Origin of the sequence: Polyangium sp. 6x1 (assembly GCF_029946515.1) — a bacterium.
In the GTDB taxonomy this organism is placed as follows: domain Bacteria; phylum Myxococcota_A; class Polyangia; order Polyangiales; family Polyangiaceae; genus Polyangium.
In genome coordinates this window covers 115343-173013 of record NZ_JARZHH010000005.1, presented here as the reverse complement: position 1 = coordinate 173013, position 57671 = coordinate 115343, and the positions used below count along the sequence as shown (strand labels likewise).

Sequence of the window (57671 nt, the reverse complement as noted above, 5' to 3'; positions counted from 1 at the left end):
CGAACTGCCGCGTGCTCGCGCCCGCGCTCGCGGAGGTGACGACGATCCTGCGCGGGCTCATCGCGTCGCCGCCGCCAGAGGCCCGCGGGCTGCTCCTGCCGTACGATCCGCACGGCGGCGGCGTGCTCCGCGCGATCGATCTGCGCGAGGTGCACATGCCCGGCACGACGTCGCTGCCCGAGACGACGACGACGGCGCAAGGCAACCGCGTCGGCGTGCTGCTCACGTTCGTGCTGCAGCGAGATCGCGTGCCCTCGCGCGACGAGCTCAAGGAGGCGGGGCGCGCGATCCGCGCGCTCTTGCCGCGCGTCGTGGGGATCGCGGCGAACCTGCACGAGGCGGACGCGCCGCAGATCCTCGGGCCGGAGACGATGGTGCTCGACGGCGTGCCGCACGCCGAGGATCGCATCGGGCCGACGTACCACGTGGCCTCGTTCGGCTCGTTCGTGCAGGTGCACCGCGGCCAGGCGTCGCGCGTGCACGCGCTCATCACGCGCGAGATCGCCTCGCTCGACATGCAGCTCCTGATCGACGAGACGGGCACGAACCGGCGGCAGCCGCGCGTGCTCGATCTCTACGGCGGATCGGGCGCGATCTCGATCGCGCTGTCGCACGCGAAGAACATCGTGACGATGGTGGAGTCGTTCGCGCCGGCGGTGCAGAACGCGCGCTCGGCGGCGGAGGCGCAGGGGCTCGGCAAGCTCGACGCGCGCGTCGGCGACGCGGCCGACGTGGTGAACTCGCTGCTCGCGAACAACGAGAAGTTCGACGCGGTGGTGATGAACCCGCCGCGGCGCGGGGTCTCGCCCGCGGCGCGCGAGGCGATCGCCCGCCTCGGCGCGCCGCTCTGCATCTACGTCTCGTGTGATCCCGACACGCTCGCGCGCGACCTCGATCACTTCAGCCGCCTCGGCTACACGTCGAGCGAGCTCATCCCGATCGACATGATCCCTCTCACGGAGGAGGTCGAGACGGTCGCGGTGCTGAAGCGCGCGCCGCCCGCGCAGCCGCGCGTGATCTACGAGGACGACGACGTCATCGTGGTCGAGAAGGGCCCGCACGAGCCGGTCGAGAACCAGCCGGAGTACCTCGGCTCGCTCATGCAGCGCTGCCTACGGCTGCCCGGCGTGTCGAACCTCAAGGTGGTGAACAAGCTCGACACGGGCACGAGCGGCCTCTGCATCTTCGCGCGGAACGAGGTGGCGCGGCAGCTCTGGACGACGGCGCTCGCCACGAGCGGTCGGCTCATCTACCTCGTCGCCGCGAAGGGCGTCACGCCGACGAAGGGCGCCATCGCGCGTGATCTCCGCGAGGGCGGGCGCAGCTACATGGCGCGGACGCGGTACCGCCGCCTCGCCGTGGCCTCGGGTCACTCGATCCTGCGCGTGATCCCCGACGGGCACAGGCCGCACCAGATCCGCCGTCACCTCGCGGCGATCGGGCACCCGGTGCTCGGCGACGAGCGCTACGGCCACGTGCCGACAAACCGCTACTTCGAGGAGAAGCACGGCCTCGATCGCTCGTTCGTGCACCTCATCCGCATCGAGATCGTGCATCCGCGCACGGGCGCGAAGCTGCTCATCGAGTCGACGCTGCCGGGCGACCTGCGCGCGTCGCTCGAGCGCGCGACGGGCTCGTCCGTGATCAAGTTCCTCGAGCAGAAGCACGCGCTCGGCGAGAACAGGGCCTCGTCGATGCTCCCCGGCGAGCCGGCGAGCGCGCCGCTCCCGCCGCCGCGTCCGATCGATCGTGGATCGCAGCCCGCGATCGGCCCGATGCCGAACGAGCTCTCGCCGCCGCCGCCCTCGTATCCGCCGGACTCGCTCGCCGAGCCGATGTCGTACGCGTCGCCCGACTCGTTCGCGTCGCCGCCGTCGTACGCGCAGCCGGCCGCGCACGCGCAGGCGCCCTCGTACGCGCCGCCCGGCGGCCTCCCCTCGCCGACCATCACGGAAGCGCCGACCGAGCACGTGCCCGAGCTCGACGAATCGCCCCGCACGATCCGCCACGCGATCGTCTCCGACGACGACTGAGCGGTCCTTCATCTCGCCCGAAAAGTTTCACGACATCTGGTAGGCTCGGGCCGTGCCGTCCCAACTCACGGAAGAGCGCCCGCGTATCCTCGTCGTCGACGACGAGAAGGTCATCCGCGACATGCTGGCGGATTTCCTGGGCATGGAGGGCTACATCGTGCGCACGGCCGAGGACGGCTCCGCCGCGCTCGGGGAGCTCACGAAGTCGCACTACGACCTCATCATCAGCGACCTCAAGATGCCGAAGATGGGCGGCATCGCGCTGCTCGACGAGATCGGCAAGACCGCGCCCGACGCGCTCACCGTGATCATGACGGGGTTCGGCACGGTCGAGACCGCGATCGACGCGATGAAGCGCGGCGCGTACGACTACGTGCTCAAGCCCTTCAAGCTCGACGAGGTGATCCACGTCGTGCAGCGTGGGCTCGAGAAGCAGCGCATGGCGGCGGAGAACCTGCGCCTGCGCGAGGCGCTCGGGCTGTACAAGGTCAGCGAGGCCATCCAGGCGAGCCTCTCGCTCGATCAGGTGCTCGAGACCGTGGCCGAGAGCTGCCTCTCCGAGGTGCGCAGCGATCTCGTCTCGACGTGGCTCGACGACGGCGAGGGCGGGCTCTTCGAGCGGCAACACATCCGCGGGCCGACGCTGCCCGAGGACGCCGCGATCGGCGTGCTCGATCACGACAAGATCGCCCAGCACCTGCGCGCGGAGGCGACGCTGCTCGAGCAAGGGCCGCGCGGGCTCAAGTTCTTCTCGGCCCCGCCCGAGGTGCCGCTCTACTCGATCGTCGCGGTGCCGCTGCGCATCGGCCAGCGGTTCATGGGCTTCATCGCGCTCGGCTCGTTCTCGAAGGGCAGGCGCTTCGAGGAGGGGCAACGCAAGCTCCTCAGCATCATCGCCTCGCGCGCCGCCGCCGCGATCGAGAACGCGCGCCTCTACCAGGATCTGCAGGCCACGTTCCAGCAGACGATCCAGGGCCTCGCGAAAGCCATCGACAAGATGGATCGCTACACCTCGGGCCACTCCGATCGCGTCGCGCTCTACGCCGTCTTCCTCGCGAAGCGGCTCGGCCTCTCCGCCTACGAGGTGGAGATCGTCCGGCAGAGCGCGCTCATGCACGACATCGGCAAGATCGGCTGCGTCTTGAACCTCAACAAGCCCGGCAAGCTCACGCAGGACGAGTACGAGGTCTTCAAAAAGCACCCGGTCTTCGGCCGCGACATCCTCGATCCCATCAAGTTCTTGCACCCGCTCATCCCGGGCGTGCACCTGCACCACGAGCGCTGGGACGGGCGCGGCTATCCGCTCAAGCTGAAGGGCAACGAGATCCCCATCATCGCGCGCATCATCGCCGTGGCCGACACGTACGACGCCATGACGAGTGATCGCTCCTATCGCCGCGCGCTGCCGCACGAGGTCGCCGTGGCCGAGATCGAGCGCTGCTCCGGCTCGCAGTTCGATCCCGAGGTCGCCGCGAACTTCACGGACAACATCGAGGGCTACCGCGACGAGCGGCGCAGCGCCGGAGACAAGGTACCGGAGTAGTGGGCGAACGGCAGGCGAAGGCGTATTTCCTCGGTCGCAGGCGCTACGAACCCATCCACGCGCTGCAGCAGCACCTCGTCTCGCTCCGCGCGGACGGGCACATCGAAGACTTGATCCTGCTCGTCGAGCACGAGCCCGTCGTGACGCTCGGCCGCGCCGCGGATGCAGGCAACGTGCTGCTCGGCGAAGGGCTGCTCGCCGAGCGCGGCGTCGATCTCGTGCAGACCGGTCGCGGCGGCGACGTGACCTATCACGGGCCCGGTCAGCTCGTGTGTTATCCGATCCTCGATCTCAAGCCGGATCGATGCGACGTCCGCCGCTACGTCCGATCCCTCGCAGAGGTGATGATCCTGCTCGCGCGCGAGCTCGGCGTGGAGTCCGGCGTCGTCGACGGGCTCATCGGCGTGTGGGTCGACCGGGAAAAGCCCTCCGAATGGGCTGGCGCGCCGTGGGCCAGCGAGATCGCGAAGCTCGGCGCGATCGGCGTGCGCCTCTCGCGCTGGGTCACGATGCACGGCTTCGCGCTCAACCTGTCCGTGGATCTCGGCGCGTTCGGGATGATCGTCCCGTGCGGGATCCGCGACCACGGCGTCACGTCGATCGAGGAGCTCGTCGGCCGCGCGCCCTCGGTGCGCGACCTCGCGCTCGGATGCCACGCGATCCTTTCGCGCGGGCTCGAACTTTCCGTCCCGCGCGTCGAGGACATCTCCGATGTGTCCGATCTGGAAGCCGCGCTCTCGGGGCAGGCCCGAGCATCTTCCGGCCCCGCAGAGCAAGAAAAACCCGCCGCCGGCTGATTCCCGCACAGCACGCTTCATGCGATCCTCGTGACTCGTGGGGTCTGCTTCTTCGCCTCCGCCTCCCCAGGTCGCCGTCGCTCCGGCGTCGATCGACCCGTCGTCGGTCGATCGCTGCCCGCGCTGCGGCGGTCGGGCGACGCCTCCGAAGCGCCGGCAAAACCCCTTCCTCGATGGGCTCGACATCGCGGTCGTCTGCGAGGACTGCGGCCTGTCGTTCCCGGCCAAGCCTCCCCCGCCCCCGCCCTCGGGTCGGCCTCCCTGGTGAAGCGAGCGTGCGGAATCGGGTCTACGCTTGGGGCTCCGGGTCGCCTCACGGCGCCCTTCGCCCCAAATCGGGTCTACGCTTGGGGCTCCGGGTCGCCTCACGGCGCCCTTCGCCCCAAACCCCGCGTGACACAGACGCCGGAGGCTGTGCTACGGTGCCCGCCATGTCCGTCGTGGCGGCGAGCGTCCTCGGCCTTGGTCTCGGGCTCAAGCATGCATTCGAGGCAGATCACGTCGCAGCCGTGTGCACCTTCGTGGCGCGCGGCGGCACGGTCGCACGGGCGGCCTGGTCCGGCGCGCTCTGGGGGCTCGGGCACGGGGCCGTGATGGTCCTCGTCGGCGGCGCGCTCGTCGCGTCGGGCGCGACCGTTCCCCCCTCGATCGCCCTCGCCCTCGACATCGCCGTCGCCGTGATGCTGGTCGGGCTCGGGATCGGCGCGCTCGTGTCGCGCCGGCAGAAGCAAGCGGAGGACGACGCGCCTCCGAAGACGGTCAAGCGGCCCCTTCTGGTCGGGCTCGTGCACGGCGCCTCGGGGACCGCGGCGCTCACGTTGCTCGTCGCGAGCACGATGCAAGCGCGCACGGCGGCGCTGATCTTCGTCGGCGTCTTCGGGCTCGCGTCGGTGATCGGCATGGCGCTCATCGCCGCGCTCGTCGCCTGGCCGATGCGCTCGCTCACCCGCGTCGCCCCGTCCCTCGGCCCGCGGCTGCAAATGCTCGCCGGCCTCGGCTCGATCGCGGCCGGGATCGCCGTCGCGTCGACGGTGATCTGACGCCCACACGCGGCGTGAAAGAAGCCCCGGACGGATCGCTCCCCGTGCAGCGCCGACCGAAAATCAGCTAAGAAGGGCGCCACATGGGCGCGACGCGGCAAAAGAAGCTCGGCAAGGCGCAGACGGTCGCGCTCGCCGGCGTCGCCGTCCTGGCCACCGGAGCGGCCGCGTTCGTGACGGTGCCGGAGCTCATGCTCGCCCACGGGACGCGGGAGGCGAAGGCGTGCCTCGGGTCGTTCGAGTCGCCCGAGGCGCCCGACCTCCTGACCTGCCGCGAGCCGATGGAATGGATGCTCCTGCCGGCTCGCCTGCCGCTGACGGCGAACCGCGCGCGCTACCGGGCCGAGGAGCTCAACGCGCGGGTGGCCGTCGCGAACTACGTCGAAGCGGCCGTCGCGGGGGCGGCGGAGCGCCTGGCCAAGGCGGCGGACGCGCTCGACCTCGAAGCCGCGGTCGTGAAGAGCGGCTCGCAGCGGCTCGTGTTCGACGAGCTCGGCCCCTCGGTCGGCGCGCCGGATCTCGGGCGGGAAGCGGACGCGGTGGGCGATCGACGCACGCTGCTCGCGCGGGGCGAGACGTGGCTCGACTTCCGCGTGCGGATCGCGGCGATACGCGCGGCGCTGCTCGAAGCCGATCCGAAGCGCGCCGAGGCCCTCGCGCGGAAATACGCCGACTACGATCCGCGGGATCACGACCACCGCACGGCGATCGCCGTGATGCTCTGCATGGGCGCCGGCGATGATCCGAAGCGCGGCTTCGAGATGCTGCCGTTCGTGCAGGATGATCGGGCCTCGCGGCGGTACGAGGGCATGTCGCGGGACTTCGGCGAGGTCCGCGCGCTCCTCGTCGCCTGCGCCGCGCGCGTCGGGACATCGCCGCCGCCGATGCCGGAGAACCCGAACGCAGGAGGCGCGGACGCCGTGGAGCAACGCGCGCTCCTCCGGCTGCGCCTCGCGACGGCGCGCGCGAACGGCGAGGCGACCGAGCCCGTGCAGGGGGCCCTCGCTGCCGCGAGGTCGCTCCTCGAGCGGGGTCCGCGGGGACCGGGCGCGCGCGTCGCGCTGCTCGCGGCCATGATCGCGGCGGGCGCGGATCTCGACGCGGACGAGGTCGCTCGGCTTTCGCGCGCGCGCGAGGACGAGGATCCGCTCGCCGCGCCGATCGCGTGGACCGCGACCGAGTGGCTCGCCGAGCGGCGGCCCGTGCTCGGCGACGCGGAGCCTGCGCCGGTGGTCCCGGGCGCGACGTTCGTGGCGGCGGCCCGCGGGGTGCTCGGCCTCGAAGCGAAGCTCCGCGCGCCCAAGGAGGGCCCTCACCGCGCGACGGCGGAGGCGCTCGTCGCGGCGCGAGGCGCGCTCTGGCTCGAAGCGGCGGCGGCGCTCGCGCGGGAGGGCGACGCCGCCTCCGGGGCGAACGCCGCGGACGAGGCCGCGACCGCGCTCGGACTCGGGCCGCATGGACGCGCGCTCGTGCGATCGAACGTGTTCCGGCTCGCCGGTGATCGGGAGAAGGCATTCGCGGAGCTCGCCGTGGACGACGCACCTGCGAAGGACGAGCTCACGGGCAAGGCCGCCTCCGATCCGCGGATCCCGGCGGCGGTCGCGCTCCAGCGGTCCGAACTCGCCATGGCGCTCGGCAAGCGCGAGGAGGCGCGGACGTCGGCCGAACGCGCGGAGGCGCGGGCCGAGGCTTGCCGTGACGTGCTCCTCGCGGCGCGGGCGCGCTGGCAGCTCGCCGCGCTCGGCGCGAGGACGGCGCCGCCGCCTTCGTGGGCGGACGTCGAGGCCGGCGTGGCGCTCTCGTGGATCGGCTTCGGCAATCCGCTCGAGCCGTACCGTGCCGGCGACGCGATCGCGCAATCGGCGCGGGTCGCGCGCGTGCTCGACGGCTGGGTCGGCCTCGCGGGCGCGGATCCCTCGCTGCGCCACGCGGCGCGCTGGGCGGCGCTGCGGGATCGTGGCGACGCTCCGCCCTGGCTCGGCGTGCACCTCGCGCTCGCGGGGCGCCTGCTCGCGCCTTCCGAGGGGGACGTGGAGATCTGGCTCGACGCGGTCTCGGCCTTCGACCTGCGCCGCTTCTCGCTCCGCTCGTATGCCTTCGCTCGGGCCGACGCGGCGCGCATGCGCGGCGACGCCGAGGCCGCGACGCGCTGGGAGGCGCGTTATCGATTCCTGCGCGGCGTCGCCTCGGATCCGACGCGGCTCGAGCTCGCGCGGCACCTCGACCTGTAAAAGGTGCTATCGCTCTGTCCGATGCGACGGACCCGCGCGCTTTTGCTCCTTGCTTCGATTCTGTCGATCCTCGCCTTCGCGCCCGCGGCCGAGGCCTACGAGCGGCAGTGGCACGTCGGCGGCGGGCTCGGGTATTCCCTCGTCCTGCCCGGCGGGAGCATTCCCACCACGGCGACCTCGCTCCACGGCCTCGGCGTGGCCCTGCACGGCACGTACGGCCTCACGGACGCCTTCAACCTCCTCGTCCAGGTCGACGGCAGCTTCGCCCCTGGCGCCCCGCCCGTCATCCTCGCCGGCGGCGGCGTGGGCGTCGGGTACGTCCTCGATGTCCTGCGCTGGGTCCCGTGGGTGGGCGTCATGGCCGGCGGATACGCCGTCTCGGCGCTCGACCCTTGCGGCGCGGCCGGCGAGACTGGCTGCACGAGCGGCCGCCTCGGCCTCTCCGTCCCGTTTGGCCTCGACTACCAGGTCAGCCGCAGCTTTACCCTCGGCGCGACGGGCCGCTACGGCGTGCTCCTCTTCGGCCCGAAGGGCGGCGTCGACCAGATGATCGGCGCTTTCCTCCGCGCCGAATACGTCTGGGGTTATTGAGGCGATTCTTTCGGCCGGCGTGATCGCGGCGCCTTTCGCGGCGCCTCGGGCACCCGCGCGGTCGGCACCACGCTCCCGCCGGGCGTCGTGCTCGTTCGGGCCACCTTCGGCGGCACCTTCTGCGTCACGATCTGCGACGAATCCTGCGGCCTCGGTGATGACACGATCGTCACGCGCGGCGTCGTCTTCGACCCGTGCGACGTCACCACCGCCGGGACCTTCGGCGTCTGCGCGGACTGCGTCCCGGACGGCGTCCGCGGCACCCGCTGCGTGGGCGCGCATACATCCGTATCTGCGGCGACCACGAGCGCGTTCCCGACGGGCAGCGGCGCGCGGACGGGCCTTCGTGACGTCCTTTGCTCGATCGCCTTGGGGGCGGAGGTCCAGCCGTCGCGGGCCGTGCCCGGGCCGTCCGGGGGCGACGAGGGCGTCTGGCGCAGGGCGCCGTCCGGCGACCCGGAGCTCCGAGCGTCGAACAACGGCTTGCGCCGGGACGGCGGCGGCGGACGGTCGCGGGCCACCGACACGCCCGCCGGCGCGGCCGGCAGCACGACCTTGAGGAGCGCGCCGCCGAGATCGGACCGATCGAGCTCCAGCGTCCCGCCGTGCGCCACGGCGACCTGCCGCGCGAGCGTGAGCCCGAGCCCGAGGGACTCCTTTTTCGTCGTGAAGAACGGGTCGAAAATGCGGGCCCGCACGTCGGGCGGCACGCCTGGCCCCGCGTCCTCGACGCGCACCACGACGTGCTCCTTGTCCCGCGTCACGGTCACGCACACGAGCGGCTTTTGCGCCTCCTCGCCGGCGAGCGCATTCGCCTCGGCGGCGGCCGCGCAGGCGTCGACGCCGTTCGTGAGCAGCGCCAGCAGGAGCTGACCGAGATCACTCCGTTTCCCCACGACGACCGGCGACGACGCGTGCACGGCCGTCACCAGCAGATCGACCCTCCGCGCGCGCGCCGTGGGCTCCACGAGGGCCGCGGCTTCGTGCGCCAGATCCTCGAGATCCACGGGCTTCGCGCTCGAATCCTCCAGCGCGGAGAGCAGCCGTGTCCCCGCCGTCCGCGCGAACTTCAGCGCCGTCGTCGCTTCGTCCTGGATCCGCGCGAGATCGTCGAGCGCCGAGGCCACGCCGGGGAACCGCACGCGCAGGTGGCCGATGAGCTTTTCTTGCTCCTCGAGCTGCGTGCCGAGCGACGACAGCGGCCAGCGCATCTCGTCGGCGAACCCCGCCGCGAGCGAGCCCAGGATCGCCAGCCGCGCGAGCTTCGCGTCCGCGCCGCGCCGCTCGTGCATGCCTGCCGCGGGCTTGCCCTCCTCGGCGGCGACGGCCCCGGCGTGCCCCCGCGCCTTCTCGTGCGCCATCGACATCGCGAGCATGTTCGCGGCCGTCTCCAGCACGAACGGCGCCTCGGGCGAGAGCATCTCCGCCGACGGCGCGGCGACGACCAGCGCGCCGAGCACGTCCCGGCCGATCATGATGGGCGCGGCGAGGATCGTGCTCCAGCCTGCGCCATTCACGAGCTCCGGATCGATCCGCCCTGCGAGCGCCGCGCCGGCGTCCATCTCCGTCGTGACGCGCCTTTTTTTGGCGGCCGTCTGCGCTGGAAACCAGGGCACTTCGGAGCTCGGGAACGTGCCGATGTAGGCGCGCAACGTCGCGGGCAGCCCCACGTCTGCCACGAGCTCGAGTCCGTCCGCGGTGGCCTCGTATGCGGCGCCGCGCTGGGCGCCCACGCCTTCGAGGACGAGCGCGAGCGCCTCGGAGAGCAGGCCGCCGGCCTTTCCGCGCGCGAGGAGCCCCGAGAGGCCGAGGAGCGCCTGGAGCGAGGGGCTCGGCCTTGTCGCGGCGATCGTACGGCGGGCGGCCATGATGCGCCGAGCGTACTCGGAAGTGGGGCGTGGGCGAAAGAGATACGCGCCGGCCCTCGGCGACGAGCGCGCGCCGAGGGCCGCTTGGTCTCGAGCCTTCTACTGGCAGGTCAGGTTCCCGCAGTCCTCGCTCTTCGGATCGAAATCGGCGCACTTGTTGTTCGGCTGCAGGCCCCAGGTGCAATAGTTGAGGTAGCTGAAGCCGTCGATCGCATTGAACGTCATATTGACGTCCCAGAACGCCGGCGCCGCGTAGCAATCGTTTTGCTCGTAGCCGCGGTAATAGATCTTGTCGCCGACCTCGAGGTTCGAGTCCTGCAGCTTGATCAGGCCGTAGTCGCCGACCACGACCTCGCCCATCCCCATCGGCGCCGGGTTTGGCTGGGGAACGGGTTTCACGTTCGAAACCCGCACCTTCACGCCGCCCCACGCGTTGTGGAAGTCCGTGTCCGTCGGCGAGGCGAGCTTCAGGAGGTCCGCCGGGTCCGTGAACGCGTGCGGCGCCGGCACGGGCGCCGTCCCCGTCCGCTCCACCGCGCACGTGAAGGCGATCTGCGTCTGCCGCACCTTGCTGCCGTTCATCTCGTTCGCGCAGGCCGCGAGCAGGAACGAATCGGCCACGCCCGTGATGTCGAGCACGTCGCCCGGCTTCACGTCGTCCGGGATCGCGTCGCCCGGCAGCGGCTCGCCCTCCTTGTAATTCGACAGCTTCGGGCAGTACGCCTTGTTGCCGCCGGGCGGGATCGCCGCGGGCACGCCGTAGGCCAGCACCATCACGCCGGAGTACGCCTGCGTCTCCGTCAGGCCCGGCGCCGACACGAACACGCCCCAGAGGCAGTTGCCCGCGTTGCTCTGCGACACGAGGAACTTGGAGCTCATGGCGACGGCGCCCTTCACCTTCACGGGCGTCCCGGATCCGACCGAACCTGCCGCCTTCGCGTTCGTGATCTGCTCGATCGTCACTTCCTTGCCGTCGCACGTCGCGCCGCCGCCGTCGCCTGAGCCCCCCGCGCCGCCGGCGCCGCCTTGGCCGCCCGCGCCGCCGGATCCCGGCCCCGCGCCCCCTGTCGCGCCGCTGCCGCCGTCACCACCCGAGGGGTTGTTGTTCTCCTCCGCTCGACACGCCGCCGAGAGGACGACACAAAGCCCGAGCGCGCACGCCGCGCTCGTACCGAGAAAAGACCACTGCTTTCGAAGGGACATGAAGGAACCTCCTGCTCGCCGCTCGCTGCGCCGAAGAAAGACCCCGGAGGCTACCACGCGCCCCCCGCCTCTCGCCCGTCCGTCCCGACGTCGCTCCCCTCCGCGCTCCCCGCCGCTTCCGCGCCGCCCGCGTCTTCCAGCCCCGCCGCCCCTTTCCCGCACCTCACCCCTTCCGCGGTCCGTTGGCCGGATCGCGTAAGCCGAACTACGCCCCGGACCGGGAATAAAGCCGTTCGACGAGGGTTTGGGCCGCGCGATCGACGTCACCATGGCGTTGACACGGATCCGCCCACCGCTAGGATGCGCGCCGTTCTCTCGGGCCAGATCGAAAGATCGCGTGATCCCGAGCCGAGGGGCGCCGCCGTGCGGCTCTGGCGGGCCCTCATCTGGTTTTACCGTGCAGCGACAAAGGGCGCGTAGGTGCGCGCTCTACCGAAGGAGGTCGGATTGTCTACCGACGTGATGATCGAGGCCAATGGGCTCACCAAACGATACGGGGCGTTTCGCGCACTCGACAAGGTGAGCTTCGAGGTCCACCGCGGGGAGGTGGTGGGCTTTCTCGGCCCGAACGGCGCCGGCAAGTCCACGACGATGCGTATTCTCACCTGCTTCATTTCCGCCACCGGCGGGACGGCGCGGGTGCATGGCTACGACGTATTCGACGATCCCCTCGAGGTCCGGAAGAAGATCGGCTACCTGCCCCAGCGCGCGCCCCTCTACGGGGAAATGAGCGTCTGGGAGTACCTGAGCTTCGTCGCGGACATGCGTGGGCTCGAGACGTCCACGTTCAAGAAGCGCATGAAGAACATCGTCGAGGTCTGCGGCCTCGCGACGAGCCTCGGCAAGGACATCCGCGACCTGTCGCACGGCTATCGGCAGCGCGTCGGCCTCGCCCAGGCGCTCGTGCACGACCCGCCCATTCTCATCCTCGACGAGCCGACGAGCGACCTCGACCCGAACGAGAAGGCCGAGGTCATCAAGTACATCCAGGAGATCGGCAAGGAGCGCACGATCCTCCTCTCGACCCACAACCTGTCCGAGGTCGAGCAGGCGTGCGCGCGCGCGATCATCGTCTCGAAGGGGCGCATCGTCGCTGACGGCCCGCTCGAGGAGATCCGCGCGAAGAGCGGCCGGGTCCGTTACGTGGTCCAGGTGCACGAGAAGCGCGTCTTCGAGGGAGGCCCCGCGAAGAAGGCGCCGACCGCCGAGGAAGTGCAAGCGGCCCTCGAAAAGCTGCCCGGCGTGACGAGCGTCCTGGAGCTGCCGACGGACGATCGCGCGCACAGCTTCCAGCTCGCTGGCGCGCAGGACGGCGACATCCGCGCCGAGATCTTCCAGCTCATCGTGTCGAAGGGCTGGATGCTCCTCGAGATGCGTCGTGAGGCGCAGAAGCTCGAGGACGTGTTCAAGGCGCTCACGAAGAACGACGAGCGCCGCGATCGCGGCCGTCCCATCGTCGAGGACGACGAGGACGAGGCCGAAGCGGCTGCCGAGGACGAGGACGAGGACGAGGACGAGTCCGACGAAGACGAGTCCGATGAGGACGCGTCCGACGAGGACGAGGACGAAGACGAGTCCGACGAGGACGACAAGAAGAAGAAGGGCTGAACGCCGATGGGCACCACATTCATCATCGCGAAGCGCGAGTTCCGCTCGAACTTCGACTCGACGCTGGCCTACGTCGTGATCTGCCTCGGGCTGATCCTGCTGGGCTTCGTGTTCTTCGAGTTCGGGGGCGGTTTCTGGCAGCAGGACCGGGCCTCGCTCGTGCAGATCTTCGCGCAGGCGCCGCGGGGTTTGTCGTTCCTGATCATCCCCGTCGTGACGATGCGCCTGCTCGCGGAGGAGAAGCGCTCGGGCACGCTCGAGATGCTGATCACGCTGCCGGTGAAGGATCACGAGGTGATCCTCGGCAAGTTCCTCGGGGCGTGGGGGCTCGTGCTCCTGCTCGTCGCCTCGACGCTGCTCTACCCGCTCATGATGTTCTTCAAGCCGTGGGATCTCGGCCCGCTCGACATGGGCCCGGTCTACTCCGGCTACCTCGGCCTCCTGCTCTACAGCGCGGCGGCCGTCTCGATCGGCCTTCTGATCTCGGCGCTCGCCGAGAGCCAGACGGTCGCGTTCTTCATCACCTTCGTGGTGCTCTTCGCGCTTCACATGGTCGGCAGCGTGGCGGACAAGATGCCGACGCCCTGGCTGCGCGAGGCGATCTCGTTCATCAGCTTCGACACCCGCCTCGTGCCCTTCGCGAAGGGCATGATCAACACCCGTGACATCGTTTACTTCGCGTCGATCGCGGTGGGCTGCCTGATGGCGGCGTTCCGCGCGCTCGAGCGTCGGAAGTGGGCGTAGGAGGAAGGCCATGGAACGCAAGACCAAGGCCAGAGCGGCTACCGGCGTTTATCTCGTCCTCGTCGCGGCGATCCTTGTCGTCGTGAACGTCATCGCGTTCATTCAGAACAAGCGCGTCGACGTGACGAAGAACGAGCGGTTCACCCTGTCGAAGGGCTCGGCGCGCCTCGTCGCCGAAGGCCTCAAGCAAGACCTGCAGGTCGACGTCTACGTGACGCGCGGCGGTCCCAAGCAGGAGGCCTTCATCCAGGACCTCGTCGACCTGATGAACGAGTACGAACACGCCGGCGGCGGCAAGTTCAAGTACACGCTCATCGAGCCGAAGACCGAGGAGCAGCGCACGGCCGCGAAGGAAGCGGGCCTGCAGGAAGCGGCCTTCGGTGAGGGCAGCGAGACGGGCCAGGATCAGGCCACGATCACGCGCGGCTTCATGGGCATCGCCTTCAAGTACGGCAGCGAGAAAGAGGCGATCCCGATCCTGTCGGCCGACCAGTCGCAGGGCCTCGAGTTCTGGATCACGAACAAGATCCGGGAGATCCGCGACCGCGCCGACAACGTCTACCAGAAGTACGGCGTCATCACGGGCAAGGACGAGATCAAGCTGACCGACACGAACCTCGTGGCGGCGCAGCCCGGCCGCGGCGGCGGTCCCTCGATGAAGGGGATCCTCGACCAGGCGCTGCCCTTCTACAAGATCGAGGAGGTCGACCTGCAGAACGGCGACGCCGAGATCAACAAGGAGCTCGCCGGCATCATCATCACGCAGCCCGGCAAGGACTACACGGAGAAGGAGCTCCGCCGCATCGATCAGTTCCTCATGGAGGGGAACAAGTCGGTCGTGGTGATCGCCGGCGCCGTGAACCTCAAGGCCTCCGACGCGGCGATGAAGGCCGAGCTGAACCTCCATGGCCTGGACAAACTGCTCGACGGCTACGGCGTCGAGATGAAGAAGGAAGCGATCATGGACTGGGGCCGCCCCGTCCGCATCGCGGTCCCGACGCAGACCGGCCAGGTCATCGGCATCATCGGCTACGGCATGGCGCACGCGCAGCACGTCGACGGCCTCAGCGAGGCCGAGCAGACGCTCGACTCGTCGTTCGCCGGCTTCTTCCGCATCGAGGAGCTCGCGTTCCCCTTCCCGTCGACGGTCGTCCCGCACCCGGAGAAGCAGCCGGGCGCGCAGCTGAAGGTGGTCGCTCGCTCCACGCCGCGCAGCACGATCGACACCTCCGACGCGATCGACCTCAAGTTCTCCGCGCAGGCCAAGCCGAAGGGCGAGTACGGCCAGCGCGCGATGGCCGTCACGCTCGAGGGCAAGATCAAGAGCGCGTTCGGCGGCGCGGGTGAGGGCATCGAGACGCCGGCCGAGTCGAAGGACAAGAGCCGCCTGCTCGTGATCAGCGCCTCGCAGTTCCTCGCGAACCCCTACGCGCGCTCGGGCAACGCGCCCCCGATGCCGCCGCAGATGATGATGATGGGCGGCATGGGCGGCGACGAGGATCTGCAGATGCTCTCGATGCCGTACGCCCAGAACTACCTGACGGCGACGATCCTCGCGTTCAAGAACGTCCTCGACTGGATGAGCGGCGACAGCGACCTCATCGCGACGAGCGCCAAGCTCCTCCAGGAGCCGAAGCTCACGTACGCGAACATCGAGGCGCCGAAGATCGACGCGACCGACGACGAGGCGACGGCGACGAAGAAGTCCGAGGAGTACCGCCTCGAGCGCAAGAAGACGCAGACGCGGGTGCAGTGGTCGCTCACGCTCTTCGGGCCCTTGCTCTTCGCGGCGTTCGGCCTCTTCCGCTGGTGGCGGCGCGAAAACGCGCGGGGTTCCATCCGACTCGACTGACGACGGAAGCGAAGGAGATCCATGAAGACCGAGCACAGGATCTACGTGGCGATCGGCGTCCTCGCGGCCCTCGGCGGCGGCCTCTACGCCACGAGGCAGACGAAGCAGAAGGAGATCACGGCCCACTCCGCGACCGCGGCGACGGCCGATTTCCCGAGCCTCGCGCCCTCGAAGGACGACGTCGAGGCGATCACCAAGATCGAGATCAAGAACGCGGACAAGTCGAGCGTCACGCTGGAGAAGAAGGGCGACGCATGGGAGCTCGTGGCTCCCGTGCCCGCCAAGGCGAACGCTTCGAACGTGCGGTCGCTCCTCGACAACTTGAAGGACATCAAGGTCAAGGAGAGCATCGACCGCGGCACGGGCACCTACAAGCAGTACGAGCTCGACGACGAGAAGGGCGTCCATGTCCTCGCCTACAAGGGCGACGGCAAGATCTTCGACGCCTACTTCGGCAAGAGCGGCTCTCGTGGCCAGCTCGCGCGCGTCGGCGGCAAGGACGGCGTGTGGGTGGTCGGCGGCTACTCGAACTTCCTCTACACGCGTGAGGTCAAGAACTGGCGCGAGACGTCGATCCTCAAGTTCGAGGACGCGAACGTGATCCAGGTGTCCGTGACCAACGCGAACGGCCAGTTCAGCTTCTCGAAGAACGACGAGAAGTGGGCGGGCTCGTACGCGAAGCGCGACAAGGACAAGAAGCTCGAGAAGCCCGAGAAGAAGTGGGAAAAATTCGACGAGGCCAAGGTCAAGGACATGCTCCGCGCATACAAGTCCCTGACCGCCGAGGACTTCGGCGACGAGAAATCGGACGCCGGGCTCGACGCGGCCGAGACGAACGGCGGCGTGGTCCAGATCAAGCTCAAGGACAACGCCGGCGACATCACGGTCAAGGTCGGCAAGACGAGCAAGGGATCGAGCCGCTTCGCCCAGAAAGAGGGCGGGGACGGCACGGTCTACGTGATCTCCTCGTGGTCGGGTGACTGGGCCACGGCGGATCGCGCCAAGTTCGAGAAGTCCGACGACAAGAAGAAGGACGACAAGAAGGCCGAGGGCGAAGGCGACGACGGCCACGGCCACGACGCGCCCCCCGAGCTCGAATGAATCGGGCCCGGTAGGTCCCGGACAGACGGAGGCTCCTTCGCGAGAGGGAGCCTTCGTCGTTTTGTAGGCCCGGTCGAGAAAGCTTGACCGGACGTTCCATGCGTTTTAGGCCGCAGGGGTCATGAAGGCCTCTTACCGCTGGATTCGTGAGCTCATCCCCGGTCTCGATGCTTCTCCCGAGGAGATCGGGCGGCGTCTGACGCACGCCGGGATCGAGGTCGAGGCGATCACCGAGTTCGGCGAGGGCACGAAGACGCTCGTCGTCGCCGAGGTGCTCGCCGCGGAGCCGCACCCGTCGCGGCCGAAGCTCAAGCTCGTCACGATCAACCGCGGCGGCGCGGAGCAGCGCATCGTCTGCGGCGCGCCGAACGTGCCCGAGCCGGGCGGGCTCGTGGCCTTCGCGCCCCTCGGCGCGCACCTGCCGGCCGTGAACATGACGCTCACGCCGCGCGAGATCGGCGGCGTCGTCAGCGAGGGCATGCTCTGCTCCGAGCGCGAGCTCGGGCTCTCGGCGGTCGCGAGCAAGGAAGAGGACGCGGGGATCCTGATCCTGCCGAAGGGCCTCGCCGCGCCGGGCACGCCGCTTCGCGAAGCCATGCCCGAGGTGCACGATTACATCCTGCACCTTGGTTTGACCCCCAACCGTCCGGACGCGCTCGGCCACATCGGCGTCGCCCGCGAGGTCGCGGCGCTCTTCAACCTGCCGTGGAAGCGACCCACGCCGAAGGCCCCCGCGCGCTTCGCCGAGGGCGAGACCGTGTCGCGCCACGTCTCCGTGCGGATCGACGACACCGAGCGTTGCCCGCGGTACGGCGCGGGCCTCGTGCTCGGCGTGACGATCGGCCCCTCGCCCACGTGGCTGCGCTACCGGCTGGAGAGCCTGGGCGTTCGTTCGATCTCCAACGTCGTCGACGTGACGAACCTCGTGCTGCTCGAGTACGGCCAGCCGATGCACGCGTTCGATCTGAACGACGTGCGCGGCAACCAGATCATCGTGCGCCGGGCCGCCGCAAGCGAAGCCCTGAAGACGCTCGACGGCGAGGATCGGAAGCTCGACGTGGACGACCTCGTGATCGCGGACGCCGAGGGCCCGACCGCGCTCGCGGGCATCATGGGCGGCGCGAACAGCGAGATTCATGCGAACACGACGCGCGTCCTGCTCGAATGCGCTTACTTCGCGCCGCGCGGCGTGCGGCGCACCGCGCGTAGGCACGGCATGCACACCGAGTCGAGCCATCGCTTCGAACGCGGCGTCGATCACGGCGCACTCGAAGACGCGCTCGCCTACGCGACCACGCTCCTCACGGAGCTCGCGGGTGGCGCGGCGGCGCGCGAGCCGATCCTCGCGGGCGCGAAGATCCCGGCCCGCGAGCCCGTGCGCCTGCGCGTCGCGCGCATGAACGCGCTGCTCGGCACGGACGTCCCGCTCCCCGAAGCAACCGACATCCTCACGCGCCTCGGCTTCGAGGTCCAGGGCACGCACGGCGAGGGCGAACAAGCATACGCCGACGTCGTCCCGCCCTCGCACCGGCCCGACATCGCCGGCGAGGCGGATCTCGTCGAGGAGGTCGTCCGCGTGCGTGGCCTCGGCACCGTGCCGACGGTGCTCCCGGCGCTCCGACCGCAGCCCCCGCGCCACGCGTTCGATCTCTCGCTCCGGGTGCGCGGCGCGGCCGTCTCCGTCGGTTTGTCGGAGGCCATCACGTACGGCTTCGTCTCCACCGAGGAGATCGAGGCCCTCGGCCTGCCGCCGGCGCCGTTCCGCCTCTTGAACCCGCTCACGCAGGACCGCTCCGTGATGCGCACGTCGCTGCTCCCGGGCCTGCTCGAAGCGGTGCGACGCGCCCGCAGGCACGGCGTCCCCGACGTCCGGCTCTTCACGGTCGGCGCGCGTTTCCTCGCCGATCCCGCTCGAGCGCCGCTCGCCGACGAGGCCCCCTCGTTCGCCGCGGTGCTCGCCGGTTACCGCCGCTCGCCGCTGCAAAAGCCGGCCGAGGTCGACGTCTACGACGCGAAGGGCGTCGCGATCGAGATCGTCGAGCGCGTCACCCACGAAAAAGCCGACGTCGCGCATCAGCCCGAGGCGACGCGCGCGCCGTACCTGCACCCGCGCGCCGCGGGGCAGATCCTCGTGAAGGGGCGCGTCGTGGGCGCGTTCGGCGTCCTGCACCCCGACGTCGTCGACAAGCTGGACCTCGACGGCTCCGCGGTCGTCGTGGAGCTCGATCTCCGCGCCCTCGCCGACGTCGGCGCCGCGCGGCCGCAGTACCGCCCGATCCCGACCCTGCCCGCCGCGACGCGCGACATCTCCCTCGTCGTGCCCGACGAGGCCGAGGCCGGCGCGGTCGCGCAGCTCATCCGACAAGCCGGCGGCGAGCTCTGCGAGTCCGTGGAGGTCTTCGACCTCTTCCGCGGCGGCAGCGTCCCCGCGGGCCACCGCTCGCTCGCCTTCCACGTCGTCTACCGCGATCCGCGCGCCGCCACCGACCCCGAGCGCGCACGCACGCTCACCGACAAGGAAGTCGACGAGCACCACAACGCGGTCGTCGCTGCGGTGGAGTCGAAATTCGGCGCCAAGCTGCGCGCCTGACCTCCGTCCCTCCTTTCATCGAGTCCACAAAATTCCTACCGTGCTGCGTGAACGGACGCCCGTTCGCGTGCGGCCGTAGCATGCGCGCCTCCTGAACGAGGGTTCTCCGCGCGAACGATTGACGGGCTCGGCCTAACGAGAAAACACTGAAATTTGCTATCGGGGCCCGCGAGCGCTCCGCGTCGATGCGGCCCCTCGATCGCCGCGAGCGCGCTCCGGTCCCCTGGAAAACCCCTCTACGACGGGACGGAGCGGAGCATGGCGGAGACCCGCATCACTGGCAGACACCTTCGGGCAGGGATCGTGTGGCTCGGCGCCGCGAGCGCCTTCGCGCCGGCGGTCGCGCACGCGCAGCCGTACCAGTTCGACACGAGCGAAGCCACGTTCGACACGACGTACGCGCAGACCCTCATCAGCCTGAGCGGCACGGTCAAGAACCGCTCGGGGCAGGCCCTCTCGGGCGCCACGGTGACCGTCCTCGCGTGGGGCGATGGCGTGGCGAACGCGGGCAAGACGACGACCACGAACGCATCCGGCGGCTTCACCCTCACGGGCCTCAAGCGCCGGAACGTGCTGCTCAAGATCACCGCCTCCGGCCACTACAGCGAGATCGTCCCCGTCGACCTGCACCGGCCGACGAGCGAGACGATCACGAGCACGGGCACGATCGCGATGAACCCGACGAAGACGGGCCGCGTGCGCCTGCTCTTCGGCGGCGACACGATGATGGGCCGTCGCTTCACCGATCTCGACGCCGACGGCATCGAAGGCGAAGCGGGCGATCTCATCCGCCCCGCGAGCCGCGCCGCCGACGCGCAGGCGCTCTACGCCTACATGCGCGACGCCCTCTCCTCCGCGGACTACACGGTCGTGAACCTCGAGTCGCCCGTCACCTCGGACACGACCACGCCGCATCCGTACAAGGACTACACGTTCTTCTCGTACCCCGAGACGCTCGCGGGCCTGACATACGCGGGCATCGACGGCGTCAGCCTCGCGAACAACCACATCTTCGACTACCTCACGACCGGCGTGACCGACTCGATGCTCCACGTCTCGAACGCGGGGCTCGACTGGTGCGGCGTGGGCTCGAACGAGACGAACGCCGAGGCCACCACGATCTTCCGCACGCTGAACAACGTGCCGATGTCGCTGCTCGGCTTCAGCGAGCTCGTCTCCGACGGCTCGTCGGATCTCGACTACCTGCTCGTCGCCCGCGATCCGAGCAAAGCCGGCGCGCTCGAGGCATCAGCCTCGAACATGAACGCATTCATCGACGCCGAGACGCCCGAGCGCTTCGCGATCCCGATGATCCACGGCGGCGTAGAGTACAGCGAGTACCCAGCGAACTCGATGCGTTCGAAGTTCGTGTCGCTCGTGAACCGCGGCGCAGGAATCGTCGTCGCGCACCACACGCACACAGCCCACGGCATCGGCCTCGTGAGCGCGAGCGGGACGCCGCGCTTCGTGCTGATGTCCCTCGGAAACTTCCTCTTCGATCAGGACGTCCTCGAGACCTTCCAGTCGTTCGTTGCGGTCGCAGACGTCGACGTGCTCGCAGGCGGCGGCTTCGACGTCGCGCGGCTGGATCTCATCCCGATCAGCATCGAGGGCTACGTGCCGAAGCTCGTCGCAGGCGAGGGTCTCGCGCGCACGGGGCGGCATTTCGGGCACCTCTCGACGTACCTGCCGAAGAGCCCGGTCGGTCAGAACGCGATGGACGGGCTCTCCGGCGCAGTCGTGTTCCCCGCAGGCCACCGCATCGTCGCACTCCGCTCCGCCTCGCAATACACGACGTCGACGACGAACCAGTCCCAGAACGTATCCGTGACGAGCCAGGCGACCGGGCCCATCGCCTTCACACGCAACGCGCCTTCGGACTCGCTCTCGTACGTGAAGTCGAGCGCAAGCGCGACCGTCGAGTGGGGCCGCGATCTGCTCATCAACGGCGACTTCGAGGACCTCGACGTCGACGGCGATTTCAGCGAAGGGACGGCGTGGGACCAGAGCACGGTCCGCTACGTGGAGAACAGCGTCGTGCGCAGCGGCATGGGCGCACTCGTGATGCTCCGCAACGCGTCGAACTCGTCAGAGATCACGGTCTACAACAACAACCGCGTCTCCTTCCCCGGCGGCTCGAAGCTCACGATCACAGGCTGGATCCGCGGCGACAACGCGGGCCCCTTCACGCTCACGACGCGCATGTACAGCGACAGCGGCGCAACGCTGAGCACAACCGACTCGTACACAAAAGCCGCAAGCACCTATGGCTGGACGCAGTTCGTCGTGAACGTCACAGCCGCCTCGACCGCGACGAGCGCGCGCTTCTACTTCAGGACCTCACCCCCAGCGATGGGCGAGGCGCGCGTCTTCATCGACGACTTCAGCCTCATCCGCTGGGAGAAGAGCTCGCTCTACGCGCTGAACGGCTTCGAGATCCCCGCCCCGAACAACTGGAGCCACGTGCGCTTCACCAACATCGCTTCCGGCGTCTCCTCCCTCGGCGTGACGCTCGGGCACCGCACGTTCAGCGTGCTGTGACGCGCCTCGCTGGGGCTTTGCCCCAGGCCCCACCAGGGGCTATCCGCCCCTGGACCCGGACCAGCGCAAGCGCTGGACTCGGGGTCGATGAACTGCGCGATGCGCAGTTCATCGAACGGGCCGGGGCAAGACCGGCAACGACCCTGCCAACCAAGACAGCAGCGCGGATGGTTCGATCGGCGAGGCGGTACCACCGGCCTGTGGGAAGAACTGCGCGGAGCGCAGTTCTTCCCCCTGAGGTCCAGGGCTGGCCCTGGTTCGGGTCGAGGGGCGAATAGCCCCCGCGGGGCCCGGGGCAGCGCCCCGGCGCGGCGCCTCCCGAGAAGACCTCAGTCGCCAGACTCGGCGGCGTCTTCCGCAAGAAGCTTCGACCAGAAGGCTCTCACCTCGTCGATGCGCTCGGTGCGCGCGGCTGGGGGCAAGCCGTCGAGGAGGAGCGCGCCGTAGCCGCGTGTTCGCACGCGTCGATCGAGGATCGCCACGATGCCTCGATCCTGCCGCGTGCGGATCAGCCGGCCGAAGCCTTGCTTCAGCGTGATGGCTGCTTGCGGCACGGTGTACGTCGCGAAGGGGGAGTGCCCTGCCTGCTCGATCGCTTGTGAGCGTGCGACGACCACGGGGTCCGTGGGAACGGCGAACGGGATCTTGTCGATCACCACGAGCCGGAGTGCGTCTCCGGGCACGTCGACGCCCTCCCAGAAGCTCATTGTCGCCACGAGGACGGCGTGGTGGGCTGCGCGGAATTTTGAGAGAAGCATTCGCTTCGGCGCCTGCCCCTGCACCATGAGCGGCCCCGGCACGCGGCCTGCGAGCGCGCGACCGAGCGCGACCATGGAACGGTTGGAGGTGCAAAGAACGAATGCGCCACCTCCTACGATGTTCACGAGCTCCACGATCCGATCTGCGGATGCTGCGAGGAATGTCGGATCCGAGACCTCCGGCAGATCTCGCGGCGTGTAGAGCAGCGCGCGTGACGCGTAGTCGAAGGGCGAGGGCACGACGAGCTCGTCGACCGGCACTGTGACGCGCTCGTCGAGGCCGAGGCGCGTGCGCAAGAAACGAAAGTCTCCTGCTTTCGCGGTCATCGTCGCGCTCGTCAGCACCACGCCGCTGATCCGCTCGAAAATACCTTCGCGGAAGAGCCAGCCGACGTCCACGGCCGACGCGCCTATCGACACGGAGCGCGCGCGCACCTCGACCCACGTCACCTGGTTCGATTTGCCGTCCACGATCTTTGCCGCGTCCGCGCGCAACGTCTCGGCGCGCGTCCCCACGAGCGCGACGGCCTCCGTGATCGCGTGCGCCGACGCATATCCTGCGAGCGCTTCGAGCGCCTCGTCGAGGTGGTGGTATGTATCGACGAGCTCGCCCGCCCACACCTCGCGCCGAAGCTCTACGCGCCCCTCGCGCGCGTCCTCGCCGGCGACACGTGCGACCGCGGCGAAGAAACGATCCGCCGCCTCGCGCACGAGCGCCACGATCGCGGTCCCCTCCCCTCGCCCGAGGATTCGATCGGCGAGCCCGCTCGCGATGAAGGCGCGATCGGCGTCCCGCAGCATCGAGTCGACGCGGGAGCCGGAGATGCGCGTCCCGAAGAACTCGGTCGCGATGTCTTCCAGCTCGTGCGCCTCGTCGAAGATCACCGCGTCGTACGGAGGCAACGCGCCCGCGCCCGGGACGTTGCCGCGACCGAGCTTCAGCGAGAGATCCGCGAAGAAGAGGTGGTGGTTCACCACGAGCACGCGCGCCTCCTCGGCCTCGCGTTTCATGCGCGTGACGAAGCATCGTTCGAAGAATGGGCACGCCGATCCGATCCGCGTCTCGCTCGACGAGCACACCTCGCGCCGGATCGGATCCGACTCGGCGAGCGTCACGAGCTCCGAGAGATCACCGACCTCCGTCTCGCGCGCCCACGCCTCCACGACCGGCAGCGAGCGCATCACGCCCGCGTCGTGGTGCGACTCGGGGCTCGTCCTGAGCTCGTCCATGCGCCGCAAGCAGAGGTAGTTGCCGAGCCCTTTCACGATCGCGGCCGACACGCGAAGGCCGAGGTGATCGGCCACGAGCGGCAGATCCTTTGCAAAAATCTGCTCTTCGAGCGCCTTCGTCGCCGTGGAGATCACGACCTTGCGGCCGCTCAGGATCGCCGGGACGAGGTACGCGAGCGTCTTGCCCGTGCCCGTGCCCGCCTCGCAGAGCAGCACGCGATCCTCGTCGAGCGCGCGCTCCACCGCGTCGGCCATCGCGAGCTGCCCCTCGCGATCCTCGTAGCCCTCGAACGCCCGCGCGAGTGGCCCGCTCGGCCCGAGCAGCCGGCGCGCACGCCCTTCCCTCGCTGCTGTCTCGTGCCCCTCGTCGGCCTCGACGTCGTCGTCGTCGTAGCTCACTACGTCCGCGACGCCGCCTTCTCGAGCGAGAGCGCGAAGCCGACCTCGGCCATCGCCTCGTCGAGCCCCGCCACGCGCTTCTCGAAGGAGACCTCGAACCAGCTGTCGAGCGTGCGCTCCTCGTCGCTCGGATCGGGCAGGCGCGTGATCTGCGCTCCGACCTCGTGATACCCGCGCTCCCTCGCTGCGACGGCGAGCCCGCGCGCGCGCTCGAACATCTCGTCGTCCGGGTCGTGCGGGAAATCGCTGCGCTGCGCGCGCAGCACGAGGCCCACCGCGACCTCGCCGGCGTGTACGCGCACGCCCGAGTCCATGATGAGGTTCTCCCGCGCGCGCTCGGCGACGTGCACGACGTCACCGCGCGTGCGGTACACCTCGAACCCTGCGGCGATCAAAGCTTTTTTGACTTCGGCCGGCGTCGGCATCGTCCGATCGTTCCGGGCCCCCCAGATTATTTGGACCGGGCCCAAGGCTCGCAACTTCGTGAAGAAACGTCAAGGGGCGGCTCAGCCTCGCGCGCTGTCCCCGCGCCTTCGAGGAACGCGAGGCCGACGATCGCGCCGCCGAGCTCCTCCTGGATCCAGACGACCCGGCCGGATCGCGAGCCCTCGTCGCCGAGGAGCACCTCGAAGCAGTCGCCGAGCCCCACGGACTCGTCGAGGATCGCGCGCAAACCGCCCAGGCTGATGTTGAGCGCGAAGCCCTGCACCTCCCGCTCCCCCCGACGGAACACCACCCGCTCGGAGAACGGACGGCGCGGCGAGGTGCGACGGCCGAGTCTGACCGTGGACGGAGGAGGATCGAGAGTAGGCGTCAAAGAACGGCGTTTCACGAGGCTCGGGAGCGTAGCAGCGAGCCTCGTGTTGTCAGCCTGGGTACGGCCTTTCCGGCTGGGTCCGCCTGCGGTTCAGTGCGTGGCGTTCGGGGCGTGACCGCTCGAGCCGTCGTCGGGCTCCTGGTACACGGGAGCGGGCTCGAGGACGTTGAGCTGATCGCGCTTCAGCTTGAGGCCCTTGTCCGAGAAGAAGAGGTCGTTCTCGTCGAGGCGGGAGCGGACGCGGCCGATGAAGAGGATCGGCTCGCCCTCGCGGGTGTAGCCGAGCTGGACGATCGCGCCCTTCGGCCAGGATCCGCCGTCGAAGGTGAGCTCGCGGCGCAGCGTGTAAAACCCTTCGGGCGTGAGCTTCTTCAACGTGCCCGCCCAGTTCAGGCCGCGGAACTCGATGCCGGGGCCGTGGAAATGCCAGCGGTTGTGGATGTTGTGGTCGGGCGCGATGACCTGAGGAAGGCCGCTGTCCGAGTGATTGTGGAAATACACGATCGAGTTGGCAGGGACCTTCTGCTCGTTGCCCGGGAGCGGCTGCGACGTCAGGTAGAGCCCGCAATCCGGCAGCATGTTTTTCGGTGTGGCCATGGGACCCGGAGCTTACTCATCACGCGCCGGGCGGTCGAGCCGTTCGACGTGGCCAATTGGGGCCTCTCCTCCGGCCCCTCTCTCGTGAAGTCGTGCTATGCCGGGGCCTCGGTTGATCCCTGCGAGGCGTCTGACCTCGCCACGCCGGATGCGGAGCTCGAGCACGTGAACAAGTTGACAAGCATCCTGGGCGGCTTCGCCGTCATCGCCATCGCCCTCGTCTTCATCGTCCAGTTCCGGCCGAACGCGGGGCAGCAGATGGTCGAGTCTGCGAGGTGCGCCGTGGAGATCCGCGGGACCTGCATCTCTTCGGGGCACTACTGGGCCTCGTACCGCATGCTGGCCCCGCGCGGCGCCGACCAGGAGTGGATGCGGCAGCGCAACCTCCGCAAGATCACGGCCGAGGGCCTGGTCGAGCGGCAGCTCCTCAACGAGGACGCGAAGCGGCTCGGGATCACGATCTCGGACGACGAGCTCAACGCCGAGCTCACCTCGGGTCGGATGCACGTCTCGATGCCGCTCGCGCCCGTCACGATGCCCGACGGCCGCGTGGTCGATCCCCGCGGCGCCGCGTACATGAGCCTCGGCGGCCCGATGATCCGGTACCTGAACGTCAAGAATCGGCAGACCGGAAAGTTCGACCTCAAAGCATATGAGCGCGAGGTCCGCATGGTCGCCAAGATGAGCCCGCAGGAGTTCCGCGAGTACCAGAAGGAAGAGATCATCGCGGCGCGCATGCGTGATCTCGTGCGCTCGCGCGCGGTCGTGGGCGAGGCCGAGGCGTACGCGCGGTACAACCAGGACAAGTCGACGGCCACCGTCTCCTACGTCCGCCTCGACAAACGCTTCTTCGCGGATCTCGTGGCCGACAAGTCGCAGAAGGCGATCGACGCGTGGGTCGCGCTGAACAAGGAGGAGGAGGAGCGCACGTGGAACTCGCGCAAGTCCTCGTACCTGCCCGAGTGCCGCGTGACCCGTCACATCCTCGCGAAGATCGACCAGGACAACGCCGATCCGGCGGACGCGAAGGCGAAGGCCAAGGAGAAGATCGAGCAGGCGAAGGCGCGGCTCGACAAGGGCGAGAGCTTCGCCGATGTGGCGCGCGCGATGAGCGAGGACGGCAGCGCCGAACGCGGCGGCCTGCTCGGCTGCGTGACGAAGGGCAAGATGGTCAAGCCCTTCGAGGACGCGATGCTCAAGGCCGAGCCCGGCAAGGTGACGGACGTCGTCGAGAGCGAGTTCGGTTATCACCTCGTGCTCGTCGACAAGGTCGCGAAGGACCTCGAAGCCGAGGCCGTGGGCCGCGCCGAGGTCGACGAGGACCTCTACCTCAGGTTCGAGACCGAGCGCCTCGCGGCCGAGGCGGCGAAGACGATCCTCGCCGCGGTGAAGGGCGGCAAGACGCTCGACCAGGCCGTCGAGACCTACCTCTCCGAGCTCGAGGCGAAGATCGCCAAGAAGGACGAGAAGGCGAAGAAGGACGACAAGAAGAAGGACGACAAGAAGGACGAGGCGAAGAAGGAAGAGGCCGCCGTCGAGTCGGCCGTGCGCAAGCACCCGCAGCGCCCCGTCGTGGAGTCGAGCCTCCCCTTCAACGCCTCGGGCAGCCCCATCCCCGGCATCATGCCGGGATCGAACGCCGCGACGCAGGCCTTCAAGCTGGAGAAGCCGGGCGACGCCGCGGACGAGATCGTCCAGCTCTTCAACGGCTACGCCGTGATGGTCCTGAAGGAGAAGAAGCCCGCCTCGAAGGAGGAGTGGGAGAAGGATCGCCCGAACTTCATGGCCCAGTTCCGCGAGGAGAAGCAGGAGGACGCGCTCGTCGCTTACATCTCGCGCCTGCGCAACACGCTCGGAACGGAGATCAAGTTCGGCGGCGCGGAGTTCACGACGGAAGCGAAGCCCCCCAAGGACGGCTCCGAGGACATCGGCGAGTAGCGGAACGGTTCCGAATGCATCATTCGTGAGGGCGGATGCTGATCCACCACGACCTCGTCCTCCCGAACGGGCTGCCCCTCGTGATCGTGCCGCAGCCGAGCGTACACCGCGCGGTCGCGGCACTCTTCCTGCGCACGGGCTCTCGCTTCGAGACCGAAAAGACGAACGGGATCTCCCACTTCCTGGAGCACATGGTCTTCCGGGGGACGAAGGAGCTCCCGTCCGCCCACGCGCAGGCCCTCGCGTTCGAGCGGCTCGGCGGCACGCTCTACGCCGCGACCTACGTGGATCACGGCGTGATGAGCATCTCCGTGCCGCCGCGGAACTTCGAGCAGGTCATCTCCCTGCTCGGTGAGGTGACGACGGAGCCACGCTTCTCGGATCTCGAGATCGAGCGCGGGATCGTGCGTGAGGAGATCCTCGAAGATCTCGACGACGACGGTCGGATCATCGACGCCGACAACCTCGCGCGGGCCTTGATGTACCAGGACCACCCGCTCGGTTACACGATCACGGGCGGCCTCGACGCGCTCGCGCGCTTCGATGAATCGATGCTGCGCGCTCACCACGCGCGGCATTACACGACGGCGAACGCGGTCCTCTGCCTCTCGGGCAACCTCGATCCAGATCGCGTGCTCAAGGCGGCCGAGCGCGCCTTCGCCTCGATGCCGAAGGGCAACCGCATCAGCGCGGCGGCGCCGCCGAACGGCCAGAAGAAGCCGCGGTTCTCGTTCATCGAGAACCAGTCGAGCCAGACGGAGCTGCGCGTCGCGTTCCGCGCGGTGAGCGAAAAAGACAAGCTCGAGCCGAGCGTGGAGATGCTCCTGCGCGTGCTCGACGACGGCATGTCGACGCGCCTGTACGAGCGCATCTGCGACCGGCTCGGCCTCTGTTACGACGTCTCGGGCATGTTCGAGGCGTACGAGGACGACGGCGTCGTCGACATCGCCGCGGGCGCGGCGCACGAGCGCGCCACCGTCGTGCTGAAGGAGATTTTCGCGCTCGTCCACGAGCTCGCGTCGCACGGGCCCACGCCCGAGGAGCTCGACAAGGCGAAGAACCGTCACCTCTGGTCGGTGGAGGCGATGCTCGACGACGCCGAGGCCGTGGCGAGCTTCTACGGCCTCGCCGCCTTCGCGGGCATCGCGCGGACGCCAATGGCGAGGCACGAGGAGCTCGCGAGCGTCACGACCGAAAGCGTGCGCGACGCCGCCCAGCGCGTATTCCGCCCCGAGCGGATGAGCACGATCGCGGTCGGCCTGCTCAGCCGCGCGGAAGAGGGGCGGATGGAGCGGGCGGTCAAGGGATTCGGGGGATAACGCACCAAACGGAGGCGTGAGAGGGACCGGAGCGGGCGTCGTTATTGAAGTGATTATCGAAGCTGGAGCTCGGGACGGATCGTTCTTGCATGCATGCGCATGAACGCATATAGCAAGAACCGTGATGCACGACCCGACGGGCCCGAGCGGGCGTCTGCCCTCGGACGCCGCGAGCCGGTGGGAGCTCTACCGGCTCCTCGCCGATCCGGTGCGCCCGCGGCTGCTCGCGCTGGCCGCAGCCGAGGAGCTCGGCGTCGGGGAGCTGTCGGAGCTGCTCCGCGAAGGTCAGCCGAAGATCTCGCGGCACGCAGCAGCGCTCCGGGACGCGGGCCTCTTGCTCGCGCGCAAGCAAGGCACGTGGACGCTGCTGCGGCTGTCGCCGGGGGCCGCGACGGATCCAGTCGTCGCCGACGCGGTGCGCGCCGGGACCGCGGCCTGCGAGGCCGACGGGACGATGGAGCGGATCGGTGAGGTGATCGCCGGTCGCGACGCCGCGACACGGGAGTTTTTCGCGCGCGGGGGTAAGCCGCTGCGGCCAGGGCCGCCGCTCGAGCTCGGTGCGTATCTCGCCGCGCTCGCGCCGCTCTTACCGCATCGAGCTCTCGCCGTCGACGTGGGCACGGGTGACGGCGCGCTGCTCGAAGTGCTCTCGCCGCTCTTCGAGCACGTCATCGCGGTGGATCGCTCCGCAGCGCAGCTCGCGCTCGCCGAGGAGCGCATCCGGCGGCGCGAGCTCGCGAACGTGGAGCTCGTGCAGGGCGAATACGACGCGCCTGCGCTGCGTGAGCGGGTCCTGTCGAGGGCGGGCGACGTTGGCGGCGCGGACGTGATCTTCGCCGCGCGCGTGCTCCACCACGCGCCGAAGCCCGCGCGCGCGATGGCTGCGCTCAAAGACCTCGCGCGCCCGAGCGGCGGCGCGGTGTGCGTCCTCGACTACGAGGCGCACGACGATCAGGCCCTCTGCGAGCAAGAGGCCGATCTCTGGCAAGGCTTCGATCCCGAGACCCTGCGGCGGATGGCCGCGGATGCTGGTCTCCGGGACGTATCGATTCGCCGTCTCCCGCGCGCCTGGCAGGGAGACGGCCCGGACAGGCACCTCGTCTGGCAGCTCCTGGTCGGTCGGCACAGCGAGGGGATTCAAGGGACCGCCGAGAACAGCAAGAGGACACGATGAGCGAAAAACCCCGCTTCAAGGTCGCCGATCTCAGCCTCGCCGACTGGGGCCGCAAAGAAATCCGCATCGCCGAGAAGGAGATGCCCGGCCTCATGGCGCTGCGCGCCGAGTACGGCAAGTCGAAGCCCCTCGCCGGCGCCCGCATCGCGGGCTGCCTGCACATGACCATCCAGACCGCGGTGCTGATCGAGACGCTGCGCGAGCTCGGCGCCGAGGTGACCTGGACGAGCTGCAACATCTACTCGACGCAGGATCACGCGGCCGCGGCGATCGCGGTGACGGGCGTGCCCGTCTACGCCTGGAAGGGCGAGACGCTCGAGGAGTACGACTGGTGCATCGAGCAGCAGCTCTTCGCGTTCGAGGGCGGCAAAGGCCCGAACATGATCCTCGACGACGGCGGCGACCTGACCACGATGGTCCACGAGAAGTATCCGCAACTCTTCGAGGGCGCGGATCCGGTGCGCGGCATCAGCGAGGAGACCACGACGGGCGTGAACCGGCTCTACGACATGCACCGCAAGGGCCTGCTCCGCGTGCCGTCGTTCAACGTGAACAACTCCGTCACGAAGTCGAAGTTCGACAACCTCTACGGCTGCCGCGAGTCGCTCGGCGACGGCATCAAGCGCGCGACGGACGTGATGTTCGCGGGCAAGGTCGCGGTCGTCTGCGGCTACGGCGACGTCGGCAAGGGCTGCGCGCAGTCGCTGCGCGGGCTCGGCGCGCGCGTGATCGTGACGGAGATCGACCCGATCTGCGCGCTGCAGGCCGCGATGGAGGGCTACGAGGTGCGCACGCTCGAGTCGGTCGCGCACGTCGGTGACATCTTCGTGACGGCGACGGGCTGCAAGGACGTCGTCCGCGGCGAGCACATGCTGCGGATGAAGGACGAGGCGATCCTCTGCAACATCGGCCACTTCGACTCCGAGATCCAGATCGCCTGGCTGGAGACGAACCCCGAGATCAAAGAGGAGAACATCAAGCCGCAGGTCGACCACTTCATCTTCCCCGACGGCAAGCGCCTCATCGTGCTCGCCCGCGGGAGGCTCGTGAACCTCGGCTGCGCCACGGGCCACCCGTCGTTCGTGATGTCGACCTCGTTCTCGAACCAGGTCCTCGCCCAGATCGCGCTCTGGACCGAGAAGTACCCCCTCGGCGTGCACCTCCTGCCGAAGAAGCTCGACGAGAAGGTCGCCGCACTGCACCTCGCCAAGCTCGGCGTCGAGATCACGCAGCTCACGAAGGACCAGGCCGACTACATCGGCGTGCCCGTCGAGGGCCCCTTCAAGCCCGAGAACTACCGGTACTGACGGAGGACCTCCGCGGCGCGCCCTGCCGCAGCGCGCCGCGGTTTGTCCGTTCGATCGGACCCAGCCGAAGGCGGCCCCGACCTCGTTCGTGCCGCCTCCCTCCCGTGGTATGGACGCGGCGTGGAATCACGGTACCGCGCCGCAGAAGCCGCCCAGTTCGTCGAGACGTTCGGCCCGCGCTGGGGCGAGGATCTCGCCCTGCGTGTCTACACGTCGCGCCTGCTCGGTCAGGACCCGGACCTCGTCCTGCACGGCGGCGGCAACACGTCCGTCAAGACGCGGGTGACCGAGCTCGTCGGCGACACGACCGACGTGCTCTACGTGAAAGGGAGCGGCTGGGATCTCGGCGCGATCGAGCCCGAAGGCTTCCCCGCCTGCCGGCTCGCGCAGCTCCGGCGGCTCTGCGAGCTGCCGAGCATGACCGACGAGCAGATGGTCTCGCTCCTCCGCTCGCACATGCTCGAGCCGAGCGCGCCGACGCCCTCCGTCGAGGCCCTGCTCCACGCCTACCTGCCCTTCAAGTTCATCGACCACACGCACGCCGACGCCGTGCTCGCGATCGTCGATCAGCCGAACTCGAACCAGCTCGTGCGCGAGGTCTTCGGCGACCGCGTGCTCTTCATCCCCTACGTGATGCCCGGCTTCGCGCTGGCGAAGAAGGTCGCGGATCTGTGGCGCGCGCTCACCCGCGCCGGACGCGAGCCGAACGTGATGATCCTCGACAAGCACGGGATCTTCACGTGGGGCGAGAGCGCGATGGAGAGCTACGAGCGCATGATCGCGAACGTGACGCGCGCCGAGCGCTGGGTCGAAGAGGCCACGGCGATCTCGCGTCGCACGATCTCGAGCCCCTCGCCCGACGCTTGCTCGCGCCTCGCGCCGATGATCCGCGGCGCCCTCGCCCGCGCCTCCGGCGAGCGCTGGATCTGCTCGTTCCGCATGAGCCCGCAGATGGTCTCGTTCTGCGATCGCGACGATCTCGAAGAGATCACGCAGAAGGGTCCAGCCACGCCCGATCACGTGCTGCGCACGAAGCCGAAGCCGCTGCTCCTGCCGCCGCTCAACGCCGACGATCGGCACAAGACGAAGGCCACGCTCGACGCCGCGATCACGGCCTACGCCGAGCAATACAAGGCCTACTTCCGCCGCTGCTCGGCCGCGCGCCCCGGCGATCGTCGCGAGCTCGACCCGTGGCCGCGCGTGCTGCTCATCGAAGGCCTCGGCGCATTCACCGTGGGCAAGACGCGCAAGGACGCCGAGATCACGGCCGACATCTACGAGCACACGACGGGCGTGATCGAGCAAGCCACGGCGAACGCCGGCTACGAGCCCGCGAGCGAGCTCGACATCTTCGACGTGGAGTACTGGAGCCTGGAGCAAGCCAAGCTGAAGAAGGGTGCAGGCCAGGGCAAACCGCTCGATCGGCACGTGGCGTTCGTGACGGGCGCAGCCTCCGGCATCGGCCTCGCCACAGCGCGCGCGTTGCTCGCCGCAGGCGCACACGTGGCGCTCACGGATCGAGACGAGGCAGCCCTCGAACGCGCGACGAAGCCGCTCCTCGAGGCCCACGACGATCGGATCTTCCTGCTGCCCTGCGACGTGACCTCGAAGGACGAGGTGCGCGCAGCCATCCGCAAAGCAACGCTGCGCTTCGGCGGGCTCGACGTGGTCGTGTCGAACGCAGGCGCAGCCTTCGAGGGGCCGATCCACGGAGAACAAGGCGACAGCGCACTGCGCGCCTCGCTGGAGGTGAACCTGCTCGGCCACCAGAACGTGGCGCGCTTCGCCTCCGACGTCCTGATCCAGCAAGGCGCAGGCGGCGCCCTGCTCTTCAACGCATCGAAGAGCGCATTCAACCAAGGCCCGGATTTCGGCCCCTACGCCATCCCCAAAGCCGCGCTCGTCGCGCTCACGCGCCAGTACGCCGTGGATCTCGCGCCCTACGGCATCCGCTCGAACGCAGTGAACGCCGATCGCATCCGCACAGGCATCTTCGCCGGCGGCATGCTCGAAGCCCGCGCACGCGCACGTGGTGTCGGCGTGGATGAATATTTCCGGGCAAACCTGCTCCGGCGCGAAACCACCGCCGCCGACGTGGCGCAAGCCTTCCTCTACCTCGCCACGGCCGAAGCAACGACGGGCTGCGTCATCACGGTCGACGGGGGAAACGCAGCCGCATTCCCGCGGTAGGTCGATTGAATCGCGACAGGCTCACGACGTACCATCCGCGTCGTGCGTCCCCTCCAAACCCTCTCCGTCCTCGCACTCTCCGCCCTCTCGCTCGCCAGCACGGGGTGCATCAAGAAGATGTTCCTCGAAGGCCAGATCGAGGCCACAGCCACGGCCTCGGCCGCGATCGACACGATGACCGACTACGAGGTCGCGAAGGTCGTCGCGTTCAACGGCATCGGCCAGTTCGAGGGCATGCATTACCTCGCCCCGGACAACGAGGTCGCGCTCTTCGCTCTGGCCAAGACCTGGACGAGCGCCACATTCGCCTTCACCGAGGACGAGCTCGAACAAGCCGAAGACGAGGAGGGCCTCGAAGGCGCGCGTTATCTGTACCTGAAAAACCGCGCCGCCGCGGCGTACGACCGAGGCCTCCAGTACGCGCTGCAGCTTCTGGAGATCTATCACCCAGGCTTCGAAGCAGCGCGCAAGAAGGACGACGCGATGCGCGCCTACACCGCGCAATTCACGGACGCCGAGCGCGACGCCCCCGCCCTCTTCTGGGCCGGCTACGCCTGGATCAGCAAGACGAACATCCTGAAAGACGACGCCGCCGCCGTCGGCGATCTATGGATCGGCGTCGCCCTCATGGAACGCTCCGTCGCACTCGACCCCAAGTACATGCACGGCAGCGGTCACACGATCCTCGGCGCCTACCACGCCCGCACCGCGATGGCCGAGCTCGACGACGCGAAGAAGCACTTCGACCAGTCCCTCGCGATCCACGGAGGCAAAAACCTCCTGACGCAAGTGCAGTACGCCGCGAAATACCATTGCCTGAAAGGCGACAAGGACAGCTACGTAAAAGCACTGACCGACGTCGTCGAAGCCGGCGACGTGTTCCCCGAGCAACGCCTGACAAACGTCGTCGCAAAGCGCCGCGCCGCGCGCTACCTGAGCAAGGTGCGCATGCGCGAGTGCGGATTTTGAACAGGTAGCGTTGCGCTGGGGCTTTGCCCCAGGCCCCACCCGGGGCTGTCCGCCCCGGGACCCGGACCAGCGCAAGCGCTGGACTCGTGGTCGATGAACTGCGCGATGCGCAGTTCATCGAACGGGCCAGGTCAAGACCACGAGCGATCCTGCCAGCCGAGACAACAGCGCTGACGGTTCAACTGCCGAGGCGGTACCAACGGCCTGTGGGAAGAACTGCGCGGAGCGCAGTTCTTCCCCTGAGGTCCAGGGCTGGCCCTGGTTCGGGTCGAGGGGCGAACAGCCCCCGCGGGGCCCGGGGCAGAGCCCCGGCGCGACGCTCCCCGAAGACCTAGCCCCCGTCCTTCCCGGCTTCGAGCATCTCCTTCAGCAGATCGTCCATTGGATCTGCGGCCTTTGGCGCTGCTGCGTCGGGCGCGCCTGCGTCTGCGTCGCTGCCGAGCATTTCCTTCAGGAGATCATCCATCTCGTTCGTGCCTGCGTCTGGGCCGCTGTCCATGGCGGGGACGACGTCGCCTGTGGGCTTTGGCTTCTCGGCTTCCTTCGCAGCGATCCCCTGCCCGTCTGGGCCCCACTTTGCGATGTCTTCCTTGCTGCACGGCTTGAGGTTGTTCGTGTCCTCCTGCACGCATTCGAGCAGCCATGCCTCGCGCGGTGCGACGCCGCTCTTCGCGGCCTGTGCCCGCGCGTCCGCGACGTCCCCAGCGATCATGAAGCTCGACAGCGACGGCGCGACGATCACGAGGCCGAGCCCTAGCGCGAGCAGTGCGACGAAGGGCAAGACCACGCGGTAGACGTCGACGATGGGTCGCGAGAAGCGGAAGCTCGAGATGAACAGGTTGAGCCCCACGGGCGGGGTCACGTAGGCGATCTCGAGGTTCAGGAGGAACATCACCGCGAGGTGGAAGGGGTTCACCTGGAACGTCGAGGCGAGCGGGATGAGGAGCGGCAGCGCGACGAGCAGCGCGCTGAACGCGTCCATCAGCATGCCGAGGATGAACAGGAAGATGTTGAGGACGAGGATGAACTGCCAGGCCGCGTTCATGCCGCGCGCGACGAACCACTCCAGGATCGCCTGCGGGATGCGCTCCTGGATGATGTAGTTCGTCATGGCCGTGGCCATGGCGAGGATGATGATGATCGCGCCGGAGAGCGTCATCGCGTCGCGCGCGACCTTGACGACCTTGCGCCACGTGAGGTCCTTGTAGACGAAGACCTCCACGATGAGCGTGTAGACGGCCGCGGCTGCCGCGCTCTCGTCGAGCTCCATGAGACCCGTCGTGAGGCCGACCGCCACGAGGAGCGGCGTCGCGAGCTCCCATTTCACGTGCCAGAGGGCCTTGCCGACCTCGTCGAGGTCGAAGCGCGCCCGCGGGATGCCTGAGCGGATCCCCTCCCAGAACGCGTAGCCGCAGAGCAGCACCATGAGCAAGAGGCCCGGCGGGAACGTGGCCTTGTAGGCGCGCGTGACGTCGACGCCCGCGAGGAACGCGTAGACCATCACGAGCGGGCTTGGGAAGAAGAGCAGGCCCATCGCGCCTGCCGTCGTGACGAGGCCGAGCGTGAACTTCTCCGAGTAGCCCTGGCGTCGGAGCGCTGGATAAAGCAGGCCGCCGATGGCCACGATCGTGACGCCGCTGCCGCCGGTGAGCGTCGTGAAGAACGCGCTCGCCACGATGCACACGATCGCGAGGCCGCCGGGCATCCACCCGAGCACGGCCGATGCAGCGCGCACGATGCGATCGGGCGTCTTCGACTCGGCCATCAGGTAGCCGACGAACGTGAAGAGCGGGATCGTGACGAGGATGGGCGAGTTCGAGAACTTGTCTTCCAGCACGTTCGCCGCGATAAACCGCACGAAGCGCTGATCGGGCAGATCCGAGCCGAGCCACGACAGGATGGAGATACCGCCCATCACGGCGAAGAGCGGCATCCCCACGAGCGTGAGGAGGATGATGACGATCACCCAGGACTTCATCGCGCCGCCTCCCCCGCCGTCGCCGGCGCATGGGGCGCGTCGTCCTCGTCTGGTTCTTCGGCGTCGGGCTCGACGGAGGCGTGGCCGGCCGCGACGAGCAGCGCGCGGAGCAGCACGCGCAGGCCGATCATCCAGAGCCCGACGATCCACATGAGGTTCATGTCGTGCACGAGCAGGCCACGCGCGCTCTCGTTCGGCAGGTTCACGATCGCGACCCGCGGCTCGTCCCCGGCGCTCGGCGGCGCCTTCATGCTCGCGAGTTCCTCGGCGGTGAAACGTTCGGCGAAGCCCGCCTCGTCGAGCCAGGTGTTCCACGCGCGACCGTTCATGCGTGAAGGATCGTCCCAGCGGACGCCCCGGAAGACGACGGACGGCATGGCCCGCAGATCCAGCGCCGCCTGCTTGCGCAGCACGAAGAGGTGCAGCGACGAGGCGCGCGCGACGCCCGAGACCTTCTCGGCGAGGGGCGCTTCCTTGCGCTGGCCGAAGCCCTCGATCGAGACGTAGTCGAAGAAGCCGAAGCCCGCCGTGAAGCAGACGGCCGCCGTCGCGAGGGCGCCCGCGATGTGCACGAAGGGACGGAGCTTCGGCTGCATGAAGCGCAGGACGACATCGATGTTGATGTGCTTGGAGCGCGCGGCGGCGAGGGAGGAGCCGATGAGCGCGACGAGCAACGTGAGCCGCGTGGCGACGCCGCGCAGGCCGCCGAAGAGCGTGAGCGCCGAGCCTTCTTGCAGCCAGTTGAGGATCGCGTCGAAGTGATCGACGCCGACCTTGCGCCACGCCGGCGCGACACCCGCGCCGAGGGCCATCGCCACGATCGTCACGAGCGCGCGCTTCGTCTCGTCGTTGATCTTCGCGCGCGCGGTGCCGAACCGCGCCAGCGCGCCGAGGAGCGCCGCGCCGAGGAGCGCGCGAAACACCGTCCCGGCGGCGTTGTCCGCTTGCACCGGCGAGGCCATGCCGCGCAGCGAGATCCAGGCGACGAGCGAGAACACGAGCGCGAGCAGGACCAGGAAGAGCAGGCGCGATTCGAACCACGTGAGCGCTCGTTCGAGTCGCACGAAGGGCAGGCCCCACGCGGCGCCCGCGGGCGGCGGCTCCGCGCTCGTCTTCGCGCCCTCGTCAGGCGGAGGCGCTTCGGCTGTGTCGGCGTCCTTCGTGCCGTCCGAAGCGTCGGTCTCGCTGGGCTTTTCGCCCTCGGCCGGGTCCTTCGTTTCGTCTTCGCCCTGGCCTTCGTCGTCGGGTTCGCCTGCCATGGCGCGACATTAACGGTTTCACGGAGGCCGGGTAAACCGCGGCGAACGCTTCGACGCTGTGCGTAAGATAGTTTTGCCGGGCTGGATCCAGGGCTCTCGAGCCCCGTGATGCGTGGACAAACGGGAGCACGCGGGTTAACGAGATCCGCATGGAACAGCGTGCCGACGTCGTGATCGTGGGGGCGGGGCACAACGGCCTCGCGGCGGCCATCCTGCTCGCTCGGAAGAAGCTTCGGGTTCTGGTCCTGGAAGAAAAACCCACCCTCGGCGGCGCGACGAAGACTGAATTCCCGTTTTCCCGCGCTCCGAAGCTCGGCATCTCGACCGGCGCGTACCTGCTCGGCCTGATCCCGCCGGAGCTCATCACGAAGCTCGGCGTGGATTTGCCGATGAAACGGCGTGATCCGCACTACTTCCTTCCCACGACGAGCGGCCGATATTTGCTGTTCGGATCCGACGCGGCGTCGATGCGCCGGCAGATCTCGGAGTTTTTCTCGGAGGCGGACTGGAACGCGAACGTCGCGTTGAACGAGGAGCTCTCCGCCATCCGCGACGACATCGCGCCGACGTGGCTCGAAGAGCCGCTCTCGCTGGAGGAGACGGCCGAGCGGTACGTGCGGCCCGCGCTGCGCAAGGCGTTCGTCGATCTCTGCCGCGGCCCGGTGAGCGACTACCTCGATCGCTTCGGCTTCCGGAGTGATCTCATCAAGGCGATGTACGCCGTGACCGACGGTTTTTCCGGGCTCTCCGGCGGCTACGACTCACCCGGCACGGGCATGAACTTCCTCGTCCACAACATGTGCCGCCTGCCCGGCGGAGGCGGGACGTGGATGGTCGTCGAAGGCGGCATGGGCACGGTGTCGCAGCGGCTCGCGGAGAAGGCGCGCGCCGAGGGCGCGGTGATCCACGAAGGCGCGAAGGTCGCGTCGATCGAGGTGACGGACGGCGCGGTGAGCGGCGTCTTGCTGGAGGACGGATCGCGGATCGCGGCGAAGGTCGTGGTCTCGAACGCGGACCCGTACCGGACGCGCGGGCTCGTCGGCAAGGAGCTGCCCGCGGCGCTGTCGCGGCGCCTCGACGAGGTGCAGCGGCCGGGCACGACGATGAAGGTGAACATGGCGCTGCGCGCGCTGCCGACGTTCGCGTGTTTGCCCGAGGATCGTGGGCAGTACGGCGCGACGATCCACCTCCTGCCCGACGAGGACGAGGTGCTCGCGTTGCTTCGAAGAGCCCACGCGGACGCGATGGCGGGGCGGCTGCCGGAGTTCCCGTCGATGGAGTGGTACATCCACACGGCCGTCGATGGCTCGCTGCGCGACGCGGAGGGCCGCCACAACGCCGCGCTCTTCGTGCAATGGGTGCCCTACGAGCTCGCGGACGGGCGCTCCTGGGACGACGCGCTCCCGGGTTACGTGAAGCACTTGCTCTCGATCTGCGATCGCTTCGCGCCCGGAACGACCGAGCTCGTGGAGGACACGTTCGCGCTGTCGCCGAAGGGAATCGAGCGACACTTCGGCATCACGTACGGGCACATCCACCACGTGGACAACAGCTACGGCTTCTCCGAACGGATGCCGTATCGCTTCGGCGTGCCGGGGCTGTACCTCGCGAGCGCCGGCGCGCACCCGGCTGGCGCGGTGATCGGCGCCGCGGGCCACAACGCGGCCGAGGCCGTGATCAAGGACCTCGGCTAAGCTCGGCGCGTGTTCTCGCCCGTCGGCATCTCCATCGCCGCAGGGATCTCCGCGCTTGCAGGTCTCGTGGAGATCGCGCGGGCCGCTCGGCTCGTGCGCGTGGGCAAGATCGCGACGGCGCGCGTCGTCGTGAACACCTCCACCGAGGCAGACGACGAAGAGCCGCCGCCGCGGCTGCGTTTCCGCACCGAGGACGGGCTCGACGTGGAGGTCATCGAGCGGACGCGGTCGTCCGGCGACGAGGCGCGCATCGGCGCGGAGGTGACTGTGCTCTACGACCCTCGGGATCCCGAGCGCGCGCGGCGGAACGCGCCCGCGCAGATCTGGGGCCCGGGGCTCGTGTGGATCGCGTTCGCCGCGCTGCTCGGCCTCGCCGCGGCCGTTCAGGCGCTCGTGACGTAGCAGGCTGTCGATAAGCTTGCTGCGCGCCCTGGATCGTCGGTCGTCGTCCTCGGAATACGCTTGTATTCCTGCGTCCTCCTCCCTAGCTCCAGAGCGCTCGCGGCGCTTCTCGACAGCCTGCTAGGCGTCCGGGTCACAAAAACCGAGCACGGACTCTCCACCCCCGCGCGGACCAGAACGAAGTACTATCCCCCGAGACCGTGACCTCGGCCCAGAACCCCATCGGCCCGTCGGATCCTCCGGCCGCTCCCCAGGGCTACAAACCCACGCTGCTCGACGGAACGCCGTACCGCTTCATCGCGCCGCTCGGCCGCGGAGGCATGGGTGACGTGGTGGAGGCCGAGCACGTGGCGCTCGGCAAACGCGTGGTCGTGAAGCTCCTGCAAGAGCGGCACGCGAGCCGCGCCGACTTCGTCGACCGGATGCGGATCGAGGCGCAAGCGCTCGCGAAGATCACGCACCCGAACCTGGTGCAGGTGACCGACTTCGGGCAGACGGCCGAAGGACGGACGTTCCTCGTGATGGAACGGCTGTACGGGCGGAACCTGCGCGAGGAGCTCGAGCAGCGAAAATTCTTCCCGGTGGCCGAGGCGATCGACGTCGTACGTCAGACGCTCGCAGGCCTCGCCGCCGCGCATGACGCGGGCGTCGTGCATCGCGACGTGAAGCTCGACAATCTGTTCCTGTGCGACGCGCCCGACGGCGGGCGCCGCCTGGTGAAGGTGCTCGATTTCGGCGTCGCCAAGGTGATCAGCGTGACGGGGGAGAGCACGCCCCTGCCGCTCGCGTTCCCCACGGCCGAGGGCGTCGCGATGGGCACGCCGCGCTTCTTCTCGCCCGAGCAAGCGCGCGGTCGGCCCGTCGATGGGCGCGCGGATCTCTACGCCGCGGGCATGGTGCTCTACACGCTGCTCGCGGGGCGCGGGCCGTTCGAGCACATCACGACGCTGCTCGAGCTGACGCGCGCGCACGCGTTCCAGGTGCCGGAGCCGCCGTCGCGGTACGCGGCGCAGGCGCTGCCGGCCGGGCTCGATGCGATCGTGATGAAGGCGCTCGCGAAGGAGCCCGTGGAGCGCTTCGCCACCGCGCGGACGTTCGCTGCGGAGCTCGAGCGCGTCGCGGACGGCTTGTCCGCGAGCAACATCCGCCCGCGCTGGGACGCGACGGACGTGATGCCGACGGTGCCGAGGATGCAGAAGGCACCGGAGCCCGTCGTGGACGACGAGCCGGCGACGATGCGCGTGGATGCGCTGCCGCGAGGCGCGCTGCCGAAGGCGATGCCGGACGACGACGACGAGGCGCCGGACACGCCGACGCGTCGCCTCGAGCGACCGATGCCGTTCATGCGCGCGCAGCGGAAGAGCGCGGTGCCGCCGCTGCCGCTGCCCGAAGCTCCACCCGCGATCGCGCCTGCGCCCTTGTGGGAAACGAAGCCGTCCACGACCATCAGCGAGCCGCCGAAGACGCTGGAGAACATCCCGTATCGGCCTTCCGAGCCGCCGACGCTCGCGCGGCCCGAGATGGCCGCCTCGCAGCCCGCGAAGCCCCAAGAGGCGACGTCCTCGCCGGATCCGATGCTCGACGCGACGTTGACGTCGGCGATGCGCGCGCCGAAGCCGCCGAGCGACACCTCCGCGCTGCCGCCGGATCCGATCCTCGACGCGACGTTCCCCTCGGGTCCGCGCGTCGAAGATCCCGCGGCGGCCCGCAGCCCGTCCGAGCATCCCGCTGCGAATCGTGTCCCCTCGGAGCACCCCTCGGGCCCTACGCGCACGGGGTCCGAGCGGCCCACGTCGTCTGGAGGGACGGGCCGCGCGGATCGGATTTCTGCGCTGCCGGGCCGGAACCCGGATCGACCTTCGATCGTCCCTGGCCGCGAGGGACGCGTCTCCGTTCTGCCTGGCCGCACCGATCGCACCTCGGCCTTGCCGACGAAACCCGAGCGGACCTCTGCCCTGCCCGCGCGCGCTGAGCGCACCGAGCGCACCTCGAACGTACCGCCGCGCGCCGTTGAGCCTGCCGTGGTGCCCGAGCGACGTAGCAACCTGCCTGCTGCTGCGCCGCTGCATCCGCCTGCGCCGCTGCCCGAGGAGCGCATCTCGGTCCCTCCACCTGGCCCCGGCGGCGTGCGCCCGCTGCGCGCGCCCGTTCCGTGGCGAAGGCGTCCTGCGGCGGGCTCGACGAGCGGCGCGGCGCGTGGCGCGACCACAGCAGCGCAGAACAAGCCTGTCGAGGTGGAGAAGGGCAAACAGCAGACGACGATCCTCGCGATCGTCGCGGCGCTCGCGATCGTCGTGGCAGGCGTGCTGCTCGCGCTTCGCTTCCTGCGCTGAACTCAACTTGCAGCACGAACCGTTGCATCAACCGCATCGCGGTTGATGCACCTGAGGTCCAGGGCTTGCCCTGGTTCGGGTCCAGGGGCGAAGAGCCCCTGGTCGGGTCCGGGGTGAAACCCCGGCGCTACGCTCCCCTCAGAACCGACCGACGATCCCAACTCCCGTTGGCCCGATGTTGAGCCGCACGGAGGTGGCTTCCGGGCTCTTCTTGGGCTCGCCGCCCGAGAGGAAAATTCCCGCGACGCCGACGCCCACGCCGACGACGGCGAGCGCGAAGGCCACGTTGGAGACGTTGGCCAGCGTCTTTGCGGAATCGTTCACGGGCGTAGCTTCGTCGAGTGCGGACTGCGTCGGGCACGTGCCTGCGGGGCAGAGATTTTCCACCGTGCCTGCGCGCGAGAGCGAGAGTGCGCCTGTCACGGCGCCTGCGATGAGCCCGGCGCCGCCGACGCCGAAGCCCACGTAGACAAGCGGTGAGAGACGCCGACTGGGTTTGTCGCTGCCGTCGTCTGCCGCTGCCGCGTCGCCGAGCGCGAGCTTGACCTGAAGCCGCTGCGCCTCTGCGATCTCGATCTCCTTCGACACGGGCGGCAGCCCCGTCGCTGCCGCGGAGACCTCGTGCTTGCCTGGGTTCACCGGCTGCGCTGCGCGCGCGGACTCGCTTGGTAAGAGCGTGCCGTCGATCTTCACCTCGACGGGCGCGCTCTCGGGCACGCCTTGCACGACGACGGTGAGCATTGGGAGGCGCGATTCGATCTGCGCGGCGAGCGCCTTCGCGGCTTCGCGTGCCTCGGTGAATGGCTTTGGCTCGCCGGGCTTCACGGGCAAGCGCGTGACCTCGAGCGCGGCTTTGTGGGCCTCGACGAGGTGACCGAGCTTCTCCTCGGTGCGCGCGACTTCGATGCCGGTCGACGGCACGCCCATGATCGCGTGCGCGGCGCGGTAGGCGCGTAGTGCGCCGGCGAAGTCCTTCTTCTCGACCTTGGCGTCGCCTTCGTCCATGAGCGCGCGCGCCATGTCGCGCTCGGTCTTCGTTTGCGCGAGCGCGACGGCGTCTGCCGCCAGGATCGTCGTGACGCCGAGGAGCCACGCGACGAGCGTCCTCCGCGCTCGCCTGCGTGCCCTGTCAGAACCCACGATCACGTTTCGTTTTCCCCGTGGAGATGGAGGTCGAGGTCGGCTTGACGGGCGCTGCGGATGCCTTCGCCGTCGCGGTCGGCGCCGTCGCGACGGGCTCGGGCGGCGTCGCGGCGGGCTCGATCGGCGTCGCGGCTGGCGTCGCGACGGGCTCGGGCGTGGGCGCTGGCGACGCGGCTTGCGTGGTCGGCTTCGGCGTCGCCTCGGTCGGGAGCGCGGCTGCCGCGTTTTCAGCTTCGGTCCCGTCTCCCTTCGTGAGCACGACGATCACGATCAGGATCAGCACGACGACGCCGAGCGCGCCCGACACCACTGTCACGAGCGCGCGCCGCCGCGACGAGCTCTTCCACTCGGCGTGCGTGACCGAGGAGCCGTGGAACGTCTGCAGCGGCGGCGGCGCGGCGGCAGCTCCGCTTGCGGACCACGGCGGCTCGACGGACGAGGGATACCGCCCTGAGCCTGTGGGCAACGCCGACTCCGCGAGCTGACCCGGCGGAGGCGTGGCGACCGCGGGACCGGTGCCCATCATCGGCGGCGGCGTCGCGCCCGAGACCCACGCAGCGCCCGAGGAAGAAGCGCCGCTCCCTGGCAGCGGCGTCAAGCTGCCCGGCGGCTGCGCCGTCGGGGCCGAACGCGGGACTGCGGTCGTCTCCAGCCGGAACGGCGACGTCGGCGGCGCATAGCCGCCCGCCGCGAGCGCCGACAGGAACGCATCCGCGAGCTCCTTGGCCGACTGGAACCGCTGCGCCGGATCCCGTGCGAGCGCCCGCAAGAACCACGCGTCGAGCGTCGGCATGAGCCCGGGTCGCCGCTGGCTCGGCGGCACGAAGCTGCCGCGCTCGATCGCGATGCACACGGCGCCGAGCGTCTCGCCCTGGAAAGGCACGTGCCCCGTGAGCGCGCGGTAGAGGACGACGCCCACCGACCACAGGTCCGCCCGATGATCCACGCGCCGCGCGCTCAGGATCTGCTCGGGGCTCATGTAGTGCGGCGTGCCCACCATCGCGCCCGTGCCCGTCATGCCGTCGAGGCCTTCGCCCTCGGGCGTCGCGTGCTTGGCGATCCCGAAGTCGAGCAGCTTCACGAACAGCTCGCCGTCCTGATCACACAGGAAGACGTTGTCGGGCTTCATGTCCCGATGAACGATGCCGAGCCCGTGCGCCTTCGAGAGGGCGCGCGCGATGTGCACGACGACCGTGGCCGCCTCGTCGAGCCCGATCGTGCCGATCTTCGAGAGCCGCATGCGAAGGTCCTCGCCTTCGAGCAGCTCCATCACGATGTACGGGGTGCCGTCGGGCGTGATGCCGTGATCGAAGACCTGAACGACGTTCGGGCTCTTGATCTGCGCGCTCGCCATGGCTTCGCGCGTGAAGCGAGCCACGTACTCCTGGTCCTGCGCGAGGCGCTCGGACATGAACTTCACGGCGACCTGCGTGCGCAGCGTCAGGTGCTCTGCGAGCCACACGCTGCCCATACCGCCGCGCTTGAGCGGGCGAAGCAGACGCACGTTGGTACCGACGATCGCGCCGGCCGAAAGGCTCACGGCGCGGAGAATACCACGGCATCCGCTGCGGTGAGCCTCATTCGACGGTCCGAGGCGCCGCGTCAGCCCTTCTGTCGCCCCTCGTCGTCCATCCGGATCTCGCGCAGGATCTCCTCGACGCGATACGCGCTGTCCTGGCCCGTGTCGTAGATGAACTTGAGATCCGGCGCCCGGCGAAGCTGCACGGCCTTGCCGACGTCGCGCCGGAGCCGTCCCCCGGCCGCCTCGAGCCCCTTCAGCATCGACCGGCGCTCTGGTTCGCCCGGAGCCGCGCCGAGCTCGTGCCGCACGAAGATCCGCGCCGTCTGCAGATCGTCGGTCATCTCCACGCGCGAGATGAGCACACCGGCGAGGCGCGGATCCGCCATGTCCCGCAAGAGCGCCGCGAGCTCCTCTCGGACCCGCGCCGCCACCCGAGCCGACCGCAATCCCTGTCCACTCACGCGGATTCCCCTTCGTCGTCGTCGTCGTGGTCGTGGTCGAGCTCGCCGAGCATCTGCTCGATCCCGCCCACGACCCCCCGACCGCCCTCGCCGAAGCTCACGATCTCGCTCGCCCGATCGGCCAGCAGAGCGTCGGGCAGCGTGGAGGCCATGCTCACCACGCTCGAGATCATCTGGTCGCAGACCGTGTGCGAGTTCGACACGACCGCGACCCCGAGGGTGGCGTGCCGCGGATCGTCGAGAACCCCGACCTCCGCGACAGCCACCTTCAGCCGTCCTTGCACCCGCTCCTTGAACGAGCGGACGACGCTCCGTTTGTCCTTGAGCGACCGCGCCCCGGGCACATCCAACCTCAGCCTCAACACACCAACAAACATCGTCGTTCGCCGGCGCTACCCGGGTCCGCGGTCACCCCGAAGCTCAGGTGAGCTTCGTCTTGACCTCTTCGATCTCGAAGGACTCGATGACGTCGCTTTCCTTGAGGTCCTGGTAGTTCTCGAGCGAGATACCGCACTCGAACCCCTCGGCCACCTCTTTCGCGTCGTCCTTGAAGCGGCGCAGGCCCGAGAGCTTGCCCGTCCAGACGACGACGCTGTCGCGGATGAGCCGCGCCTCCGCCGTCCGCTTCACGAGTCCGCTCGTCACCATGCAGCCGGCGACGGTGCCGATCTTCGCGACGCGGAAGACCTGACGAACCTCCGCCCGGCCGAGCTGCTTCTCGACCTTCGTGGCAGGCAGGAGGCCTTCCATCGCGGAGCGGATGTCGTCGACCGCGTTGTAGATGATGTTGTAGAGCCGGATCTCGACGCCCTCGGTCTCGGCATGGCTGGCGGCCTTGCCCGCAGGCCGGACGTTGAATCCGACGATGATCGCCTTCGATGCGACCGCCAGGTTCACGTCGCCCTCGGTGATGCCACCGACGCCCGCGTGCACGATCGTGACCTTGACCTTCTGCGTCGAGAGCTTCGAGAGCGCATGCGTGATGGCCTCGACCGAGCCCTGCACGTCGCCCTTCACGATGAGCTTCAGCTCGAGCTGATCGATCTCCGCGAGGCGCGAGGTGAGGGTCTCGAGCGACACCGCCGAGCTCTGCGGGATGAGCGACTTCGACGCCTTCTTGCGACGCGTCTCCGCGATCTCCTCCGCCGTCTTGGCGTCCTTCACCGCGTGCACCGGATCACCCGCGCTCGGCACCTCGTTCAAGCCGAGCACCTCGACCGGCGTCGCCGGACCCGCGCTCCCGACCGATCGGCCGAGCTCGTCCGTCATCGCCCGGACCTTACCCCACACGCTGCCGGCGATGATGATGTCGCCCGTGCGCAGGGTGCCGTCCTGGATCATGACGCGCGCGACCGGGCCGCGGCCGCGATCGAGCAGCGCCTCGATGACCGTCGCGCTCGCGCGGCGCTTCGGGTAGGCCTTGAGCTCGAGGATCTCGGCCTGCAGGATGATCGACTCGAGGAGCTGGTCGATGTTCTGCCCGGTCTTCGCGGACACGTGCATGAACATCGTCTGGCCGCCCCACTCCTCCGGCTGAAGCCCGAGGTTCGCGAGGTCGCGCTTGATCTTGTCGGGATCCGCGCCCGGCTTGTCGATCTTGTTCACCGCGACGATGATCGGCACCTTCGCGGCCTGCGCGTGCGAGATCGCCTCCTTGGTCTGGGGCATGACGCCGTCGTCCGCCGCGACCACGAGCACTACGATGTCCGTCAGCGAGGCGCCGCGAGCGCGCATCGCCGTGAACGCCTCGTGACCCGGCGTGTCGAGGAACGCGATCGTCCCACGCGGCGTCTCGACGCGGTACGCGCCGATGTGCTGCGTGATGCCGCCCGCCTCGCCCTCGGCCACGCTGGCCTTGCGGATCCGGTCGAGCAGCGACGTCTTGCCGTGGTCGACGTGACCCATGACCGTGACGATCGGCGGCCGGGCCTCGAAGTCGAGATCGGCCTCGGACTCGACGCGCGTCGCGTCCTCGAGCGTCTGGGTCTCGCTGACCGCGACGTCCTCGACGCTCCAGCCGAACTCGCTCGCGATGATCTTCGCGGTGTCGGCGTCGAGCGTCGAGTTGATGTTCACGCCCGTCATCCCCATGCTGAGGAGCTTCAGGAGAACATCGGTCGACTTCACGCTCATCTTGCCGGCGAGCGCCTGCAGGCTGACCTGCTCCTCGATTTTGACGACCTTCTTGTGGGAGGCCATCTCCTGCGTGGAGACCTGCGCCGGGCCGCGCCGCTGCTGGATCGGAGGCCCACCCGGACGACCCCGGAAGCCGCCCATGCCCGGACGCTGCGGGCCGCTGCGCGGTCCGCCCGGTGCCCCCGGACGACCCGCCTGCGGGCCGAAGCCCGTGCCAGGCCGACCCGGCTGCGGCGCCTGGGCGCGCGGATCGTAGGTCGTGCGGCGCGGCGTGCTCGTGCGCTGCGCGGCCGGCATCGGGACGCCGGGGCGGCCCTGCCACACGTCGATGCCCGTCTTCGGCGGGGACGACGGACGCGGCGGGACCGAGGACGGCGTGTCCGAAGGCTTGCGCGCCGGCGGCACGGACGACGCAGGCGCCGTGCGAGCCGGAGGCGGCGCGCTCGGCGGCGGCGTACGACCCGGGCCCGGTGCGGGCGAGCGCGTCGTGACCGGAGGCGGCGTCGTGGGCTTCGACGGCCCCTGCGGCGCCCCACCGGCCCGTTGCGGTTGCTGCGGCTGCGGCGGAGCCGCCGCCGGCTTCGGCGCCTCGGAAGGCGCAGGCTTCGCCGGCTCCTCGGCCTTCTTCGGCGGCTCGGCGGCCGCCTTCGGGGCGGGCACAGGCTCCGCCGCCTTCGGCGCAGGCGTCGTCGCCGGAGCAGCCGGCGGCGCGGGCGGGGCCTTCGGGGCCTCGACAGGCGCTGCGACCTGCTTGGCAGGCTCCTCGGCCTTCGGCGCCTCGGCTGCCTTCGGCGCAGGCGCGGGCTCGGCCGCCTTGGGAGCGGGCGCGGGCTCGACCGGGGCCGGAGCGGCCTTCGGGGCCTCGGCGACGGCCGCGGGCGCAGGCGCGGGCTTCGGAGCCTCGGCCGGCGGCGTGGGAGCCGCCTCCACGGGCTTCGGCGCGGGCGCCTCCGGGGCCTTCTCGGCGACGGGCTTCGCGGGCTCCGCAGCCGCGACCGGAGCCGGAGCGGGGGGCGGCGCAGGCGGAGCAACCTCGCGCGCCTCCTTCGCTTCACGTTCCACCGGCTGGGCGGGCGCCGTCTGCGTCGCTGCGGGCTTCTCGGGAGCGGGCGCGGGAGCAGGCTTCGCGGCCTCGACGACCGGCGCCGGTGCTTGCGCGGTCCTCGGCGCGGCGGGCGTCGTCGCCGTCGACGTCGGGCTCGTCGGGGCGGGAGCGGCGGATGGAGCGGAGGCGCGCGCGGGCGGAACGGCAGGAGCGGCGGCACGTGCGGGGGTCGTCGTCGGCTCGGGGCCGGAGGTCTCGCCCTCGGCGCCCCGCGCACGGCGCTTCACGACCGTCGGACGGATCCGTTCCTCGACCACCTCGGGCGCCTTTTGCCGCTCCAGATGGCGCTTCACGCGCTCCACCACATCGCTCTCGACCGCGCTCATGTGGTTGCGCACGTCGCCGATACCCATGGACTGGAAGAGCGCGACCAGCGTCTTCTGATCCATGTTGAGCTGTTTAGCGACCTCGTACACCCGAACTTTGCTCATGCACCTCGCTCCAGTAACGACAAACCCGACTCACCCGTCCGCACGACGATCCTGACCGGACCGCGCCCCATCACCCTCGATCCCGCCGCCCGCATCCTTCGGCGTGGACCTGGACTCCTGCCCGGTACCACCGGGGCGCCTCGCATCATGGCGCTTGCGGCCCGCCGCCGCACCCTCGACGGGTGATGCAGCGAGCGCGGAGGCCGCTTGTACGGCCTCCCGGAGCGCCGCCGCGATCCGATCATCCTTGATCGCCACGACGGCGAGCCCTTCCGCGCGCTTCGATGACGCAGCGGCAGAGCACAACGTAGCCAAAACTTTCTTCGTCCCCCAGGCGACCGCGCGCCCCTCGGAGACCGCCCGACGCACGGCCGAGAGCTCCGATCCCGCAGCCGCGTCCGTCGCGACCACGATGAGCTCCGCTTCGTCCCGCACGTCGGCGCCCGTCACCGCATCCGCCCCGAGCGCGACCTTGCGCGCCCGGGCCGCCGCGACCACGAGCCCCTGCACCCGCCTGTCCAGCCCGCGCACGATCGCTCGGGAGAGCGAGCTCGCGTCGAGCGGGACGAGCTTGCCCGACGGCGCCGTCTCCGACGCCGCCTCTTCGCCCGGCTGCTCGGGCGCCTCGTCCCAGAGCAGGCTCACCTTGCCTTTGGCCGCGCGCGAGAGCCCCCGCTGCGCCGCCTTCTCGACGCACGACGGCCTCGGGTGCACGTGCGCGCCGCGGCCGAAGCCGCCGCCCGCCGCGTCCACCGCGACCTCGCCGCCGGGGCCGAGCACGAGACGGACGAGCACGGACGGAGCCGCCCCGGAACGCGGGACTTCCACCCGCTCTCCGCAGCCGACACACGTGCGCACCCGAGACGAACCTTCCCGGTCCGCCTGCGGCGTCGCTCGTGCTGTGTCTGTCCGTGCTTCCACCATCGTCCGTTTCGTTCTCTCGGTGTGGCTCGTTCACGAAGAGCGAGCCGCGCCCTCTTACGCCTGCTTTGTCGAAGCCGCCACTGCGGCGCGCCTCGCGTCTGCGCGGCCCGCCTCGAGCACCTTCTGCTCGCTCTCCACGAAGTCCCGCGCCCCCTGCCGGATGGCCCGGGCTTTCTTGATGCCGAGGCCCGTCCGGATGGCCAGCCGGTCCTCGTCCTCGCGGAGAATGTCCTCCACGGTCTTGTAGCCCGCCTCTTCGAGAAGGCCCACGGTCCGGTCGCCGACGCCGCGAATGAACATCAATCGTTCGCGATCCGTGAGCGCCTCGGTCCGCATGCTCGCGGCTCGGATGCGCTCCTGACGCAGCCGCTCCATGGTCGTATCGGCCTGCGCCTTGATCCTCTCGGCCACCTCGGCGCCGCCGAGCCCGGGGATCGCCGCGAGCTCCTCGGCGGCCGCCTCGCTGACCTCCTCGAGCGCCCGGAAGCCGAGCCGGTACATCGACTTCGCGATCGACTCGGACACGCCGTCGATCTGCTGGAGCGCGTGGATCGCCTCCTCCTCCATCTGCTTGAACTTGGACTCGCTGATGATGTCGAGCTTCCAGTTCGTGAGCTGCGCGGCGAGCCGGACGTTCTGGCCCTTCCTGCCGATTGCGAGCGAGAGCTTCTCGTCCGGCACGACGAGCTCCATGCGCCCGTCTGCCTCGTCGACGATGACCTTGTGCACCTCGGCCGGCTGGATCGCCGCGATGACGTACCGCGCCGGATCCCGATCGAACGGCACGATGTCGATCTTCTCGCCGCGAAGCTCCTGCACGACCGCTTGCACGCGCGAGCCCTTCATGCCGACACACGCGCCCACCGGATCGACGTCCGCGTCGCGCGACGTCACCGCGATCTTCGAACGAGCGCCCGGCTCGCGCGCGACCGAGACGATCCGCACGATGCCCTCGTAGATCTCGGGCACCTCGGCCTCGAAGAGCTTCTCCACGAGGCGCGGATCGGAGCGCGACAAGATCACCTGCGGCCCGCGCGCCTCGCGATCGATGTCCTTCACGTAGGCGACGATGCGATCGCCGGGACGGTACGTCTCACGCGGCGTCTGCTCGCGGAACGGCAGGATCCCTTCGGTCTTGCCGATGTCGACGATGATGTTGTTGCCCTTCTCGAAGCGGCGAACGATGCCTCGGATGAGCTCGCCCTTCCGGTCCTTGTACTCGTTGAAGATGAGGTCGCGCTCGGCGTCGCGGACGCGCTGCAGGAGCACCTGCTTCGCCGTCTGCGCGGCGATGCGGCCGAACGTCGTGCGCCCGGCCTTGAGCTTCAGGATGTCTCCGAACTCCTTGTCCTGCTCGCGCGCCTTCTCGGCGTCCTCGGGACGCCAGAAGACCTGAAAGCCGAGCTCCTCCCCGAGCGTCGCGTCGAGCTTGTGCTTCTCCACGTCGGCGAGCGAAATCTCGCGCTCCGGCTCGGCCACGTCCTCGACGACGGTCATGTACTGGAAGAGGTCGACCTGGCCGCTGTCCTCGTTGAACCGCGCCTCGAGCTCACGCGTCGGCCCGAAGACGCTCTGGGCCGCCTTCAAGATCGCCGCCTCGATCGTCTCGACGAGGATCTTCCGGTCGATGCCCTTCTCCTTCGCGACCTGCTCGAGGATCGCCCCGAGGCTCGTATCGACGGTGGGCGCCGCTCCCATCGTTGCCATGGCTGCTCGCTCTCCTGATCTCAACTACCGGTTACCGCTTTGCTTCGACTTGCCCGCGCGCGTGCTCTTCTTCTGCTTCTTCGGCTGCGTCACGAGCTCGAACACGAGACGCGCCTCCACGACTTCCGCGAAAGGCGCTTCGATCCGCTTGCCGTCGACGACGACGGCGATCTTGTCGTCCGGCGCCTCCGCCAGCTCGCCGCGTAGGAGGCTCTGGCCGTCGGGCGCCGGCCGAGCGAGCTTCACACGCGCCAATTTGCCGCGGAATCGCTGGAAATCCGTAAGACTCTTCAAGCGCCGCTCGAGCCCGGGTGAGGACACCTCGAGGCTGTAGTGGTGCGGGATCACGTCGTCCTCTGTGTCGAGCGCCGTCGAGACGTCCCGCGAGACGTCGGCGCAGTCCTCCAGCGACACGCCGCCAGCCGGATCCGATGAGTCCTGCAGCCCCTCGCGCTCGATCGTCAGGCGCAAGGTCCAGGTCCCCTGGTCGGTGAACCACTCGACATCCACGAGCACCACGCCATGCGCCCCCAGCACGGGGCCGACGGCCGCGCGGATGCGGTCGAAATCGATGGTCTTGTTGCTGGTTTGCTCGTTCGACGCTTGCTGCATGCCTGAGAGGACGGGCGCGAGGCCCCGCGCGGCGGAGGACCGTTTCGACTGGGCGCCCGCTGCGCGAGGGCCCAAGCGAAAAAAAAAAGAGCCGATTCCCAAACTTGGGAATCCGGCTCCGCGGATCCGCCTAGTTTTGTCGGGGTGACTCTAAACGAACCTGGGCGGATACGCAAGGGGGCATGGACGCCCACCGCGCACGAACGAAAAGCCCAGGAAAATCCGCTGTGAAGCGGCCTTCCGGGTGGGCAGGCGTGGCCTCGCTAGGCGAGGTTCGGCAACGATACCACGTCCACGTGCAGGACCTCGTCGAACGCCGCGATTTCTTTCATGCAGGCGTCGCTCGGCCGTCCAGAGACGCGCATCTTCGTACACGTCGCGAGCGCGCCGTCGAAGACGGTGTTCGAGATCTCCTCGATGTTGATGCCGTGACGCTTGAGCACGCTCAGCGTGTTCGCCAGGACGCCCACCTTGTCGAGCATGCGAATCACGACGACGTAACGCGCAGGCGAGGTGGCGCAGATGTTCACCACGTTCGGCACGGTCTCCTCGGTCATGAAGGCGCGGATGATGCGCGCGGTCTCCATGGCGATCGCCCGCTGCGCTTGCTCGGTCGACGCGCCGATGTGCGGCGTCCCGTAGACGATGCCCCTGCCGAAGATGCGCGGCTCGATCGTGCCCGTGCCGCGATCGGGTTCGTTCGGGAACACGTCGAGGCCGACACGCAGACCCTTCTTCGCGATGACGTCCTCGAGCGCCTCGTAGTCCATCACCTCGCTGCGCGCGGTGTTCACCACGATCGCCCCGTCCGGCAGCGCTTCGAGCACGCTGCGACCGACGATGCCGCGCGTGCGGCTGTCGAGCGGGAGGTGAATCGTGAGCACGTGCGAGCGCGACGCGAGCTCTTCGAGGCTGCGAGCGAAGCCGACGTCGAGCCGCTGCGCCTTGTTCTGCGAGAGCGAGCGCGACCAGGCATGCGGCTCGAGGCCGAAGCCACGCGCGCGGTTCAGCACCTCGCGACCCACGGCGCCGAGCCCCGCGACGCCGATGCGCCGGCCGTAGAGCCCTTCCGCCTGCGCGTAGCGGGTCTTCTCCCACTTGCCCGCGCGCAGATCCGTCGTCGCGTCGACGATGCGGCGATCGAGCGCGACCACGAGGCCCATCGTCAGCTCGGCGACGGCGATCGCGTTCTTGCCGGGACAGTTCGCGACGTAGACGCCACGCGCGCTTGCCGCGGCGACGTCGATCGTGTTCACGCCAGCGCCCGCGCGCACGATGAGGTTGAGCTGGCGGCCCGCCTCGATGGCGCGCGCCGTCACCTCCGTCGAACGGACGACGAGAATGCCGATGCCCTCGAGGGCCGCAGGCAACGTCTCTTTGGTAAGCTCCGGGCGGGAAATGATCTCGACACCCAGGATGCGGAGCTCCTCGAGTGCCTGGGTGTCCATCTTGTCGGCGATCAAGAGGCGCATGCGAGGGCGAACGGTAGCAGAAAAGGCAGCGCGGTTGTTCGTCCTCGTGGCGTCGATCGGTTTCTCGGGGTGCACCTCGGATCACCAGGTCTCGCCCTGGGGAGGCGGAGAAATGCCCCCCATCACGGCGTTCGCCGCGGCGCCCGACATCGAGGCGCAGCTCTCCACGATCGACGCGGAGATCCGGCCCCTCGACCTGCAAAAGACGTCGGAGATGCGCGCCAAACTGCCGCGCGGAGGGGGCCCCGTCGTCGTGCGAGGATACGAAGGCGTCGACATCCTCGGAAGAAAGACCTTCGCGGTGCGAGCCGCCACGGTGCACGGCGTGGTGCTGGCCGTGGGCCCACGCGATGCGAGTGAGCACGCGACGGAGCTCGTCCCCGCGCTCGTGCCCGGCGCGAGCGGCGGCTACGAGGATGGCGCGTTTCGCGCGCTCACGGATCTCAACGGGGATGGAACGCTCGACGTGGTGCTGCGCGGAAGCGGTGGCGCGCTCGAGGTGCACCAGATCCTGCCGACGGGCTCGGCGCAGTACGAGGTCGAGATGTCGCTCGTGCCGACGGAGGTCGCCGACGTCGACGAGGACGGACACCTCGATCTCGTGGGTCGGCTCGCCGTGTCCGCGGACGATCCGATCCGGCCCGCGTTCCTCTCGGTCGCGACGTTCGAGGCGGGGCGATATCGCGCGCGCTCGAAGGCCGCGATCGCGTTTCACGCGCGACGCGCCGACGCGCCGCTCCGAACGCCGAAGGACGAGGTCGCGTCGATGGACGACGTGACGCGCGGAAGGCGCGCGCTCGAGCAGGCATGGCACGCGATCCACGCAGGTCTCGATCGCGCGGCGACGCTGGAGGCGCTCCAGAAGGAGCCGGTACCGGCGTCGCTCCGTGCGTCGTTCGACGCGCACGTCGCGCGGATCCGATCGGCGCCGGCCGCGCAGCGCTAGAAGTCGCTCGCGCGCAGCGGGACCTGCGGCATCAGGAACGCCTGCTGGAACGTGAGGACGACCTGCCCCGGGAACGGTCCCTCGGGGGCGAACTCGCGCGTCAAAGGAAAGCCCCAGTCGACGCGCATGACGGAGCGATCGAGCTGCGGGAAGACGGCACGCAAGCCCACGCCGACCGAGTGCTTCATGCGCATCTCCTCGAAGCCGTCGAAGGCGTCGCCGGCGTCGAGGAACGCGACCGGGCCGAGCTGGAACGAGAAGAGCTGGAAGGGGCGCACGCGGAACTCGAGGTTGTACGAGAGCACGTCGGCGCCGATGTACGCGAGCGTCGTGTAGCCGCGGAGCCGCGTGTCGCCGCCGAGCACGGAGCGTCGGTTCATGTAGTTGCGGAAGCGACGGAGGAGGCGGGCGTCGAGGACGAGGCGGCCAACGCCCGTGCGCGGCGACTGGATCCGCGCGCCGGCCTCGAGCGAGGCGTCCGCGATGCGCTCCGGCTCCATCTCGACGACGGTCTCGGCGAAGACGCGCGCGATGCCGTCGCCCATCGGCGCCGTGTAGCTCGCCGAGGCCGTGGCGCCGAAGAAGTCGCGGGTCGATCCGATGCCGGCGAAGACCGGGTAGACGCGCAGGATGAGGTCGTGGCCGAGCCGGATGTCCTCTTGCAAGCCGAGCGTGTTGAAGTCGAGCACGCGCATGAACCGCGTGGAGTAGGCGCGCACCTGGGCGAAGGGGCCGATGCGCGTGTCGCTGCGCGGCACGGCGAACGCGACGAACTCCTGCGCGGCGTCAGGCGCGTATCGAGAGAGGTCGTCCTGGCGATAGACGCGGCGACTCACCTCGGCGCCCACGCTGACGTCGTATTTGTTGCGACGTCCGAAGGATCGCGTGAGCGTGTACGAGCCCGCGAGGACATCGGCGCGGTAGCGGAAGGGGATCGCGTCGTCCTGCTCGGTGGACTTCGCGTCGAAGGCGGCGAGGCGGCCTCCGACGTAACGACGATCGATCTCGTAGCGCCACGCGATCTGCGCGAGGTACGACCACTCGGCGCGGGTGGAGTAGAGGGGCTGGCCGTAGTTGAACGAGCCGAAGGAGCCCTCGGGCTTGCCGCTCTCGCGGTTCCACACGACGTTGCCCTCGGCCTTGAAGAGGATGCGGCTGCCGCCGACGCGCGGGATCGAGTAGCGCGCGCCGAGGGCGTACGTCTCGGGCTGGAAGTACGCCTGCACGAGCGCGGAGTGGTGCGTGCCGAAGAGGTTCTCTTCACTCGGCTGGACGAGCAGATACTCGAGGCGGCCGGAAGCGAAGCGGTAGCCGAGTCCGACGCGCAGGCTCCAGACGTCCTTCGTGACGACGACGAGCCGCACGCGATCGGGCGTGCTGCCGCGTGCCGCGAACACGAGCACGAGCGAGAACTGCGGGATGTTGCGGAGGTTTCGGCCCGTCTCGTCGGCGGCCTCCTGCTTGTACGGTTGCCCCGGCTCGAGGAGGACCTCGCGGCGGACGATGTACTTGCGCGTCGTGGCGTGGAAGATGTTGAGGAAGTTCGGGACCGGATCGCGCTGCTCGATCACGTCGAGCGTGACGATGTCGACCGCCTCGATGGTCTTGCCTTCGGGCGACTCGTCGGCCGTCTTGCCCTGCGCCGCGAGGACCGCCTTGATCGTCTCGCGCTCGTACGGCGAGTACGCGGGCGGCGGCGGTGGTTCGTCGCTCTCCTCGGCCGCCTTCGCGAGGGACGAGGAGAACGACGAAACGAGGAGCGCCGCGAGGGCTAGAGCGAGAGCTTGTCCGCGGGCGGATACGTCGCGACGACGTTCACCTTGTAGCGGACGTACTGGTGCGGGATCGTGGGCCAGTCGGGCTTCGGCATCGCGCGCTTGACGCAGCGGAGGAGCTCCTTCGCTTTCTCGCGCTTGATGCTCGACGACTTGCCGACGAAGAGGTTCGTCTTCTTCGTGCGGAAGTCCATCTCCATCACGAAGCTCACGGTGGTCTGTGACTTTCCGGTGGGCGCGCACGCTGTGTTCTCGCGGATGGCACGGGCGAGGCCGTCCTCGAAGAAGGTAACGTGATCGCACCGCTCCGGTGGGGTCTTCCCGGGCCCCGGGTTCTCACAACGAATCGTGGTGAACGAGGAGAGCGTGACCGGCGGCGGGCCCGCGTCGACCACGAAAACGGGCGCGCTCGCGTCGAGCGGCGTGCCTGCGTCCGCGACGGCAGCGTCGGCCGAAGGGATCGAGTCGGGCCGCGGGCCGCGCCAGAGATACAAAGGAACGGCGACGAGGATCATCCCCGCGACGAGCGCGAAGATGATCTGCATGCGCACCGGCCGCTCGCCCCCGCCGCGACCAAGGTAGCGGTACGGGGACGGCTGCGACGGCGGGCTCGACGACAGCGGGGGCCTGATCATCGTCGGCCGATGCTCTTCACCGGGAGAACACGGGGTTAATCGAGGAGGGTCCGGGCCGGTCGACCCGGCTCGCCCTTGACGATGGTGGCGGTGAGCTCGAGCGAGTCCGGCAGCGTGCCTTGCACCTGCGAGAGGACTTGCTCGACGACGTGGCGGGCCTCTTCGAGCGAGTGACCGACCATCGAGACCACGAACTTGAGCGGCCCGGTGCGACCGGCGACGACGGGCGTGAGGCTCAGCATGAGCATCTCCGTCAGGTCGACGACGCGCTGGGCAGCCTTGCGCAGCGCGAGCATCTCGAGGATCGTCGGCCGCTCGCTCACCTGCCGGTTCGGGCCGCGCAGCTCGTAGCGCGCGACCTGCACGTTCACCTCGGCCCACTCGGCGAAGAGCCCGTCCTCGTCGATGGCCTTCATGAGGTGCTCGCGCACGAGCAGGCCCGTGAGGCCGTCGCGCTTCGCGAGGTACTGCCGCGCGCGCTTGTGCGAGGGCGACTCGGGGCCGAAGCTGACGAGCTTCAAGCGGCACTCGCCGACCTGGACCTCGCCGTTGTGCATGAAGGTGATCTGGCTCTTGCGCTCGAAGCCGAACTCCGCGTAGCTGCCGTTCGTGCTGCCGAGGTCCTCGATCGTCCACGAGCCCGACTGGCAACGGAGCAGCGCGTGCTGGCCGCTCACCGTGGCCTCGGGGATCACG

At 69.3% G+C, this 57671-nt stretch carries 43 protein-coding genes (2 of these 43 running past the window's edge); 23 read left to right on the top strand and 20 right to left on the bottom strand.

Going from position 1 to position 57671, the window contains the following annotated elements:
* The 7 genes from QHF85_RS08065 to QHF85_RS08035 form a co-directional block, all read left to right on the top strand.
* On the top strand, positions 1–2033 hold the 3' portion of the coding sequence (locus QHF85_RS08065; protein WP_281326493.1) for a pseudouridine synthase. It extends 247 nt beyond the left edge of the window; only the last 2033 of its 2280 coding nucleotides appear in the window; the start codon falls outside the window, past its left edge; its stop codon occupies positions 2031–2033.
* Positions 2034–2085: 52 nt separating this feature from the next.
* Positions 2086–3576, top strand: coding sequence for an HD domain-containing phosphohydrolase (locus tag QHF85_RS08060; RefSeq protein ID WP_281326492.1), 1491 nt, complete (start codon positions 2086–2088; stop codon positions 3574–3576).
* Positions 3576–4373, top strand: coding sequence for a lipoyl(octanoyl) transferase LipB (lipB, locus tag QHF85_RS08055; protein ID WP_281326491.1), 798 nt, complete (start codon positions 3576–3578; stop codon positions 4371–4373). Before QHF85_RS08060 ends, lipB begins: the two co-directional genes overlap by 1 nt.
* A gap of 37 nt (positions 4374–4410) precedes the next feature.
* Positions 4411–4641, top strand: a complete 231-nt coding sequence (locus tag QHF85_RS08050) for a hypothetical protein (protein WP_281326490.1) — start codon at positions 4411–4413, stop codon at positions 4639–4641.
* 163 nt (positions 4642–4804) lie between these two features.
* Positions 4805–5413, top strand: a complete 609-nt coding sequence (locus tag QHF85_RS08045; protein ID WP_281326489.1) for a hypothetical protein — start codon at positions 4805–4807, stop codon at positions 5411–5413.
* Positions 5414–5496: 83 nt separating this feature from the next.
* Positions 5497–7644 carry a hypothetical protein gene (locus QHF85_RS08040; RefSeq protein WP_281326488.1) on the top strand — a complete coding sequence of 716 codons (2148 nt, stop codon included), beginning with the start codon at positions 5497–5499 and terminating at the stop codon, positions 7642–7644.
* 21 nt (positions 7645–7665) lie between these two features.
* Entirely contained in the window at positions 7666–8235 is a 570-nt protein-coding gene (locus QHF85_RS08035; RefSeq protein ID WP_281326487.1) for a hypothetical protein, read from the top strand.
* Here QHF85_RS08035 and QHF85_RS08030 read toward each other — a convergent pair.
* Together QHF85_RS08030 and QHF85_RS08025 are read right to left on the bottom strand one after the other, a co-directional pair.
* Positions 8229–10103: an ATP-binding protein gene (locus QHF85_RS08030; RefSeq protein WP_281326486.1), complete on the bottom strand. Its 1875-nt coding sequence runs from the start codon at positions 10101–10103 to the stop codon at positions 8229–8231. The genes QHF85_RS08035 and QHF85_RS08030 overlap by 7 nt on opposite strands.
* A gap of 99 nt (positions 10104–10202) precedes the next feature.
* Positions 10203–11306, bottom strand: coding sequence for a hypothetical protein (locus QHF85_RS08025; RefSeq protein WP_281326485.1), 1104 nt, complete (start codon positions 11304–11306; stop codon positions 10203–10205).
* A gap of 447 nt (positions 11307–11753) precedes the next feature.
* Between QHF85_RS08025 and QHF85_RS08020 the strand changes: the two genes are divergently transcribed.
* From QHF85_RS08020 to QHF85_RS07995, 6 genes are all read left to right on the top strand, one after another.
* Entirely contained in the window at positions 11754–12914 is a 1161-nt protein-coding gene (locus QHF85_RS08020; RefSeq protein WP_281326484.1) for an ATP-binding cassette domain-containing protein, read from the top strand.
* Positions 12915–12920: 6 nt separating this feature from the next.
* Positions 12921–13658 carry an ABC transporter permease gene (locus QHF85_RS08015; protein ID WP_281326483.1) on the top strand — a complete coding sequence of 246 codons (738 nt, stop codon included), beginning with the start codon at positions 12921–12923 and terminating at the stop codon, positions 13656–13658.
* Between the two features lie 10 nt (positions 13659–13668).
* Positions 13669–15510 (top strand): Gldg family protein, encoded by a 1842-nt coding sequence (locus QHF85_RS08010; protein WP_281326482.1) that lies wholly within the window; start codon positions 13669–13671, stop codon positions 15508–15510.
* A 21-nt stretch (positions 15511–15531) separates the two neighbouring features.
* Positions 15532–16611 carry a DUF4340 domain-containing protein gene (locus QHF85_RS08005; RefSeq protein WP_281326481.1) on the top strand — a complete coding sequence of 360 codons (1080 nt, stop codon included), beginning with the start codon at positions 15532–15534 and terminating at the stop codon, positions 16609–16611.
* A 121-nt stretch (positions 16612–16732) separates the two neighbouring features.
* Positions 16733–19201: a phenylalanine--tRNA ligase subunit beta gene (gene pheT, locus QHF85_RS08000; RefSeq protein WP_281326480.1), complete on the top strand. Its 2469-nt coding sequence runs from the start codon at positions 16733–16735 to the stop codon at positions 19199–19201.
* 258 nt (positions 19202–19459) lie between these two features.
* A complete protein-coding gene (locus QHF85_RS07995) occupies positions 19460–21742 on the top strand; it encodes a CapA family protein (RefSeq protein ID WP_281326479.1) in 2283 nt (760 codons plus the stop codon).
* A 329-nt stretch (positions 21743–22071) separates the two neighbouring features.
* Here the strand turns inward: QHF85_RS07995 and QHF85_RS07990 are convergent, their stop codons facing one another.
* The 4 genes from QHF85_RS07990 to QHF85_RS07975 all read right to left on the bottom strand — a co-directional run bounded on the left by QHF85_RS07990 (position 22072) and on the right by QHF85_RS07975 (position 25543).
* Complete coding sequence (locus tag QHF85_RS07990; protein WP_281326478.1) at positions 22072–24129, bottom strand: ATP-dependent DNA helicase; 2058 nt, start codon at positions 24127–24129, stop codon at positions 22072–22074.
* Positions 24129–24554, bottom strand: coding sequence for a hypothetical protein (locus QHF85_RS07985; protein ID WP_281326477.1), 426 nt, complete (start codon positions 24552–24554; stop codon positions 24129–24131). Before QHF85_RS07985 ends, QHF85_RS07990 begins: the two co-directional genes overlap by 1 nt.
* Before the next feature lie 26 nt (positions 24555–24580).
* Positions 24581–24961 (bottom strand): PilZ domain-containing protein, encoded by a 381-nt coding sequence (locus QHF85_RS07980; RefSeq protein ID WP_281326476.1) that lies wholly within the window; start codon positions 24959–24961, stop codon positions 24581–24583.
* Positions 24962–25036: 75 nt separating this feature from the next.
* A complete protein-coding gene (locus QHF85_RS07975) occupies positions 25037–25543 on the bottom strand; it encodes a hypothetical protein (protein WP_281326475.1) in 507 nt (168 codons plus the stop codon).
* A 165-nt stretch (positions 25544–25708) separates the two neighbouring features.
* On the opposite strand from QHF85_RS07975, the gene QHF85_RS07970 reads away from it, so the two are divergent.
* The 6 genes from QHF85_RS07970 to QHF85_RS07945 all read left to right on the top strand — a co-directional run bounded on the left by QHF85_RS07970 (position 25709) and on the right by QHF85_RS07945 (position 34440).
* Positions 25709–27481: a peptidylprolyl isomerase gene (locus tag QHF85_RS07970; protein WP_281326474.1), complete on the top strand. Its 1773-nt coding sequence runs from the start codon at positions 25709–25711 to the stop codon at positions 27479–27481.
* A 35-nt stretch (positions 27482–27516) separates the two neighbouring features.
* Entirely contained in the window at positions 27517–28800 is a 1284-nt protein-coding gene (locus QHF85_RS07965; RefSeq protein ID WP_281326473.1) for a pitrilysin family protein, read from the top strand.
* A 124-nt stretch (positions 28801–28924) separates the two neighbouring features.
* Positions 28925–29974 (top strand): methyltransferase, encoded by a 1050-nt coding sequence (locus tag QHF85_RS07960; RefSeq protein WP_281326591.1) that lies wholly within the window; start codon positions 28925–28927, stop codon positions 29972–29974.
* Positions 29971–31281 carry an adenosylhomocysteinase gene (ahcY, locus tag QHF85_RS07955; RefSeq protein ID WP_281326472.1) on the top strand — a complete coding sequence of 437 codons (1311 nt, stop codon included), beginning with the start codon at positions 29971–29973 and terminating at the stop codon, positions 31279–31281. The genes QHF85_RS07960 and ahcY overlap by 4 nt, the downstream gene beginning before the upstream one ends.
* Positions 31282–31401: 120 nt before the next feature.
* Complete coding sequence (locus tag QHF85_RS07950; RefSeq protein WP_281326471.1) at positions 31402–33471, top strand: bifunctional aldolase/short-chain dehydrogenase; 2070 nt, start codon at positions 31402–31404, stop codon at positions 33469–33471.
* 42 nt (positions 33472–33513) lie between these two features.
* Positions 33514–34440 (top strand): TRAP transporter TatT component family protein, encoded by a 927-nt coding sequence (locus tag QHF85_RS07945; RefSeq protein ID WP_281326470.1) that lies wholly within the window; start codon positions 33514–33516, stop codon positions 34438–34440.
* Positions 34441–34771: 331 nt separating this feature from the next.
* Here QHF85_RS07945 and QHF85_RS07940 read toward each other — a convergent pair whose 3' ends face one another.
* Together QHF85_RS07940 and QHF85_RS07935 are read right to left on the bottom strand one after the other, a co-directional pair.
* Positions 34772–36418: a TRAP transporter large permease subunit gene (locus QHF85_RS07940; protein WP_281326469.1), complete on the bottom strand. Its 1647-nt coding sequence runs from the start codon at positions 36416–36418 to the stop codon at positions 34772–34774.
* Positions 36415–37677, bottom strand: coding sequence for a TRAP transporter small permease subunit (locus tag QHF85_RS07935; protein ID WP_281326468.1), 1263 nt, complete (start codon positions 37675–37677; stop codon positions 36415–36417). Before QHF85_RS07935 ends, QHF85_RS07940 begins: the two co-directional genes overlap by 4 nt.
* A gap of 149 nt (positions 37678–37826) precedes the next feature.
* Here QHF85_RS07935 and QHF85_RS07930 point away from each other — a divergent pair, with 149 nt between their 5' ends.
* From QHF85_RS07930 to QHF85_RS07920, 3 genes are all read left to right on the top strand, one after another.
* Entirely contained in the window at positions 37827–39371 is a 1545-nt protein-coding gene (locus QHF85_RS07930) for an NAD(P)/FAD-dependent oxidoreductase (RefSeq protein WP_281326467.1), read from the top strand.
* A gap of 9 nt (positions 39372–39380) precedes the next feature.
* Positions 39381–39773 carry a DUF3592 domain-containing protein gene (locus QHF85_RS07925; RefSeq protein ID WP_281326466.1) on the top strand — a complete coding sequence of 131 codons (393 nt, stop codon included), beginning with the start codon at positions 39381–39383 and terminating at the stop codon, positions 39771–39773.
* A gap of 200 nt (positions 39774–39973) precedes the next feature.
* Positions 39974–42106 carry a serine/threonine protein kinase gene (locus QHF85_RS07920; protein WP_281326465.1) on the top strand — a complete coding sequence of 711 codons (2133 nt, stop codon included), beginning with the start codon at positions 39974–39976 and terminating at the stop codon, positions 42104–42106.
* 138 nt (positions 42107–42244) lie between these two features.
* Here QHF85_RS07920 and QHF85_RS07915 read toward each other — a convergent pair whose 3' ends face one another.
* The 9 genes from QHF85_RS07915 to QHF85_RS07875 all read right to left on the bottom strand — a co-directional run bounded on the left by QHF85_RS07915 (position 42245) and on the right by QHF85_RS07875 (position 53619).
* The gene (locus QHF85_RS07915) at positions 42245–43246 is read right to left on the bottom strand and encodes a hypothetical protein (RefSeq protein ID WP_281326464.1); all 1002 of its coding nucleotides are present in this window, start codon (positions 43244–43246) and stop codon (positions 42245–42247) included.
* Positions 43236–44789 (bottom strand): serine/threonine-protein kinase, encoded by a 1554-nt coding sequence (locus QHF85_RS07910; RefSeq protein ID WP_281326463.1) that lies wholly within the window; start codon positions 44787–44789, stop codon positions 43236–43238. Before QHF85_RS07910 ends, QHF85_RS07915 begins: the two co-directional genes overlap by 11 nt.
* A gap of 62 nt (positions 44790–44851) precedes the next feature.
* Entirely contained in the window at positions 44852–45232 is a 381-nt protein-coding gene (gene rbfA, locus QHF85_RS07905; protein WP_281326462.1) for a 30S ribosome-binding factor RbfA, read from the bottom strand.
* Entirely contained in the window at positions 45229–45609 is a 381-nt protein-coding gene (locus QHF85_RS07900; protein WP_281326461.1) for a DUF503 domain-containing protein, read from the bottom strand. Before QHF85_RS07900 ends, rbfA begins: the two co-directional genes overlap by 4 nt.
* A 43-nt stretch (positions 45610–45652) precedes the next feature.
* Positions 45653–48904, bottom strand: coding sequence for a translation initiation factor IF-2 (infB, locus tag QHF85_RS07895; protein WP_281326460.1), 3252 nt, complete (start codon positions 48902–48904; stop codon positions 45653–45655).
* A gap of 30 nt (positions 48905–48934) precedes the next feature.
* Positions 48935–49828: a YlxR family protein gene (locus tag QHF85_RS07890; protein ID WP_281326459.1), complete on the bottom strand. Its 894-nt coding sequence runs from the start codon at positions 49826–49828 to the stop codon at positions 48935–48937.
* A gap of 54 nt (positions 49829–49882) precedes the next feature.
* Positions 49883–51535, bottom strand: coding sequence for a transcription termination factor NusA (gene nusA, locus QHF85_RS07885; protein ID WP_281326458.1), 1653 nt, complete (start codon positions 51533–51535; stop codon positions 49883–49885).
* 24 nt (positions 51536–51559) lie between these two features.
* Positions 51560–52147: a ribosome maturation factor RimP gene (gene rimP, locus QHF85_RS07880; protein WP_281326457.1), complete on the bottom strand. Its 588-nt coding sequence runs from the start codon at positions 52145–52147 to the stop codon at positions 51560–51562.
* A gap of 263 nt (positions 52148–52410) precedes the next feature.
* Positions 52411–53619: an NAD(P)-dependent oxidoreductase gene (locus QHF85_RS07875; RefSeq protein WP_281326456.1), complete on the bottom strand. Its 1209-nt coding sequence runs from the start codon at positions 53617–53619 to the stop codon at positions 52411–52413.
* 112 nt (positions 53620–53731) lie between these two features.
* Here QHF85_RS07875 and QHF85_RS07870 point away from each other — a divergent pair, with 112 nt between their 5' ends.
* Positions 53732–54565: a VCBS repeat-containing protein gene (locus tag QHF85_RS07870; RefSeq protein WP_281326455.1), complete on the top strand. Its 834-nt coding sequence runs from the start codon at positions 53732–53734 to the stop codon at positions 54563–54565.
* Here the strand turns inward: QHF85_RS07870 and QHF85_RS07865 are convergent.
* The 3 genes from QHF85_RS07865 to QHF85_RS07855 form a co-directional block, all read right to left on the bottom strand.
* A complete protein-coding gene (locus QHF85_RS07865) occupies positions 54562–56136 on the bottom strand; it encodes a hypothetical protein (protein ID WP_281326454.1) in 1575 nt (524 codons plus the stop codon). The two genes, QHF85_RS07870 and QHF85_RS07865, sit on opposite strands and share 4 nt — an antisense overlap.
* A gap of 200 nt (positions 56137–56336) precedes the next feature.
* Positions 56337–56975, bottom strand: a complete 639-nt coding sequence (locus QHF85_RS07860; RefSeq protein ID WP_281326453.1) for a hypothetical protein — start codon at positions 56973–56975, stop codon at positions 56337–56339.
* A gap of 35 nt (positions 56976–57010) precedes the next feature.
* A protein-coding gene (locus QHF85_RS07855) for an FHA domain-containing serine/threonine-protein kinase (protein WP_281326452.1) crosses the window boundary here: on the bottom strand, positions 57011–57671 show its end. Its footprint extends 1028 nt past the window's final position; 661 of the gene's 1689 nt are visible here — the last part of the coding sequence; its start codon lies off the right edge, out of view — the gene reads right to left on this strand; it ends in the stop codon at positions 57011–57013.

Bases quoted from the DNA above. Each gene is read 5' to 3' on its own strand.
- QHF85_RS08045 (WP_281326489.1), top strand. From the start codon at position 4,805: ATGTCCGTCGTGGCGGCGAGCGTCCTCGGCCTTGGTCTCGGGCTCAAG.
- QHF85_RS08040 (WP_281326488.1), top strand. From the start codon at position 5,497: ATGGGCGCGACGCGGCAAAAGAAGCTCGGCAAGGCGCAGACGGTCGCG.
- QHF85_RS08035 (WP_281326487.1), top strand. From the start codon at position 7,666: ATGCGACGGACCCGCGCGCTTTTGCTCCTTGCTTCGATTCTGTCGATC.
- QHF85_RS08030 (WP_281326486.1), bottom strand. From the start codon at position 10,103: ATGGCCGCCCGCCGTACGATCGCCGCGACAAGGCCGAGCCCCTCGCTC.
- QHF85_RS08025 (WP_281326485.1), bottom strand. From the start codon at position 11,306: ATGTCCCTTCGAAAGCAGTGGTCTTTTCTCGGTACGAGCGCGGCGTGC.
- QHF85_RS08015 (WP_281326483.1), top strand. From the start codon at position 12,921: ATGGGCACCACATTCATCATCGCGAAGCGCGAGTTCCGCTCGAACTTC.
- QHF85_RS08010 (WP_281326482.1), top strand. From the start codon at position 13,669: ATGGAACGCAAGACCAAGGCCAGAGCGGCTACCGGCGTTTATCTCGTC.
- QHF85_RS08005 (WP_281326481.1), top strand. From the start codon at position 15,532: ATGAAGACCGAGCACAGGATCTACGTGGCGATCGGCGTCCTCGCGGCC.
- pheT (WP_281326480.1), top strand. From the start codon at position 16,733: ATGAAGGCCTCTTACCGCTGGATTCGTGAGCTCATCCCCGGTCTCGAT.
- QHF85_RS07995 (WP_281326479.1), top strand. From the start codon at position 19,460: ATGGCGGAGACCCGCATCACTGGCAGACACCTTCGGGCAGGGATCGTG.
- QHF85_RS07985 (WP_281326477.1), bottom strand. From the start codon at position 24,554: ATGCCGACGCCGGCCGAAGTCAAAAAAGCTTTGATCGCCGCAGGGTTC.
- QHF85_RS07975 (WP_281326475.1), bottom strand. From the start codon at position 25,543: ATGGCCACACCGAAAAACATGCTGCCGGATTGCGGGCTCTACCTGACG.
- QHF85_RS07965 (WP_281326473.1), top strand. From the start codon at position 27,517: ATGCTGATCCACCACGACCTCGTCCTCCCGAACGGGCTGCCCCTCGTG.
- QHF85_RS07960 (WP_281326591.1), top strand. From the start codon at position 28,925: ATGCACGACCCGACGGGCCCGAGCGGGCGTCTGCCCTCGGACGCCGCG.
- ahcY (WP_281326472.1), top strand. From the start codon at position 29,971: ATGAGCGAAAAACCCCGCTTCAAGGTCGCCGATCTCAGCCTCGCCGAC.
- QHF85_RS07940 (WP_281326469.1), bottom strand. From the start codon at position 36,418: ATGAAGTCCTGGGTGATCGTCATCATCCTCCTCACGCTCGTGGGGATG.
- QHF85_RS07935 (WP_281326468.1), bottom strand. From the start codon at position 37,677: ATGGCAGGCGAACCCGACGACGAAGGCCAGGGCGAAGACGAAACGAAG.
- QHF85_RS07930 (WP_281326467.1), top strand. From the start codon at position 37,827: ATGGAACAGCGTGCCGACGTCGTGATCGTGGGGGCGGGGCACAACGGC.
- QHF85_RS07900 (WP_281326461.1), bottom strand. From the start codon at position 45,609: ATGTTTGTTGGTGTGTTGAGGCTGAGGTTGGATGTGCCCGGGGCGCGG.
- infB (WP_281326460.1), bottom strand. From the start codon at position 48,904: ATGAGCAAAGTTCGGGTGTACGAGGTCGCTAAACAGCTCAACATGGAT.
- QHF85_RS07890 (WP_281326459.1), bottom strand. From the start codon at position 49,828: ATGGTGGAAGCACGGACAGACACAGCACGAGCGACGCCGCAGGCGGAC.
- nusA (WP_281326458.1), bottom strand. From the start codon at position 51,535: ATGGCAACGATGGGAGCGGCGCCCACCGTCGATACGAGCCTCGGGGCG.
- rimP (WP_281326457.1), bottom strand. From the start codon at position 52,147: ATGCAGCAAGCGTCGAACGAGCAAACCAGCAACAAGACCATCGATTTC.
- QHF85_RS07875 (WP_281326456.1), bottom strand. From the start codon at position 53,619: ATGCGCCTCTTGATCGCCGACAAGATGGACACCCAGGCACTCGAGGAG.
- QHF85_RS07870 (WP_281326455.1), top strand. From the start codon at position 53,732: ATGCCCCCCATCACGGCGTTCGCCGCGGCGCCCGACATCGAGGCGCAG.
- QHF85_RS07860 (WP_281326453.1), bottom strand. From the start codon at position 56,975: ATGATCAGGCCCCCGCTGTCGTCGAGCCCGCCGTCGCAGCCGTCCCCG.